Here is a 56103-nt window from a genome sequence, read left to right as displayed (position 1 = left end):
ATTGTCAGAGTTGGATGTCACGAAATCATTGACGCCGCTTTTCAGCTTGCCGAAGGCACTGTCCGTGAAGCCTCCCTCCTTGACGAAATCACCGGCCACATCGAAGACGGTTCCGACCGCGCCTGCAGCCATCTGATAGGGCTCGGGAAGCGGAATCGCTTTAGCCACCGCCGCGAAGATCTTGAAAGACGCCGAGATGATCGCCATCTTTTCGGCCTCACCCGTCAGGTAATCCGCGTCGTCGCGCAATCTTCTTTCTATTTGCTCCAGAGGCTTGAGGAGCTTTTCCTCTATCTCGACATTAAGTTGCCGCAATGCCTGGATGGTCGTGATGACATCCGCCCGAGTGGTGATCAACGCTTTCTGTGTGGTGTCTGTGTTCTTTGTCAGAAGCCCCAGAAGATTCTGCACGGCTGCCTGACGATCCTCCTTGGCCTGCCAGGCCTTTTGCAGGTAGTAGGCGGTGTAAATCTCCCCTATGGAGGACCTCAAGAGGCTCTGATAGATTTTCACCGCACTTTCCAGCGACAACATGGGCACCCAGCCTGGAGGATTGCCAAAGTAGTCGACATTTTGAATCGCCTGCTCCACCAGGCTCGACACTTCATCTTCCAATTGCAAAAAGGCATCGTCTTTGTCTGTTATTGGAAGCGCCTGCAGCACTTCCAGGTAAGGGCTGAGGAATTCGCGAGCCAGATCGGTATTGCCGCTGGCGAGCGCATTTTTGGCAAACTGCACGGCGGTTTTCAGGTTGATGGTCGTCAGCCAGGGACTTACCCGCGCCTGCTCGATCGCCGTGCAGCTACCGGCAGTGCCTGCTGGCTCCCGAGGTTCAGGACCAGCAGGGCCATCCGGGCCTGCTGTTGCCTGATGTTTTTCAATGGTCGGCACAAGCTCGACCTTGCCGTTTACTTCTTTGTTCTCAAAAAGAAACCAGTAGGCCGTGTCCGGAGTTCCTCCCCACCCGCCTTTGGTTGAGGTCATCCGGGTACCGGACATGCCTCCAGACAGATCGGTATAGGACGCCACTTGATCGGGCAGCGTGCTGCAAAGATTACCCCCGGCGCCTCCAGTGCCTGGTCTGCCCGGTATCGGTCCTTTACCGCCCATACCTGGGCCGTCCTTGGAGCCTGCACTGTCAATGAGTCGGCCATCGACTTTCAGCTCTGCGTAGACGATGCCCCGGGACTGATCGAGCGCTGTCGCCGGTTGATAGTCCTTGTATTGACTCCATTGCGGCGCCGCCACCGGCGAACCACCTACCTTGCGATTGGTATAGCTGAACAGGCCATCCCACTGCTCCTTGGTGATACAAACCAGATGGCGTTGGGTGAAGGAAAACGCCAGATCGCCTTCATCGGGGTCCTGCCCCTTGCCTCCCACCGCACGCAAGTGCCTTGTCGATTCTTCCTCAGTGGTGGCGAAGCGTTGTACGTACAGAAAGATATCGCCGGCCTTGGCGCCATCCAGCCCGTCCTTGGAGAGTGTGCCTCGATACTCGGTCGCGACGGGCTCGGTATCGAGGCAGGCGTCAGCGCCCTCGAAGTAAAGCTCGCGGCAATAGATGAAAACATCGGTCTGGGGGAAATGAACCCTGGTTTTTATCACCAGCGTATCGGCATGAATACACAGCTCCTGAATGTCCTTCTGGCCAGCATAGGTTTTCAGGAACCCGCTGCGGTCCAACTCGTCCAGTTCGATTTCGACACCGGAAAGGGTGACGCGCCGCACCGGACGCGCCCACCCATTCAACGCCTTCACATCGATCGTTTGCGCACCGTGGCGAATGTATTTGATCTCTTGCGGTTTGGGAGGCTGCGTTTTGGTCTTGACGATTTCGTACGAAGGCGCCTGGTTTTTCAGATCAGTTGCGCGCCTGATTTCCTTCATCTTGCGCTGGCGCTCCTGCACCGAGGCCTGCCGATTGAGCAAGCGAGCGTAGGCTTGCGCACATTCCAGTCCCCCAGGGACGACCGCCGCAAGGCTTGCGGCCAGCGCCTTGCTCTCCTGTGCCAGGTCCTGCCACTCGGCGTTCTGCGGGGGCGAGTCCTTTGCACACCGCTGGATGAAATCGAGCATTGCATTGGCTTTCTCGCGCAGCACCGACGCTTGCTCCGGCGTGTATGAAAGGTTCAATGAGGGTGTGACAAGGACGGTGGCCATCTGAAATGCCGAAACGGCCATGAGCCAGAGCGGCGAGCCGTTTTCAAACCATTTACCCAGCAGGGCCGGGGGGACTACAACCTTGGTCTTTTGCGCCGCATGATCGTATTTGATCCAGACCCCGAGCGCCTTCCCAAGGGCAACAGGCACTTGCTCCGGCTTGCCCATCAGCGCCGCGACCTGGAAGTTTCCGGCCACCCGGGTGGCGAACAACAACAGACTTGCACCGAAGGCGCTGTTGAAATCCAGATGCAGCGTGGCCGGCTCAGGGACCTCGACCGTACGCGCCACGATGATCAGCGCTATGTTCTTCAAGGTCATGCTCAGCGTCTTGGGCACGTAGACCGTGTCGGCGAAGATGGAGATGGTCAATGGCTTGTTGTCGGCTGCCGCCAGTCTCTGTGCAACATCCGTTTGCAGGTCGATACACAGGTCCCTGAAGACCCATTTATCCGAGGATGTATTCACCTCCCGCGTGTAGCGGATGTTCTCTCTGCGAGCAGGGAAAATGCCTTTCCATGCGGGTGTGTTGCGCGCGTCATCAAACGCCGTTTGCCATACGTTCATTGCTGCGATTCCTGTCATGAAAACGCGGGAGAGCACGGGCAATCGTCTTAGCTTTGTGCGTGACCGCCCTTCACCACAGAGGGGATCTGCTCAAGCCGTTTTTTCTTCCTGTGCGGGAGGGTCGATGAAAGCGTGGGCCTGATAGGAATCGGACTTGAGCTTGCACTCCTGCCACATAGCAATGGCATTCTCCACACCAAGGTCCTTCAGATCAGCTTCCTCCAGGATATCTTGCTTGATGATCTTGCCGATCTTGTTCAGATCACTTCCAATGGCGTTCCACACACCCTTGATTTTCTGAATACTGGGCAGTGCCGCCGCTATCTTGTCCTGGATATCAACCAACCCCTTGAGGGCGACGTTGAGCGTCCCCATCAGGGCTATCGCCCGCTGCTCTTCATCTTTGAGTTGCTTGATCCTGTCTTTCTTGACGTCTATTTCGTGCTTCAACTTGGCGGCCTTGTCGCCATAGATCGACGCGACAATCAGTGCCACCCAAAAAACTATCCAGGCATAAGTCGGTGTTGTCTCGGCCACGATGCACGCGTGTTCGTACTCTTTATTCTGCTGCTCAATCTTGGCAGCAAGGCTGTCCATCTCTTTTTTGTTGGCCGCTATAAGCGCACCGTGCTTGCCATACTTGGCCTCGTATTGCTGGAACAGGTTCTTGAGCAGTATCTCGTCGTCGCTGGTTTGCTGCGCAAACTCGCTAATGTCTTTGTAAACCTCAGTTGCGCGGTCTTCGTTATCCTTCGCTTCCTTGGCAAGCTTGGTACAAAGACTGGCAATCCTGTTTTTCGCAGCTTCATTACCAGGATCCAGGAAAAGTGTGTCAATGGGCGGGATCAACGCGCTGTAGTAAGTTCTTGCGCTAGTTGCATAGTTGGAAATATCCTGCGCCAGTTGGACAGTCCTTGGAAATATATTCTCTTTCCAGTTTTTGACGTGAGGGATGATGCGCTGATAACCCGTAAGCAGATCCTTGAATTCGTCGAACGGGCCAATGTAGGGAATTTTTTCAGCTGGCCCCGTGGCCAGGTCCTTGCGCATTTTTTTCTCATCATCGGGAAGCTGCAGCACACTCATCACATAGCGCTGGATGGCATACCACTCCTGCTGACTGAGGAGAAAGGGCGAGTCTTTTACCGCAGCCAGATCTTGCGGTCCGATGTTGGGTTTCCTATCTTCACTCATCACTGTCACCTTCCAGGTTATTGATGTGTAAGGATCAATCTGTGCGGTCAACTTTTCTTAATTTCAGGCAATAAAACCACAGCCCTATCTTCAAATCGCAACCCTCGAATTGATTCTGTAAATTTGCTGTTACAACGACACAGCCCGGAAGATCAGCCATTAAGCCACGCACGAAGAAGGCGTAGCGAATACGCCGGCAAATCGCGTTCGATCAATGCCACACCGAGTACCAGAGCTTTGGAATTCCACTAAAGGACTGAGTGGAAGCAAATTAATCCTAGACGATTTCAAGCAACGCAATGTCCGAATTGAGCGACAGATGCAACTAAATGGCAATTAGCGTTCGATTTGTTATTAGGTATCCATTCGAAAGCCTAAATACTCGGGCTCGCGATTTTGTGGTATCGCCCCTGAGCAGCTGCGATCAAACGCACCGGGAAGAATTGCAGGAGGCTGAAACTCTTTATGCGACATTGCTGACGCTCTGACTTGAAACCGGGGGAACGGCCTCGCCTTGCGGCTTTTTGAGGCCGTGGAGCCAGTCTTATGGGCTCTGCCTGGAGAGATGTGGCGGATACGTGGACTTTGATACCTGAAGAAGAAAAAGCTCCTCCCTTTAAAAGATGCAATCGTGCACGCCTCGCAACCCGATGCTATTGAACACCTCACCCAGGATTAACCTATGTTAATTCCAATCCCACCCCACCAGTGGATGATCAAAATCCTCAGTGGGGGCAAAAATCAGCTCCGCGAGAAAACGATCAGCCATAAAAAAATCCAGTCACCGCTAAGTGACTGGATTTCTTAAAGAATAAATGGTCGGGACGGAGTGATTCGAACACTCGACCCCTAGCACCCCATGCTAGTGCGCTACCGGACTGCGCTACGCCCCGACTAGGCGTGTAACCTGTTCCTCACCTCGAGGAACGCTCAAGAATATATCGCAAGCTTTTGAAAACTGGAAGTATTTAAAAGCAGAAATTTATTTCTTGAGGACAACCAGCACATCTTCGAGCTCTGCAATCATCTGCCGGATCATCTGTTTGTACTGGGTGGTGTCGTCTTTGGCTTCATCGCCGGACAGGCGCAGGCGTGCGCCGCCGATGGTGAAACCCTGATCGTACAGCAGCGCGCGGATCTGCCGGATCATCAGCACGTCCTGGCGCTGATAATACCGGCGGTTTCCGCGGCGTTTGACGGGGTTGAGCTGAGGAAACTCCTGCTCCCAGTAGCGCAGCACGTGTGGTTTTACCGCACACAGCTCGCTGACTTCACCAATGGTGAAGTAGCGTTTGCCTGGGATGACGGGAAGTTCGTCGTTATGACTTGGTTCCAGCATAAGCCTCAACTCGGGCCTTCAACTTCTGCCCTGGACGAAAGGTGACCACACGGCGAGCCGTGATCGGGATTTCTTCCCCCGTTTTCGGGTTGCGGCCAGGCCGCTGGCGTTTGTCCCGAAGGTCGAAATTGCCGAAACCGGACAATTTGACCTGCTCGTTGTCTTCAAGAGCGTGCCTGATTTCCTCGAAAAACAGCTCTACCAATTCCTTGGCTTCCCGCTTGTTCAGGCCCAGCTCTTCATACAGACGTTCCGCCATCTCAGCTTTCGTCAAAGCCCCCATACGTCACTTCCTTAACGTGGCGTCCAACCTTTGTTCGAGCGAGGTGAGGATGTTTTGCGTCGTAGAATTCACCTCATCGTCATTAAGAGTGCGCGATGGATGCTGCCAGGTCAAGCCAACTGCGAGGCTTTTTCTATCAGGATCAATGCCTTTACCCTGATACACGTCAAATAGCCTGAGGTCTGTCAGCCATTCGCCTGCATTTTCACGGATTACGTCGAGTACTGCCGCGGCAGCGACGTCTTTGTGCGCAATCAGTGCAAGGTCACGACGCACTTCAGGAAAGCGCGACAACTCTTGGAATTTAGGCATTTTGCCCGAGGCCACTTCCGCCAGGACCAGCTCGAAAACGAAGACTGGACGATCCAGGCCCAAGGTTTTCGACAACTCTGGGTGGATGGCGCCAACGAAACCGACCAGACGACCTTCGCGCTCGATGCGCGCGGTTTGACCCGGGTGCAACGCAGGGTGTTTACCCGGCACGAAACTGAAGGCATCCAGAGCACCGGCAAAGCCCAACACCGCTTCCACGTCAGCCTTGACGTCGAAGAAGTCGACCGTATCGCGACCCTGCGCCCAGCCTTCCGGCAGACGGCTGCCGCACACGACACCGGCGAGCATCGGCTCTTGCTTGAGCCCTTCGAGCTGGCCGACGAAACGCAGGCCGCTCTCGAACAGACGAACGCGATCCTGCTGGCGGTTCAGGTTGTGCGACAGCGCCTTGACCAGGCCTGGCCACAAGGACGAGCGCATGGCGGCCATGTCGTTCGAGATCGGGTTGGCCAGTAGCAGCGGCTCGACACCTGGATTGAACAGCTCGAACTGTTTCGGATCGATGAAGCTGTAGGTGATCGCTTCCTGGTAACCACGGGCGACCAGCAGACGGCGCAGCTCAGGCAGGTCACTACGGGCTTCGGCCTTGGCTTGCGGTGCCAGGCGCGCCTGCGGGTAACGAACCGGCAGGCGGTTGTAGCCGTACAGGCGAGCCAGTTCTTCGATCAGGTCGACTTCCAGGCTGATATCGAAACGATGGCTTGGCACTTCTACGCGCCACTGCCCTGCCCCATCGGCAGTAACGGTCAGGCCCAAGGCGTTGAGCAGACGCTCGACTTCGGCCGAATCCATTTCCATGCCCAGCATCTGGGTGATGCGCTGGGCACGCAGGGTGACCGGGGCAATCTTCGGCAGGTGCTGTTCGCTGACGGTCTCGATGATCGGGCCGGCTTCGCCACCGGTGATTTCCAGCAGCAGGCCAGTGGCGCGCTCCATGGCTTCACGGGCCAGCTGCCAGTCCACACCGCGTTCGTAGCGGTGCGATGCGTCGGTGTGCAGGCCATAGGAACGGGCCTTGCCAGCGACAGCGATCTGATCGAAGAACGCGCTTTCCAGGAAGATATCGCGAGTGGTCGCGGTGTTCACGCCACTGTGCTCGCCACCCATGACGCCGGCGATTGCCAGGGCACGGGTATGGTCGGCGATCACCAGCGTATCGCTACGCAGGCTGACTTCCTGGCCGTCGAGCAGAACCAGTTTCTCGCCTTCCTCGGCCATGCGCACGCGGATGCCGCCATTGATTTCGGCGAGATCGAAGGCGTGCAGCGGTTGACCCAGCTCCAGCATCACGTAGTTGGTGATATCGACGGCGGCGTCGATGCTGCGCACGTCGGCACGGCGCAGGCGCTCGACCATCCATAGCGGAGTTGCCTTGGACAGGTCGACGTTACGGATCACGCGACCCAGGTAACGCGGGCAGGCGGCAGGGGCCAGCACTTCCACCGAACGCACTTCATCGTGCACAGCCGCGACAGTGGCGACTACCGGACGAGTGACCGGCGCGGCATACAGCGCGCCGACTTCGCGGGCCAGGCCGGCCAGGGACAGGCAGTCACCACGGTTCGGTGTCAGGTCGACTTCGATGCTGGCATCGTCCAGGCCCAGGTATTCACGAATGTCCTGGCCTACCGGCGCATCGGCCGGCAGTTCCATCAGGCCGTCGTTGCCCTCGCCCACTTGCAGCTCGGCTTGCGAGCACAGCATGCCGTTGGATTCGACGCCACGCAGCTTGGCTTTCTTGATCTTGAAGTCGCCCGGCAGTTCGGCACCGAGGGTGGCGAACGGGATCTTCAGGCCCGGGCGCACGTTTGGCGCGCCGCAAACCACCTGGAAGGTCTGCGAGCCATTGCTGACCTGGCAAACGCGCAGCTTGTCGGCGTCCGGGTGCTGCTCGGTGCTCAGCACCTCGCCAACGATCACACCGGTGAATTCGCCGGCGGCCGGCGTCACGCTATCGACCTCAAGACCGGCCATCGACAGACGGGCAACCAGCTCGTCGCGACTTACCTGCGGGCTTACCCAGCCACGCAGCCATTGTTCACTGAATTTCATCCTGCTCTCCTAAGAATTCGTTACGACTAGCGAAATTGCGCGAGGAACCGCAAGTCGTTGTCGAAGAACAGACGCAAGTCGTTCACGCCGTAACGCAGCATGGCCAGACGCTCGACGCCCATGCCGAAGGCGAAGCCCGAAAACTCTTCCGGGTCGATCCCGGACATGCGCAGCACGTTCGGGTGAACCATGCCGCAGCCCATCACTTCCAGCCAGCCGGTCTGCTTGCAGACGCGGCAGCCTTTACCGCTGCACATCACGCATTCCATGTCGACTTCGGCCGACGGCTCGGTGAACGGGAAGTAGGAAGGACGGAAACGCACGGCCAGTTCTTTCTCGAAGAACACCCGCAGGAATTCTTCGATGGTGCCTTTGAGGTCGGCGAAATTGATGTCGCGATCGACCAGCAGGCCTTCGACCTGGTGGAACATCGGCGAGTGGGTGATATCCGAGTCGCTACGGTACACACGGCCTGGGCAGACGATGCGGATCGGTGGCTGTTTCGACTCCATGGTGCGGACCTGTACCGGCGAGGTATGGGTGCGCAGCAACATGTTGGCATTGAAATAGAAGGTGTCATGCATCGACCGGGCCGGGTGATGGCCAGGGATGTTGAGCGCTTCGAAGTTGTGGTAGTCGTCTTCGACCTCAGGGCCCTCGGCAATGCCGTAGCCAATATGGGTGAAGAACTGTTCGATACGTTCCAGAGTGCGAGTAACCGGATGCAGACCACCCGAGGCCTGGCCACGGCCAGGCAGGGTCACGTCAATGGACTCGGCAGACAGTTTGGCGGCCATGTCGGCCTCTTCAAACAGTGCCTTGCGGGCATTGAGGACCTCTGTGACACGCTCCTTGGCAACGTTGATCAGGGCGCCGACTTGCGGACGCTCTTCTGCCGGCAAATTCCCCAGGGTCTTCATCACCTGAGTCAACTCGCCCTTCTTGCCAAGGTAGTGAACCCGGATTTGCTCCAGGGCATTGATATCTTCAGCGCTTTGCACAGCCTCTAGTGCTTGAGAGACGAGCGCATCCAGGTTTTCCATGTACAGACTCCAGATACAAAATAGGGGAAGAGCTTGAAGGCTCTTCCCCTATTTATGACGTTTAACACCTGGCCCCACAGAGGTGAGGCCCGGTGACTGTCGGGGGTACTTAAGCCAAGGTGGCTTTAGCTTTCTCGACAATCGCAGCAAACGCCGCTTTTTCGTTCACTGCCAGATCAGCCAGAACCTTACGGTCGATCTCGATGGACGCTTTTTTCAGGCCGGCGATGAAACGGCTGTAGGACAGACCGTTGATACGAGCACCAGCGTTGATACGAGCGATCCACAGAGCGCGGAACTGACGTTTTTTCTGACGACGGTCACGGTAGGCGTATTGGCCTGCCTTGATTACCGCTTGCTTGGCAACACGGAATACGCGGGAGCGTGCGCCGTAGTAGCCTTTAGCAAGTTTCAGAATTTTTTTGTGACGCTTACGGGCAATGACGCCACGCTTTACACGAGCCATGAGTTACTTCCTCTATTCTTGACTAAAATTAACGAAGGCGCAGCATGCGCTCGACTTTTGCCACGTCAGACGGATGCAGCAAGCTGCTACCGCGCAGTTGACGCTTACGCTTGGTCGACATTTTGGTCAGGATGTGGCTCTTGAAAGCGTGCTTGTGCTTGATACCGTTAGCAGTTTTCAGAAACCGCTTAGCAGCACCACTTTTGGTCTTCATTTTTGGCATGTTCGGATACTCCGCATTCAGTTGATAAACATAATCAGAAGGCCTGCCGTGCCCTGTTGATTACTTCTTCTTTTTCGGGGCGATGACCATGATCAGCTGGCGTCCTTCCATCTTAGGATGCTGTTCGACCGAACCGTACTCCAGCAAGTCACCTTCAACTCGCTTGAGCAGTTCCATCCCCAGCTCCTGGTGGGCCATCTCACGGCCGCGGAATCGCAAGGATACCTTGGCCCTGTCCCCATCACTCAGGAAACGTACCAGGTTGCGCAGTTTTACCTGGTAATCCCCTTCCTCCGTCCCTGGACGAAACTTGATTTCTTTAACCTGAATCTGCTTCTGGTTTTTCTTGGCCGCAGCAATCTGCTTCTTCTTCTCGAAGATCGATTTGCCGTAGTCCATCAGTTTGCAAACAGGTGGTACTGCATCGGCGGAAATCTCCACCAGATCCAGCTTGGCCTCTTCAGCCTTAAGAAGCGCGTCTTCAATTGACACAATCCCGAGCTGTTCACCTTCAGCCCCAATTAACCGAACCTCGCGTGCCGAGATATTCTCGTTGATCGGGGCTTTCGGTGCAGTTCGTTTATCTTGTCTCATTTCACGCTTAATAATAATTACTCCGAATCTTGGCGACCACGCCGGGAAACCGCTTGCGCGAGGAACTCAGCGAACTGGGCGACGGGCATAGAGCCCAGGTCAGCACCTTCACGAGTACGCACAGCGACAGTCTGCATCTCGACTTCCCGATCTCCGATAACCAAGAGATAGGGAACCTTGAGCAAGGTATGCTCGCGGATTTTAAAGCCGATCTTTTCATTTCTCAAGTCAGACTTGGCACGAAACCCGCTTTCGTTGAGAGTTTTTTCCACTTCAGCGGCAAAATCTGCCTGCTTATCAGTGATATTCATGATCACTGCCTGGGTCGGAGCAAGCCACGCAGGGAATGCTCCCTCGTAGTGCTCGATCAGGATTCCAACGAAACGTTCGAAGGAGCCCAGGATCGCCCGATGCAACATCACCGGATGCTTGCGGCTGTTGTCTTCGGAGACGAATTCGGCACCCAGACGCACAGGCAGGTTAAAATCGAGCTGCAGAGTACCACACTGCCAGACACGGCCAAGGCAATCTTTTAGCGAGAATTCGATCTTCGGACCGTAGAACGCTCCCTCACCCGGCTGCAGATCATACGGCAGGCCAGCACTATCAAGGGCTGCAGCCAAGGCCGCTTCGGCGCGATCCCACAGCTCGTCGGAACCCACGCGTTTTTCCGGACGAGTGGACAGCTTCATCTCGACATCTTTAAAGCCGAAATCGGCGTAGACATCCATGGTCAGCTTGATGAACGCAGCGGATTCAGCCTGCATCTGCTCTTCGGTGCAGAAGATGTGGGCGTCGTCCTGGGTGAATGCGCGCACGCGCATGATGCCGTGCAGCGCACCCGATGGCTCGTTACGGTGGCAGGCACCGAATTCGGCCAGGCGCATCGGCAGCTCGCGGTAGCTTTTCAGGCCCTGGTTGAACACTTGCACGTGGCAAGGGCAGTTCATCGGCTTGATGGCGTAGTCGCGGTTTTCCGACTGGGTGGTGAACATGTTGTCGGCGTAGTTGGCCCAGTGCCCGGATTTCTCCCACAGGCTGCGGTCAACGACCTGGGGCGTCTTGATCTCCAGGTAGCCGTTGTCGCGCTGCACCTTGCGCATGTACTGCTCGAGCACCTGGTACAAGGTCCAGCCGTTCGGGTGCCAGAACACCATGCCCGGCGACTCTTCCTGGGTGTGGAACAGGCCCAGGCGCTTGCCGATCTTGCGGTGATCGCGCTTTTCAGCTTCTTCGATGCGCTGGATGTAGGCGGCCAACTGCTTCTTGTCGGCCCACGCGGTGCCGTAGACGCGCTGCAATTGCTCGTTCTTGGCATCGCCACGCCAGTAGGCGCCGGACAACTTGGTCAGTTTGAAGGATTTCAGGAAACGCGTGTTCGGCACGTGCGGACCGCGGCACATGTCGACGTATTCTTCGTGATAGTACAGGCCCATGGCCTGCTCGTTCGGCATGTCCTCGACCAGGCGCAGCTTGTAGTCTTCGCCGCGAGCCTTGAACACTTCGATCACTTCGGCGCGCGGAGTGACTTTCTTGATCACGTCGTAATCTTTTTCGATCAGCTGCTGCATGCGCTGTTCGATGGCGGCCAGGTCGTCCGGGGTGAAAGGACGCTCGAAGGCGATGTCGTAATAGAAGCCTTCGTCGATAACCGGACCAATGACCATCTTGGCCGTCGGGTACAGTTGCTTGACCGCATGACCGACCAGGTGGGCGCAAGAGTGGCGAATGATCTCCAGCCCCTCTTCATCCTTTGGCGTGATGATTTGCAGCGTGGCGTCGCTGCTGATGATGTCGCTGGCGTCGACCAGCTTGCCATCGACCTTGCCCGCTACCGTGGCCTTGGCCAGGCCGGCACCAATGGATGCGGCGACCTCGGCTACGGAAACCGGGTGATCGAATGAACGTTGACTGCCGTCGGGAAGAGTAATAGTTGGCATGGCGCCTCCTCTCCTAGTGGTGACCCCTACCAAAGGTCACGTGGGTTGGGATGAGCCAGTACAAGATCCGATCCAGGCCATTCAATGACGAACGCCTGCCTTACAGCGGCAGGAGCCTTGCGGCCAACCGGAAAATCGAACCAGAGTGACTGGGATTCAAATCAGGGTTATTCGGGCATCTGCCGCGGCCGGGACTGAAGGTCGACCGGCGCCTGCGAACGCCCGAGCGAGGCATGCTAGCACAGATGAACGGTCATGGCGGCGTCGAGGCCTTGCGTCGAGGCGAAACTGCGGTTTTTGTGCCAGAGTGCTGAACTTGAACCGCGTTTTACCCCTCAGATAACAAGACATTCCCCCATAAGGAGCATCCCGGCATGCGTCTGAATCGTTTATTCGCTGTAGTCGCACCCATCGTCCTGCTGCTTCCGCTGGCCGCCCACGCCGACTGGCCGAAGGGTGAGCGCGAGAAGTACATGGCCCAGTGCACCCAGGCCGCCACGCCACAGATCGGCGCCGCAGCGGCAAAATCCCACTGCGCCTGCGGCGCCGACGCTATCAAGTCGTACCCGGCCAAGGACCTGCAGGCACTGATGGACAACCAGGCCAGCGACACACTGAAACAAGAGGCCTTGGGCAAGATAGCCAAGTGCAAGGCCGCCCCTGCGGCGAAAAAATAAGCCTGAAAACGTGCTGTAAAAGCGTTTTCTGCCGGTGAAAACCCTCGGAGAAACGCTTTTTCCTACAAATTGTGCAGGTTTTACAGGTTTTTTTTCTCACCTTTACTTTGGGCTAAAAGCCTTTAAATACGGGGCTTTCAGCCCAATCAGCGAACAAAGAATGTGCGACTATAGGGCAAACAACCGCTGTGGGGGGCTCCCAAAGCGAACATTTCGACTATGATACTCGGGTGTGCCCAGTTGGCCTGAGCAGCACAGTACTACTGAAAATATATGTTTCTTGGAGATACACCATGTCTAATCGCCAAACCGGCACCGTTAAATGGTTCAACGATGAAAAAGGCTTCGGCTTCATCACTCCTCAAGGTGGCGGTGACGACCTGTTCGTACACTTCAAAGCTATCGAAAGCGACGGTTTCAAAAGCCTGAAAGAAGGCCAGACTGTTTCCTTCGTGGCTGAGAAAGGCCAAAAGGGTATGCAAGCTGCTCAAGTTCGCCCAGAGTAATTTCCAGGCGCACTAAAAAAACCCCGTCCATGTGACGGGGTTTTTTGTGGGCGCTATAAAGCGTGTTCGATCAGCCGCAGTTGACGCGGGTGACGACACGATTGGCATCGGTGTTGAGGTTCAGGCGGTCCGAGCGGTACTCCAGCGTCACCATGTCGTTTGGCTGCAGGAATCGCGCATTCTGCGCGCCTGCACGGGTGCGCGCCTGCTCCAGCAACTGGGGCGACGCCTGCTTACCGATGGCGAATTCGGCCGCCTTGGCCTCGCAGCGGCTATGACCAGACTCAGTGGTAGTGGCCGGGTCAGTCGGCTCGGTGGTTCCCGTGCTGCAACCGACCAGCATGGCAGCAGCCAGCACAGTACCCAATGACGCGAGCTTCCAAGGCATGACGCCTCCTTATTCGATGATTTAGCTGAATTCTTGCGACCGCCATTTCGGCGTTTGGTTTCACGGGGAGCCAGGCACCCCGCCCTTCACAACGGACAAACGGCAAGTTTGCCTGAGCAACGCCCTGCCCTTCATCATTCAATCGTGACTGAATATGAACGGCACTCAATAAACGTCAATGTAGTCAAAGGCCGGTTTTGGCCAGTTATCCTTCAACGCATTGTAGATTTGCATGACCCAGACTTCGTCACTGGCCGCCACCCGCCCGACATAGCCAGACCCTTTCGCCCAGGTTTCCAGGCGAAACAGCAAGCCGTCGATATCGCTGCCACCCACGACACCCGAAGAAATATAGGCGATGCCGCCCTTGGTCACGCGCAATTGCGTGTGCTCATCGTCGCTGGCTGCGGCTAACATCTGGCGCACCGCTTCGAGGGTCAAGCCATCGGGAGTGTTCAAATCGATCTGCACAGCACAATCCTGGATTAGCCATCAAAGACCAAGTGTCGCATAGCCCTGCGCCCATGCCTAAGTCGCAGTGCCAAAAGCATCGCAAAGTGATTAACTCGACACTCACCATTCCCCCTGACTCCCGAGCCCTGTCATGACCACCGTGAGCATCGAAGCCGACATCAAGATCAAATGGCCAGACGGCCATATTTCCTACAGCCCGGGTAGCCCGGAAGAGCTGGCCATTATCGGCATCGACCTGCTGGTCAAGGATCTGGGCACCGAAGCGGCACGCTCTTTCATCGACCAGATCTTCGAAAAACACTCGCGCACCGGGCATTCGCAGTGAGAGAAAGCCTTTGGGCGTTTTCGCGGATGCACTCGCTACCCTGTAGGAGCGAGCATGCTCGCGATGGTCGTCAACGATAACGTTGGCTGCCTGGATGAGCGCGTTGTCTGGACGTTCATCGCGAGCATGCTCGCTCCTACAGGCGCGCCAGGCGCTCGGTCAACAGATCGAAGAAGCCTTGGGCGTCACCGCTGTCAACCCAGAAGGCGTTCTTCGGCGCGTTGAGACTGTCATACCAGTCGACGATGGTCTGGCCAAACGTCGGACCTTCGCGGCTGTCGGCCACCACGTTGACCGAACGGCCACTGAACAGCGCCGGCTTAAGCAGGTAGGCGATGACCGTGGCGTCATGCACCGGGCCACCGGGAATGCCATAGCGCGCCATATCACCGCCAATACACGCTTGCAGGATATCGCCCACCAGCTTGCCGGCCTTGTTGTTCAACGCCGCTATCTGCTCGAGGCGCGCTTCACTGGTAAGAATCTTGTGGGTCACGTCCAGCGGCAGGTAGACCAGGTCTGCGCCACTCTTGAGCACCACCTCGGCCGCGTGCGGATCGGCAAACAGGTTGAATTCGGCCACCGGCGAGATGTTACCGCCGTTGAAGTGCGCACCGCCCATGACCACCACCTGCTTGATGCCCTGGACAATCTGCGGCTCGCGCAGCAGCGCCAGGGCAAGGTTGGTCTGCGGCCCCAGCATGGCGATGGTCATGCTATGGGGCCTGGCGGCCAGTAACGTGTCGATCAGGAAGTCGATCGCATTGCCCTCGGCCAGCCCCCTCTTCGGCTCATGGACCGCAACACCCGGCAAACCTTCCTCGCCGTGGACGTGCTCGGCATAGACAGGCTTGCGCACCAGCGGCTTGGATGCCCCGGCATACACCGGCACGTGCTCACACCCGGCCCACTCGAGGGCAAGCCGTGCATTGCGCGAGGTTTTGTCCAGGCGTACGTTGCCGGCGACGGTGGTCAATGCGCGCACGTTCAGCTCTTGCGGCGACGCCAGGGCAAACAGCAAGGCAATCACGTCGTCGGCACCGGGATCGGTATCGATAATCAAGTCGATCGGTTGTGCCGATTGGGAGCCGGTGGTGTTACTCATCAGAACGTTACCCCGGCCACCAGCACGATATTGCAGTAAGGCTGGCATTCTCCGGTGCGCACAATCGCCCGCGCCTGTTGAGTGAGAGCCTTGAATCGCTCATGGCTGAGCAGTTCGCGCCGTCCCAGCGTACCCTCGACCTCCAGTGCGTCCAGGGTCGCCAGTGCCGACGGCCGTTTCTCGAGGATTTCTTGCGCCAGCACATGGCTTTCGACCTGCATTTCGCTGAGCACGACTTTCAGGGTAGTGACGAAATCCGGAATGCCCTGGGTCAAGGCCAGGTCGATCAGTTCGACGCCTGGCGGTACGGGCAGACCCGCATCGCCGATCACCACCTTGTCGCCATGGCCCAGGGAAGCTATAAGCCGCGACAGCGCGACATTGAGTAGAGGGGTCTTTTTCATGGTGTTTTAAACGCCTGCACATCGGCCAGGGTGGGAATCGAGGGTTGCGCGCCAGCCCGGGTGACCGACAATGCGGCGGCGACCTGGCCGAAACGTATCGCTTGCGCTTCGCTCATCCCGGCCACCAACGCCGCGGCGAAGCCACCAACGAAGGTATCGCCGGCCGCCGTGGTGTCGAGCGCCTTCACGCTCGGCGCCGGGAAATGTTCGAAGCCTTTGCCATCGGCAAACAACGACCCCTGGGCGCCGAGGGTGATGATGACCTTGCCGGCGCCCATGTCGATCAGTCGAGTAGCCGCGATCTGCGCCGTTTGCAGAGAGTCCAACGGCAAGCCGCTGAGCGCTGCTGCTTCACTCTCGTTGGGAATCAGGTAGTCGATGGACGCATACCACTCCTGCGGCAGCGGTCGACTGGCCGGCGCAGGGTTGAGGATAACGGTCTTGCCCAGCTCACGACCGCGCTTGAGCGCATGGCCAACCGTTGCGTCCGGTATTTCCAGCTGACAGATGATCACATCCGCCTCCTGCAGCGCCGCATCGAAACAGCCGAGCACCGCTGGCGTCAGCGCGCCGTTGGCCCCGGCGACAATCACGATGGCGTTCTGGCTGTTGTCGTCGACCACGATCAAGGCCACGCCACTGGTACCTTCCACGGCGCTGACCGCCCGACAATCGATGCCCTCGTCCAGCAACGCCTGGCGCAATACCTGGCCGTAGGCATCGGTGCCCACGCAGCCCACCATCGACACCTGCGCACCGAGGCGCGCAGCCGCCACGGCCTGGTTCGCCCCCTTGCCGCCACAGACCGTCGCAAACGACTGGCCGATCAGTGTTTCTCCACCACGGGGCAAGCGCGACGCCCGAGTCACCAGGTCCATGTTCAAGCTGCCGACTACCACTACTTTTGCTGACATACATTACTACTCATCAAGACTGTTCCAGCGCTGCTCGGGATTTAGCGATGCTTTTCATTTAACGATACTGTGCGAACACCCCGGCCAACGGCGCGGTCGATTCGCGCAAGACGATGCTGGGGGTCACGATGCGTTGTTCGGTTGCCAGGTCCGGCTTGGCAATCCGGCGCAGCAGCACCCCGGCCGCCATTTCGCCCAGTTGCAGGATCGACTGGCCCACGGTGGTCAGTGCCGGATAGACATAGCGGCTCATCTGGATGTCGTCGAAGCCGATGACGGAAAGGTCCGTCGGCACGCGGATATTGCGCTCGGCGGCGGCACGCAGCACACCGATACCGATCATGTCGTTGGCGGCAAAGATCGCGCTGGGCGGATTGTTTTCCAGAAGCACAGCGGCGGCGCTGTAGCCACCGGTGCTGGTGAAATCGCTTTCGAGCATGCGCCCGCGCGCAACACGGATACCCGCCTCTTCAAGGGCCCGGCAAAAGCCGGCCAAGCGCATCTGCGCCACGCTGGTGGTTGCAGGGCCGCTGATGGTGGCGATATCCCGATGCCCCAACTCCAGCAGATGCCGCGTGGCCAGGTAGGCGCCGTACTCGTGATCGATGCGCACAAGGTCCGCGTCGACGCCTTCGAGCCCTCGGTCGACGATCACCATCGGCGTGCGCACGGCCGCCAGGCCCTGGGCCAACCCGCCGTCACCACCGGCCGAGGCGACGATCAGGCCGTCGATGCGTTTCTCCAGCAATACTCGCAGGTAACTACGCTGCTTGTCCGGATTGTCGTCCGAATTGCACAGGATCACACAGTAGCCATTACGCTCACAGTAGTCCTCGATACCCCGCGCCAGCTCGGCGAAATACGGGTTGAGGCTGTTGGGCACCAGCAGGCCGATGGTTGCCGTGGTCTTGGCCTTGAGGGACCGGGCGACGGCGCTGGGCACATAATCGAGGGTCTTGATTGCGGCCTCGACCTTGACCCGTACTTCTTCACTCACCGGCCGGGTCTTGTTCACCACATGGGAAACCGTGGTGTAGGAAATCCCCGCCAGTGCTGCTACATCCTTGATCGTTGCCATGACTCAGGTCCGCCGGCTTGCGCGCTGACTGCGATAAGTATCCAGCACTACCGCCACCACGATCACGGCGCCAGTGATGATGCGTTTGGTCGGCTCGGTGGCGCCGATCTGCGCCAGGCCGGCCGCCAATACCGAAATGATCAGCACGCCGAAGAAGGTGCTGATGACCGAGCCGCGCCCACCCATCAGACTGGTGCCGCCAATCACCACGGCAGCGATCACTTGCAACTCCAACCCGGAGCCGGCATTGGGGTCCGCCGCTTCCAGGCGAGAAATCTGGAACAGCGCGGCAATACCGGCCAGCAACCCCATCAGGCTGAACACCAGGATCTTGTAGGGCTTGGGGTTGATCCCCGCCAGGCGCACCGCCTCTTCGTTGGTGCCGATGCCGATCAGGTAGCGCCCGAATACGGTACGGGTCAACACGGCCTGGGCGATGAAAATGATCAGCAAGGCGATGATGAACGAGGGCGAAATTCCGAAGGCGATCGGATTGGACAGCCAGGCAAAGGCGTCGCCGATGTAGGCCGTGCGCGAACCGGTCATCTGGTACGCCACGCCGCGGGCCATTTCCAGCACACCCAGGGACACGATGAACGAAGGAATGCGCCAGGCCACGGTGATCGAACCGGTGACGGTCCCCGCCAGCGCGGCAGCCGCCATGCCGAGCAAAGCCGCTGGCAGCACGCTCCAGCCCCAACCGAGAATCGCCACGCTGACCGTCGACGCGGCCAGCGCCAGCACCGAACCCACCGACAGGTCGATACCGCCGATGATCAGCACGAAGGTCATACCGACCGCCAGGACCATCAAGTCCGGAATCTGGTTGGCCAGGGTGCTGAAAGTGTTGTAGGAGAGGAAATGGCTGCTCAGGACCGAGAACAGCACGACCATGGCCAGCAAGGCGCCGGCCAGCCCCAGGTAAGTGCCCAGCCCATAGAAATTGCCGCTGCGTGGGCCGGCCGAAGATACGGTTTTCATTGAAGATCCCTAGGCGCCGCTTCGTTGAGCAGCGCATCACGTTTTTGGTAGCCGGCGAACGCGGCGGCAAGCAAATCATCCTGGGTCCAGCTGTCGCGCTCGAAGGTGTCGATCAGACGCCCCGCCGAGAGCACGCCGATGCGGTCGCAGATCAACATCAATTCGCGCAGGTCGCTGGACACCACCACCAACGCCTTGCCTTGACGGGTCAACTCACCGAGCAGCGCATAAATGTCGAACTTGGCGCCGACATCGATGCCCCGGGTCGGCTCGTCAAACAGCAGCACCGAGCAATCACGCTCCAGCCAGCGACCGATGACTACCTTCTGCTGGTTGCCACCGGACAACTCGGACACCAACTGCGCCGGTCCGGAACTGCGAATGCGCATGGCGTCGATCTGCCGTTGGGCCAGCCCCGCTTCAGCGCCAGGATTGACCAGGCCACCGCTGGAAATAACCGGCATGTTACCCAGCGCAATGTTCGCGCCGATCGATTGCGTCAGCAGCAGGCCCTCGCCCTTGCGGTCTTCGGTGATCAGGGCAATGCCATGCCCGACCGCGTCCACCGGCGAGCGGATACTCACGACTCGGGCGGGTGAGCCTAGCGCCACCGTGCCGCTGTCCGCGGTATCAGCCCCGAAAATCAAGCGCAGCAACTCGGTGCGCCCTGCCCCGATCAATCCGGAAATGCCGAAGATCTCGCCAGCCCGCACCTCGAAGGACACGTCACGCACCTTGTCGGCACGACTCAGGCCCTTGACCGTCAAAGCCGCAGCGCCGATGTCACGCGGCCCCATGTCGATGTGTTCGCCCAGTTCGCGCCCGACCATCAGCGTGACCAGTTGCTCACTGTTGTAGTTGGCCATCGGCTCGACACACACCAGGTGGCCGTCACGCAGGACCGCAATGCGCTGGGCCACCCGCGCAAGCTCTTCGAGGCGATGGGAGATATAGATGATCGACACGCCACGGGCCTGCAGGCGCGTGATCTGCTCGAAGAGCATTTCGACTTCACGGGCGGTGAGCATCGCGGTCGGCTCATCGAGGATCAGCACGTGGCAATCACCGATCAGGTTGCGCGCGATCTCGACCATCTGCTGATGACCAATGCCCAGCTCGCCCACCGGGGTGTCCGGGTCGATCGCGTCGAGCCCGACCTGAGCCATGGCCTCGATCGCAGCCAGGCGCAGTTGCTTGCGATTGATCCAGCCAGCAGTGCTGGGCAGCTTGTGCAGAAACAGGTTTTCCGCCACCGACAGGGTCGGCAACAGATTGAGCTCCTGCATGACCATGCGGATCCCCAGCTCTTCGGCCTGGGTGCGGCTGCCCGGGCGGTAATCGCGCCCCTGAAACTGCATCTGGCCAGTAGTCGGCGTGACCAGCCCGCCGATAATCTTCGACAGCGTACTTTTGCCGGCGCCATTCTCGCCGGTCAGTGCCAGCACCTCGCCGCGCATGAGCGTGAGGTTGATGCCGGCCAGGACCGGCTGCGCGTAAGTCTTGCCAATGTCGCTGACCGAGAGGACAGCGTGCGGGGCGCTAACAGACATAAGACTCTCCATGCGCTCGCAGGGATGGCGAGCGCCATTGCGTCGCCGGAAATTTACTGTGTAACCAGCTCTACCGGAGTTTCGATCACGCCGTTGGCGCCGCTGTCGACTTTCTCGCCCTTGATGATCTTCAACGCGGTCTCGATGCCGAACACCGCCTGCTTGGCGGCAAACTGATCGGCGGTGGCCAGGACGCGGCCATCCTTGAGCATCGGCTTGATGGCATTGATGTTGTCGTAACCGACCACCTGGACCTGGCCAGCCTTGCCCGCGGCACGCACGGCAGACACCACGCCCACCGCCATGCTGTCGTTGCCGGCGAGCAGGGCCTTGATGTTCGGGTATTCGCTGAGCATCGAGGACGCCACCTGGTTGCCCTTGTTGATTTCCCAGTCGCCCGATTGCACGGACACGACCTTGATCTGCGCCGCCTCCATCGCATCCTTGAAGCCTGCGGTGCGGGCCTGGGCATTGGTGGTGGTGGACACCCCCTCGATGATGCCTACTTCGTCACCGGCCTTGAGCTTCTTGGCCAGGTACTCACCCACCAGGCGCGCGCCCTTTCGGTTATCCGGGCCTACGAACGGCACACTGATGTTCTTGCTCTTGACCACGGCCGGGTCGAGCTGGTTGTCGATGTTGATCACGGTAATGCCGGCGTCGACGGCTTTTTTGATCACCGGCACCATGGCCTTGGAATCAGCGGGCGCGATCACCAGCGCATTGACCCTCGACACGATCATTTGCTCGACGATGCGGATCTGGTTGGCCGTATCCGTTTCGTCCTTGATGCCGTTGGAGATGAGCTCGAACTCGTCGGAGTGATCTTTCTGATACGCCTTGGCGCCGTCTTCCATGGTCAGGAAGAATTCGTTGGCCAGGGACTTCATCACCAGCGCGACTTTTGGCTTTTCAGGCGTTTGGGCGAACGCCGAAGAAACAGGCAGCGTGGCGGTTGCGCCAGCCAGTATTGCGACAGCAAGAAGACGTCCAGCGAATGGCAGCTTCATGGGTTCACTCCGATCTTATGATTATTGTGAGCAACGTCGGGGCGGCATATAGAGATGTCGCAAACGTTTGCGAACCCTGACTATGCGAATCTTGCCGGAATTTGTCAACGGCCGTCATACCCCGTCCGCAGGTTGCGCGTATAGCCACCAGCACACAAGGTCACGCCGTAGTGCTGACCATACTGCCGGAACCAGTCAACTCTTTTGCCAGGCTGGCGGCCACCTGCATCAATGCCGACAACGTATCAGCAATCTGTGACTGGAGCGCCATCACGGCCACGGCCTTGGCCTCTTCAGACTGAAAAGACGCGGCCTGGGCAGCCGCCAGTTGTTGCTGTTGCTCACGCAGTTGCTCTTGCAGTTCCTGCATGCGCTTGAGCAGCAATTGCGCCGCAACGCTTTGCTGGCTGCCAGCGCCTTCGGCGTCTTCACTCGCCTGCGCGCCCTGCTCCATTCGGACAGGCTTTTCATCCTGCACGGGCTCACCGGACTGCTGCACCGATGCCGTGTCACTCAAGGTGTCGACGGCAGCCGCTGATTTCCCGCCGATATTAACAACCGCTGAATGTGGCAAACCGACCGTCAACGACATGTGAACTCCCTGTAGATGATTCTTCACTGAAGCATCGACCTGCCGACCGGTTTCTTTAACGCCGATATTTAAAGGGGAATCGAAATCCTTTTCGGAAAGCCGAATGAAAAATCCACGCACAGTCGGAAAGCCGGACAACACAGGAAGGTCGCCGCTCAACAACTCGTTTAAATTGATAAACAAATCAATAGGTTAGGAATTTTTTTTGATTCCAGTTGTAACTGGTACGGGACGTGCTCTTTCTTCAGCACCCCACGGGTTCAGATCCGTTTGGGGCGCATCTAGATGAACCTGCATCAGCACCGTCACTACAAGAGAGAAAAATAATGACATCTGCTTTGAAAAACCTTATTCCGGGCACATTGGCCCTCTTGCTGCTCGTGCCCGCCGCCCTTCAGGCAAAAGAAGTCGAAACCCAACAGAAACTGGCGAATGTCGTGGTCCTGGCGACCGGCGGCACCATCGCCGGTGCAGGCGCCAGCGCCGCCAACAGCGCCACCTATCAAGCAGCGAAAGTCGGCATCGAGCAATTGATTGCCGCGGTACCGCAGCTCAGCGAACTGGCCAATGTCCGCGGCGAACAGGTCATGCAGATCGCCTCCGAAAGCATCACCAACGACAACCTGTTGCAACTGGGCCGTCGTGTTGCCGAATTGGCGGACAGCAAGGACGTCGATGGCATCGTGATCACCCACGGCACCGACACCCTGGAAGAAACCGCCTATTTCCTCAACCTGGTGGAAAAAACCGACAAGCCCATCATTGTCGTGGGCTCCATGCGCCCGGGTACCGCAATGTCCGCCGACGGCATGCTGAACCTGTACAACGCCGTCGCCGTGGCCAGCAGCAAGGACGCGCGTGGCAAGGGCGTGCTGGTGACCATGAACGACGAAATCCAGTCGGGTCGCGATGTCAGCAAAATGATCAACATCAAGACCGAAGCGTTTAAAAGCGCCTGGGGCCCCCTCGGGATGGTGGTCGAAGGCAAATCCTACTGGTTCCGCCTCCCGTCCAAGCGCCACACCATGGACTCGGAATTCGACATCAAGAACATCCAGAGCTTGCCTGACGTCGAAATTGCCTACTCCTACGGTAACGTCGGCGACACCGCCTACAAGGCATTGGCCCAGTCGGGTGCCAAGGCCATCATCCATGCCGGCACCGGCAATGGCTCGGTCTCTTCCCGGGTCGTGCCTGCCTTGCAGGCCCTGCGCAAGGACGGCGTGCAGATCATCCGCTCTTCCCACGTCAATGCCGGTGGGTTTGTCCTGCGTAACGCCGAACAGCCTGACGACAAATATGATTGGGTGGTGGCGCATGACCTGAACCCGCAGAAAGCCCGAATCCTGGCGATGGTCGCGCTGACCAAGACCAATGACAGCAAAGAGCTGCAACGGATGTTCTGGGAATATTGATTCGCCCCTCGCCCGACCGACTCCGGTCGGGCATCTCTCATCACTCCCGCCTGACAAAAAAACTCTTTTGCTCCTACACCAATCGGCAAAAAATACTGTCAGAGGATTCTCTTGAATTTTAAGCAGTTGCGAAAATGCCTACAGTTAAATACTGTATGCACGTACAGCTTAATAAGGATAATCCTGTGGACACCACCTCCGCCTCACCAGACACCTATGTACGCATGGGCCTGCGCGTTCAGAAAATCATCAACGGCCCAACCGCTCAAAAAGCCAGGGCAGCCCTGATCTTCCGCCTTCCAGACGAGCCCGTGGATGAATGGGAACGCCTGCTCGAAGAAATCGACGAGAACGACAACGTCACCCTCGCCCACCGCGACGATGGTGGTGTGCAGATTTTCTGGGTAGTGCCGAAGGAAGACTGAGTCGATGAGTGTCCGTTGTTTTGCCCTGCTGCTCCTGTTGTTCGCGATGGGGGCCCAGGCTGATGCGCCACGCACGTTCAGCGAGGCCAAGAAAGTCGCCTGGAAGCTGTATGCACCGCAATCCACCGAGTTTTATTGCGGCTGCAAATACACCGGTAACAAAGTGAACCTCGCGGCCTGCGGTTATGTTCCACGCAAAAACGCCAAGCGTGCCGCCCGCATCGAGTGGGAACACATTGTTCCGGCATGGCAAATCGGACATCAGCGTCAGTGCTGGCAGGAGGGCGGGCGTAAAAACTGTACGCGATACGACCCGACCTATCAGAAAGCCGAAGCCGACCTGCACAACCTGGTGCCCAGCATTGGCGAGGTTAATGGTGACCGTAGCAATTTCAGTTTCGGCTGGCTACCGGAGCAATCGGGCCAATACGGTTCGTGCCTGACCCAGGTCGACTTCAAGGCGAAGAAAGTCATGCCCCGCCCGTCCATTCGCGGCATGATCGCCCGAACCTATTTCTACATGAGCAAGCAATATGGTTTGCGCCTGTCGAAACAGGACCAGCAGTTGTACCAGGCGTGGGACAAGACCTACCCGGTGCAAGCCTGGGAACGCCAGCGCAACCAGAGCGTGGCGTGTGTCATGGGGCGCGGCAACGAGTTCGTCGGCCCGGTCGACATGAAAGCCTGCGGCTGAACGCTAGCGGTTAAAAAAAGGCCTGGGGGCTGAACACCCCAGGCCTTTTTTTCAGCCACCCGGTTGGGTCCTTACTGAGCCGTCGTGCGCTCCAGCACCAGCACTTCGATGTTCTGTTTCTTCGCCTTGATGAGCGCGGCATTTACCTGTGCCTGCTTGGCATCGGCTTCTTCCCTGGAGCTATAAGGCCCCATCAGGATGCGAGTCTTGCCATTTTCCCTGACCACGTTGGACATGAAGCTGTGCTCGATCAGCCAGCCGCTGAGATCGCTGACGGCCTGGGGCGTTTCGCCCCGTACTTCGAGATCCCACTGTGGCCCCGCCACCTGCGCCGACGTTGCCGCCGCCGCAGGCTGCGGCTTTGGTGCCTCCTCGCGCTTGCCATCACCGCATCCCGCCAGAGCCAATACCGCGATTGCCAAGACCATTTTGCGCACAGCGTTTCCCTCTGAATGCTTAAAGCGGGGGATTTTAGCATTCATGAATACTTCGCGAGTGCCGTAAAAATGGGCGCAAAACAACGAGAATGATAGTGGCGGCCTCTGTATAGTTACACCTTGGGAATTAATGCTGTATCTGCGCGTCAGAAAGAGGCACCCAAACCGTGAGACTTCGCACTAATCTATACATAACACCGACCTCTGCACTGTCCGAATCAGGTGCCCCACGAAGCAATCAAGGAGAAGACCATGCTGATACTCACCCGCAAAGTCGGTGAAAGCATAAACATTGGTGATGACATTACGATCACCATCCTGGGCGTAAGCGGCCAGCAAGTCCGGATTGGCATCAATGCCCCCAAAGACGTCGCAGTGCATCGCGAAGAAATTTACCAGCGCATTCAGGCCGGCCTGACCGCCCCGGAAAAGCCACAAACCTGAATCCTGTCGTAGTCAGTAGCCAGCCCGTTCGCCCCGCAACGACGGCTGGCTAAAGATTCCAGCGCAACACGCCTGCGCTTTCCCTTCACTTTCTGTCAGCCGAATGTGAAACCCCGCGCCATCCCGCTCGCCACCACCATCATCAGCAACACCAGCACCGCCTCGATATGACTGACTCGTGCAAATAGCGTTGCACGCCAGGTATCGATAGCCGCGCCACGCGACCGTGCAACCCGCCATTTGATCAACGTCACCATGGGCGCAATTTCCAGTAGCAGGATAACCACCAACAACGTCATCTTGAGATGGAACAACGGCTGGCTCAGGTAGTAATCCGTGCCTTTCTCGAAACCGCCAAAGGCCCGCATGCCGCCGGTAACCAGCAAGACAAGGGCAGAAATGCCCCACATGTTGTCTGCCATCAATACATCGCGAGCCTCGCCTGCGCCGACAGCCAGGCGCCGAAAAGCCGTGCCACGCGCCAGGACAGCCCAGAATCCAAGCGCAAACGCCAAAAGATGAATCGCTGCAAGCAACCAGTGAGCCAGCATCGGGAAACTCCTGTAGAGACGTAGTCGAATCAGCCTGTCAGTAGTAGTTCATGAAACGACTGTTTGCACCCGACAGACCATTTGCTTTTCGCCGCCAACGACTCGGCTGCCCCCGCTGGAGGCCGCGTAAAATATAACGTTACAGACCTACTAGACTCCAAGACTCCAGTGCCGAAGCTCTTCAGGCACAATCCCCGACAGCAGTCACTCCTCCTAATTGACCTGAGTACACAACATCATGTGCGAATCATGTGATTCAACCTCTGCAGCAAAGATCAATGAGCGTCGTCGCTTCCTTCGCCTTGCTGGATTGGGAGTGGGAGCCTTGCTAATGGCCGGCGCAATGCCGAGTCGAATAATCCAGGCAGCCGAGAAAACCACCGCGCCGCCAAAACCCAAAAACGTCATCAGCCCGGATGAAGCCCTGAAAAGGTTGATGGCGGGCAACGAACGCTATGTCAGCGGTAATTCCGAAACGCACGACTTCAAGGATGAACGAGAAGCATTGGTTTCCGGTCAGAACCCTTTCGTGGCGGTGCTGAGTTGCTCTGACTCGCGCATCGCCCCGGAATACGCATTCGATACCGCTCGGGGCGATCTTTTCGCTGTACGCCTGGCCGGCAACTTCGTCACCGACGAAGGCCTTGCAAGCCTCGAATACGGCGTGGCCGTGCTCGGCGCACCGCTGATCCTGGTATTGGGCCATGAGCGCTGCGGCGCCATCGAGGCTGGCGTTAAAGCCGTCAAGGAGCACACGGTGTTCCCCGGGAAGATCCCTGCACTGACGGATGCACTCAAATCCTCTGTCGAGCAGGTCAAAGGTCGTCCAGGTGACCTGGTGGAAAACGCGACCGTGCAAAACATCAAGAACTCGATCGAACGCCTCAAGCAAGCCACGCCCCTGCTGACTGATGCGCTCAGCAAGGGCCAGCTGAAAATAGTGGGGGGCATTTATCGCCTGGCGACAGGTAAAGTCGAACTGGTTGCCTGAATCGTCCAGCCATCATTGCCATGTAGCCGATGTGAAGAGCCCAGCGCGAAGGCTGGGCTCAGGTTATTTCCTGCATTCAATCATCTTGTCCGCGAGCGCCTTGGCCCTTTCAATCAACAGATTCTGCCGGTCTTCATGCGTGACCGCGCCGACAACGGGCGCCGTTAGATGGCTTTCGGCAATCAACGCGGCGCAGAAATATTGATCCCACACAGCCTTGTGATCGGACGCCTGCCTGTTCATTTGGTCGGAGATCATATGCGACTCCTTCAGATGAGATAACACTGCCTATATTACGCCTGAATTGCAGTAGCAAGGGACGGCCGTCACTTGCAGATGGGCCACTACAAAATCCACCGCAGCAGCACGTGGCTGGCTATCCAGGAGGACGCTTCGACCATCGTCCATTGCAGCAAGAGGCAAATGGACAGGTAAGCCGCAAAGAACTTGATCATTGCCCGCCTCCCCATCATTACCCTCCCGCCTCAGTGAACCCACGAATAGTCCGGTTGCCTGTCCTGCTTTGATGCAATTGGTTGCAGGCAGTTCAATGCGAGACGAATTGGTTTTCATTTGGGCTTGGCGGGGCTGAAGCAGTTCAGTAATGCCTGGGGCTTTGGCGCTTTGGCGCTTTGGGTGCGAGTTTTGAAACCACAGCTCAAATCCCGGACAACAAAAAAGGGCCCACCTTTCGGTGAGCCCTTCTAGACCGCCCAGCAGAGCGGATTTTGTTTGGTAGGCGCGATTGGACTCGAACCAACGACCCCCACCATGTCAAGGTGGTGCTCTAACCAACTGAGCTACGTGCCTGCTGTGAGGCGGCATTCTACGGAATTCCGGGAGGGTGTCAACACCTTTTTTCGAGCTAACCCTATGAATATGCAAAATATTTAATTTTGCTGCGGCGAAGAAGATTTTCCGGTGGCTGGCGGCGGTTTTTCAACTCGGGTAGGATCGACGCAATCGTTAAATTTATTAAACAGAGGCTGCAGGATGGCGAACACCCCTTACCCAGAGTCCTATTACGCCGCATCGGCCAATGCGGTGCCGCCGCGCCCGTCTTTGCAAGGCGAGGTCGAGACTGATGTCTGCGTGATCGGCGCCGGTTATACCGGACTGTCCTCGGCGTTGTTCCTGCTGGAGCACGGCTTTCGGGTGACGGTGCTGGAAGCGGCCAGGGTGGGTTTCGGTGCGTCGGGGCGCAACGGTGGGCAAATCGTTAACAGCTACAGCCGCGATATCGATGTGATCGAGCGCAGTGTCGGCCCCCGGCAGGCCCAGATGCTGGGGCAGATGGCGTTCGAAGGTGGGCGGATCATTCGTGATCGGGTGGCCAGGTACAACATCCAATGCGATTTGAAGGACGGCGGCGTGTTTGCCGCCATCACCCCCAAACAGATGGGCCACCTGGAATCCCAGAAGCGCTTGTGGGAGCGATTCGGGCACACGCAGCTGGAGTTGCTCGACCAGCGCCGCATTCGCGAGGTCGTGGCGTGCGATCAATACATCGGTGGCATGCTCGACATGAGTGGCGGGCATATCCATCCGCTCAACCTGGCGCTGGGCGAAGCGGCGGCCGTGGAATCATTGGGCGGCACCATTCATGAACAGTCGCCGGCAGTGCGCATCGAACGCGGCGCCAGCCCGGTTGTCCACACGCCACAGGGCAAAGTCAGGGCCAAGTTCATTATCGTGGCGGGCAACGCCTACCTCGGCAACCTGGTTCCGGAGTTGGCGGCCAAATCGATGCCTTGCGGCACGCAGGTGATTACCACCGAACCCTTGGGCGATGAGTTGGCGAAAAGCCTGCTGCCCCAGGACTATTGCGTGGAAGACTGCAACTACCTGCTCGACTATTACCGCCTGAGCGGCGACAAGCGCCTGATTTTCGGCGGCGGCGTGGTGTATGGCGCACGAGACCCGGCGAACATCGAAGCGATCATACGTCCGAAGATGCTCAAGGCTTTCCCGCAGCTCAAGGATGTGAAAATCGACTACGCCTGGACCGGTAATTTCCTGCTGACCCTGTCACGTCTTCCTCAGGTCGGAAGACTGGGCGACAACATTTATTACTCCCAGGGCTGCAGCGGCCATGGCGTTACCTACACGCACCTGGCGGGCAAGGTCTTGGCTGAGGCATTGCGCGGTCAGGCAGAACGTTTCGACGCCTTTGCCGACCTGCCCCACTACCCGTTCCCGGGTGGGCAACTGTTGCGCACCCCGTTTGCTGCGCTGGGTGCGTGGTACTACGGATTGCGCGACAAACTCGGGTTCTAATGCGCTAAAAAAAATGCCCGTATCTGCTGATACGGGCATTTTTTATTTGCTCACAAAGCCTTTACCCAGCGATGGCGCGGTCCGCCGACAGTTTGCCAGCCCCTTCGATCAGCACCGCGATACTGCCACCGAGCAACGCCAGGGCGAATTCATAGCCGTTGTTGGCCATGAACAGGCCGTTGCTGATATGAACCGTAAAGATCGCCACCAGTGAAAGGAAGGTCAGGCCCAATGCTGCCGGACGTACCAGCAAGCCGATGATCAATGCCAGGCCGCCGAAGAACTCGGTACCGCCCGCCAGCGTCGCCATCAGGTAGCCCGGTGTCAGGCCGATGCTTTCCATGTACTGCGCGGTGCCCGCCAAGCCATAGCCACCCAATGCCCCGAAGAGTTTTTGCGAACCGTGGGCGGCGAAGATGATGCCGACGACAATCCGCAAAACGGTCAGGCCGTAGCCAGCGCGGGTAAACAGTACCTTGTTGATCAGTGTGCTCATGCTGTGTCATCCCTAAAAGAGTGTGTGTTGGTTGGCCGCTATATTAATCAGTAAATCTCATGTTAAAAGCGTAAAAAATCCGCCATAACAATCAGTTTATTCGATCATTTACGAAGGGCAACTTTTTGCCCCTGGGGCTCCAACGACTCCCGCTCCCGATCGAACGCCAGGTAATACTTGTTCACGCTATTAACATAGCTGACAGGTCCCATTCCCACCTGCTCCATGGCGATGCGCTCCACCTGGAAAAACCACTGGTTGGGGTTCAACCCGCGACGCCTGGCTTCCGCGCGCATCCCTTGCACCCGCTCCGGGCCGATGTTGTAGGCCGCCAGCACAAAGGCCATGCGCTCGCGCTCATTGAGCTTGGGGCTGGCAAAGAACTTGCGGCGGATCATCGCCAGGTACTTGGCCCCGGCCTGCACATTGGCATCGAGCTCATGAATGTTGCTGACGCCCACCCGCTGCGCCGCTGACGGTGTGATCTGCATCAGGCCGGTTGGCGCACCGCCACTGCGTGCCGAGGGCTGCAGGCCGGACTCCTTGAACGCCAGCGCCGCCAGGTTCAGCCAGTCCATGTCCTGGGCACTTGCATGTTTCTGCAGCACCGGCCGCAGCTTTTCCAGGCGCTGGCGGTCAGCCTTGGCCAGGGGATAGTGGACCTGGTACTGGCGTCGATAGATCCGCAGGAACGCAGCATCCTGGTCCGACGGCTTTTTATAGCCTGCCAGGAAACGATCGATGCTGGCGCGCAGCATTGACGCATCGCGGCGCACGAACCAGAACTCTTCGCCTGGCTCGCTGATGAGCACCTGGCGATCGACTCGTAATTTCGGCAGGATCTTGCCCCAGCGCTCGGCGATCGGTTGCTCGACGATGGTCAGGTGAAATATCCCGCCCTGGACCATCTCCAGCACATCCTCGACCGCCAGGCTCGGGTCGACCCACTCGATCTTGACCGGCGGCAATTTGTGCAGCGCCAGCTTCTGATTGATCTGGCTGATGGCGTCACCGGCGGCGCTGCCGTTGGGCAACGCCAGGGTTTTACCCGACAGTTGTTCAAGACGGGTATAGCGACGTTCGCCCTTGATCCCCACCAGCACCAACGGGATGTTACTGGCAACGGGCTCACTGCTGCTGACGGCGAAGCCTGGCTGCAAATCCAGCAACTCGCCGGGAGCCACAAGGTCGCCCTCCCCACGCTGCAATGCGCCGAGCAGTTGATCCTTGGCTCTGGGAATGATCTTGAGGGTAATTTCCTGGCCGTCGCGGGCATGGCCGTTGAGGTATTGCTCGAAAGCACGCAAGCGATGGTATTCGACGCCGATGGCCTGGCCCTGGACTTCGCCGGAGCTGTTACGGCTCTGATTGACCAGCACGCGCAGCACGCGGCTGCTGCGGATGTCCGTCAGGTCACGCACCTTGGTCGCCGGTACGGCTTGCAGCGGCCCGGGCAGACGCGCAACCGCCGACATCGGCAGCAGCAGCGAGCAACACAGCAGTAGCAAAATCGAGGGACGAATCATCCACTCTCCGCAAAGAATTCAGGTCGACTGCATGAATGGCTTCACGCAATCAAGCGACAGAAACAGAGCGCCCTGAAGCGCTGGCAATGCGCGAAAGACTGGCACAATGATGGCAGCGTCACCACCCAGACTTCTTCGCGGCATTAAGAGACAGCGATAACCTGTTGTAGTTCTTGGCTTTTCTTATAAATCCTGGGCTCTGGTATGCTTTGCGGCCCTGGGCCCGAGGTAGCACCATGCAACTCATCGATATCGGCGTCAACCTGACCAACCCCAGTTTTGCCGACAAGCACCAGGCTGTACTGGACCGCGCCTATGCCGCCGGGGTCTGCCAATTGGTGCTCACTGGCACCAGTGTCGAGGGCAGTGAGCAGGCACTGGAGTTGTGCCAGCAACTGGACGAAACAGCGCAACGGCTGTTCGCCACCGCCGGCGTTCATCCCCACGCGGCCAGCGACTGGAATGCCGACAGCGCGCGTCGCCTGCGCAGCCTGCTGAAGGAAGCGAACATCGTCGCGATTGGTGAATGCGGCCTGGATTTCAACCGCGATTTTTCACCGCGCGCACAACAGGAGAAAGTCCTCGAAGAACACCTGGCGCTGGCGGTAGAACTGCAAATGCCAGTGTTCCTGCACGAACGCGATGCGAGCCAGCGCCTGCTGGAAATCCTGCGCGACTACCGCGATCAATTGCCGGCCGCCGTGGTGCATTGCTTCACCGGCGAAAAGAAAGCCCTGTTCAGTTACCTGGACATGGATTTGCACATCGGCATCACCGGCTGGATTTGCGATGAGCGCCGAGGCACGCATTTGCACCCGCTGGTCAAGGAGATCAAGCGTGGGCGGTTGATGCTGGAGAGCGATGCGCCATACCTGTTACCGCGCAGCCTTCGGCCCAAACCGAAAAACGGTCGCAACGAGCCGGCGTATCTGACGGAAGTCTTACGTGAGGTGGCCTTGCACCGCGGGGAAAGCCAGGAAGACCTGGCCGCCCACAGTACGGCGTGCGCGCGGGCGTTCTACGGGCTGCCCAGCGTGGATTGAACGCGGGCCCGGATCGGGCCCACGCTACGACTGCGGTCTTAGTGACTGCTGCGCAACATTTCCTTGGGCACGTATTTGCCGATCTCGAACTTGCCGATCGCCGCGCGGTGCACTTCATCCGGGCCGTCAGCCAGACGCAGGGTGCGTTGCATGGCATACATATAGGCCAGCGGGAAATCGTTGGACACCCCTGCCCCGCCATGGATCTGGATCGCCCGGTCGATTACGCGCAAGGCCACGTTTGGCGCCACCACTTTGATCTGCGCAATTTCACTCTTCGCCACTTTGTTTCCGACGGTGTCCATCATGTACGCCGCCTTGAGCGTCAGCAGGCGAGCCATGTCGATCTCCATCCGCGAATCGGCGATCTTGTCGATGTTGCCGCCCAGACGCGCCAGGGGTTTGCCGAACGCGGTACGGTTCACCGAGCGTTTACACATCAGTTCCAGCGCACGTTCCGCCATGCCGATCGAACGCATGCAGTGGTGAATCCGGCCCGGGCCAAGACGACCCTGGGCAATTTCGAAGCCGCGCCCTTCACCCAACAGGACGTTTTCGTACGGCACCCGGACATTTTCAAACAGCACTTCAGCATGGCCGTGAGGTGCATCGTCATAGCCGAACACGGGCAACGGACGCACGATCTTCACGCCGGGGGTGTCCACCGGAACCAGAATCATCGAGTGCTGCGCATGGCGCGGTGCGTCGGGATTGCTCAGGCCCATGAAGATCAGGATCTTGCAACGCGGATCGCACGCGCCGGAGGTCCACCATTTCTTGCCGTTGATCACCCACTCGTCACCCTGGCGCTCGGCACGGGCGGCCATGTTGGTGGCGTCGGAGGACGCAACGTCTGGTTCGGTCATGGCGAACGCTGAGCGAATCTCGCCGCGCAACAAGGGTTCGAGCCAGCGTTGTTTCTGTTCTTCGTTGGCGTAGCGCACCAGTACTTCCATGTTGCCAGTGTCTGGCGCCGAACAGTTGAACGGCTCAGGCCCCAGCAGCGAACGCCCCATGATCTCCGCCAGCGGAGCGTATTCAAGGTTGGTCAGGCCAGCGCCGAGCTCGGACTCAGGCAGAAACAAATTCCACAGGCCTTGAGCCTTGGCCTTGAGTTTGAGTTCTTCCATGATCGCGGTCGGCTGCCAGCGGTCGCCCTCGGCGACCTGGCGCTCGAATACCGCTTCGGCGGGATAGACATAGGTGTCCATGAACGCGGTCACGCGCTCACGCAGTTCTTGCACCTTGGGCGAATAAGCGAAATCCATGGGCAGCTACCTTCTTGCGGGAGGTTGTTTAGGTCATGCAATCGATGCTAGAACAGCCATGAAAATTTACCTAGCCTATTCTCGGCGTGTATAAACATTCATCACCGATATATGATCGACTGATAGCCAAGGCTACCGTCCACACAATAAGAGAGCCGCGTAAATGAATCTGAGCAAGGTCGACCTCAACCTTTTCATCGTCTTCGACGCGATCTACACCGAAGCCAACCTGACCCGTGCTGGCCAGATCGTCGGGATTACCCAACCTGCGGTGTCCAACGCGCTGGCCCGCCTGCGCGAGACCTTCAACGATCCATTGTTCGTGCGCACCGCCCAAGGCATGGTGCCAACACCCATGGCGCAAAACATTATCGGCCCGGTGCGCAACGCGCTGTCACTGCTGCGCGTTTCGGTACAGGAAAGCCGCATCTTCAATCCATTGCAGGCAGTCAAGACCTACCGCATCAGCATGACCGACCTCACTGAAGCCGTGATCCTGCCACCGCTGTTCCAGCGCCTGCGCCGCCTTGCGCCGACGGTCATCATCGAAAGCTTTTTGTCCAAGCGCCGCGAGACCACCAAGGAACTGGCCGCGGGCCGACTCGACTTCGCCGTGGATGCACCACTCAACACCGACCCGCAGGTGCGTCACGTCAAGTTGATGGAGGATCGCTACGTGTGCGCCATGCGCAAAGGGCACCCGCTGGCGGGCAAGGAAAAATTCACCCTCGATGATTACCTGGGACTGACCCACATCCACATTTCCAGCCGTCGCAGCGGCCTGGGTTATGTCGACCTGGCCCTCGGCAAAATGGGCATCCAGCGCAAGATCGCCCTGCGCTCCCAGCATTACCTGATGGCCTCGCAGGTGCTGCAGCAGACCGATATGGTCATGACCGTGCCGGAACGCTTCGCGCGCCGCAACGATTTGCACGCCTTTTATCTGCCAGTCAACGATGTGCCCCCGGTGGAAACCCACCTTTACTGGCACGAAAGCACTGACCAGGACCCGGCGAACCGCTGGATGCGCGAGCAGATGATCGAGTTGTGCCAGCAGGTGACGGCGCAGGAGAAGAAGCTGGAGAAGGTGTAGGACGCTGGACCGCAGCGCCTTCTTCGCGAGCAGGCTCGCTCCCACATGGGTCTCCAGTGAACACAATATTTGTGTCAGACAGAGATCCCCTGTGGGAGCGAGCCTGCTCGCGATGGGGCCAGCGAGGTTACTGAAAAACCCTGCCCCTTGACGTAAACGTCAACCTGCCATTAGCTTAGCGCCATGACCTTTTGCGAGCGCGCCCATGAGCAGCCAGACCTACAGCATTTCCGACCTCGCCCGTGAGCTCGACATCACCACCCGGGCCATTCGCTTCTATGAAGAACAAGGTTTGCTCAGCCCCGAGCGACGTGGCCAGGAACGCATCTACTCACCCCGCGACAAGGTCAGCCTGAAGTTGATCCTGCGGGGCAAGCGTATCGGTTTTTCCCTGGCCGAGTGCCGCGAGCTGATCGAGCTCTACGATCCTTCCAGCGGTAACACCAAGCAACTGCACAGCATGCTGGCGAAAATCAGCGAGCGTCGGGAACAACTGGAACAGCAGATGCTGGATATCGAGCAGATGAAACTGGAGCTTGATACGGCTGAAGAGCGCTGTGTGCAAGCGCTGGAACAAACCCTCAAGAACCAGGAATCGGTTCAATAGATCCACACAAATCGAATGTGGGAGCGGGCTTGCTCGCGAATGCGATTTGTCATTCAACATTGATGTGGGCTGAACTGGCGTATTCGCGAGCAAGCCCGCTCCCACATTAGATCACCGCTCACCCAATACTTCAGGTGATTCTTATGTCCCTACCAACCCACGTACGCATTGTCGAAGTCGGCCCTCGCGACGGTTTGCAAAACGAAGCCCAACCCATCAGCGTTGCCGACAAGGTGCAGTTGGTCGACGCACTGACGGCGGCGGGCCTTGGCTATATAGAAGTCGGCAGTTTCGTCTCGCCCAAGTGGGTACCGCAGATGGCGGGTTCCGCCGAGGTGTTTGCGCAGATCCAGCGTAAACCCGGCGTGACCTATGGCGCTCTCGCCCCCAACCTGCGCGGCTTTGAAGATGCCCTTGCCTGCGGGGTCAAGGAAGTCGCGGTGTTCGCCGCGGCGTCCGAAGCGTTTTCCCAGCGCAACATCAACTGCTCGATCAGTGAAAGCCTGGAGCGATTCGCCCCCATCATGGAGGCCGCCAAGCAGCATGGCGTCAGCGTGCGCGGTTACGTGTCCTGCGTGCTGGGCTGCCCCTATGAGGGTGACGTCGCACCCGAGCAAGTTGCACGGGTCGCACGGGAACTCTATGCCATGGGCTGCTACGAGGTGTCGCTGGGCGACACCATCGGCACCGGCACCGCGGGCGCCACACGCAAGATGTTCGACGTGGTGTCGGCCGATGTGCCCCGGGAAAAACTCGCCGGGCACTTCCACGACACCTACGGCCAGGCCATGGCCAATATCTACGCCAGCCTGCTGGAAGGTATCTCGGTGTTCGACAGCTCCATCGCCGGCCTTGGTGGCTGCCCCTATGCCAAGGGCGCCAGCGGCAACGTCGCCACCGAGGACGTGGTTTACCTGCTCAACGGCCTCGGGATCGAAACCGGAATCAACCTGGATGCACTGATCCTGGCCGGCCAGCAAATTTGTACCGTGCTGGGGCGCCCCACCGGTTCCCGTGTAGCGAAGGCGCGCAGCGCACACTGAGTGTGCGGTTGTGTCGGGGTGTTACCGCAGACACAAAAGCGTGGCCAAAAACGAGTAACACGGAAACAAAACGTAGGGTGTTCCCTGATGCCGAAAACCCTACAAAAAACCAAGTGCTTGTTTTTAAAGGCTTTTTAAAAGTTGGCACGGCTTCTGCTATATCTATCGCATAACAAGAATAAAAAAATTGCGGCAAACCCAATAAAAACAAGACGTAACGACTCTGACATAACAAAAACAACACGGCAGAGACGCAGCTAACAGATTTTTTTGGAGAAGATGTGCTTTTCGGGGTGCTTTTCGGAGTTACCCGCAACCGGGCAGAGAACAATAAAACTACCTTCAGGTAGCTCCCGAACTGGTTGGATCGCTAAGCGAAAAAGTAGATCAGCGCTCAAAAAAATACGTTTGCTCTTGATCCCGGATGGGGATCGACAAAAACAGCGGTAAAGGGCCACGGTTACCAAAAACAAAAACAAACCGCCCCTCAATAATAAAAAAAGAGCACGCGCAACGAAAATTAAAGGGGAGCTTCGGCTCCCCTTTGTGCTGTCTGCGATTTGGATTATTCAGTGCCACCCCTGTGGGAGCGAGCCTGCTCGCGAAAGCGGTGGTTCAGCCGACATCCATTTTGGATGTGTTATCGCCTTCGCGAGCAGGCTCGCTCCCACAAGGGGATGAGTCAGGCTTTATTGATGCGCAACTCCTCGATACTGATCTCGCGCATCCTGAATTTCTGGATCTTGCCCGTCACGGTCATTGGAAACTCTTCCACGAACTTGAAGTAGCGCGGCGTCTTGAAGTGCGCGATGCGCTCCTTGCACCAGGCCTGCAGCTCCTGCTCGGAGGCACTATGGCCGGGGTGGAACTTGATCCAGGCAACGATCTCTTCACCATAACGCGAGCACGGAATGCCGATCACCTGCACATCGGCCACCGCCGGGTGGGTGAAGAAGAACTCTTCCAGCTCGCGCGGGTAAATGTTCTCGCCACCACGAATGATCATGTCCTTGTTGCGCCCGGCAATGCACACGTAGCCCTCTTCATTCATGCTGGCCAGGTCGCCGGTGTGCATCCAGCCGGCCTGGTCGATGGCTTCCGCCGTACCTTGCGGGTTGTTCCAGTAGCCGAGCATCACACTGTAGCCGCGAGTACAGAGCTCACCGATGGTGCCACGGGGCACCAGATTGCCCGCTTCGTCGATGATTTTGCTTTCCAGCTGTGGCTGGGTACGGCCGACAGTGGTCACGCGCAACTCGAGGTCGTCCGAGGGACCTGTCTGCAACGACACCGGGCTGGTTTCCGTCATGCCATAGGCAATCTGCACTTCGTTCATGTGCATTTCATTGATGACCCGGCGCATGACCTCGATCGGGCAAGTCGCCCCGGCCATGATCCCGGTGCGCAGGCTCGACAGGTCGAACTCGGCGCGTTGTGGCTGATCGAGCATGGCGATGAACATGGTCGGCACACCGTAGAGCGCGGTGGCTTTTTCTTCGGCGACAGTGCGCAGGGTCAGCAGCGGATCGAACGCGTCGCTGGGGTAGATCATGGTGCTGCCGTGGGTGATGCAACCGAGGTTACCCATGACCATGCCGAAGCAGTGGTACAACGGCACCGGGATCACCAGACGGTCGACGGCGCTCAGGCCCAGGCTCTCGCCGACCATGTAGCCATTATTGAGAATGTTGTAGTGGCTGAGGGTCGCGCCCTTGGGGAAGCCGGTCGTGCCGGAGGTGTACTGGATGTTCACCGCCTGATCGAAGTGCAGGCTGTCCTGGCGTTCATGCAATTGCTCGACCGATACGCTGCCCGCCAGCCCGGTCAATTGCGACCAGGGCAGGAAACCCTGCGGCGGCTGCGCGTCGAGGCTGATCACGCCGCGCAGTTCCGGCAGGCGCTCGCTGTGCAATTTGCCGATGGCTTGCCCTGCCAGCTCCGGCACCAGGCCCTGCAGCATGGCGTGATAATCGGAGGTCTTGAAAGACCCGGCGCTGACCAGCCATTGGCAGCCGGACTGCTTCAACACGTATTCGAGTTCGGAACTGCGATAGGCCGGGTTGATGTTGACCAGGATCACGCCAATCTTCGCGGTGGCGACCTGTGTAATGCACCACTGGGCACAGTTAGGCGCCCAGATGCCAAGGCGGTCGCCGGCCTGCAGGCCCAGCGCCAATAACGCCCGGGCATGCAGGTCTACCGCATCGGCCAATTGTCGCCAGGTGTAGCGCAGCTGTTGATGGCGCACGACCAGCGCTTCCCCGTTCGGGTACTTTGCCACGGTATTGTCGAACGCCTGGCCGATGGTCATCGCCAGCAAGGCTTTGTCCTGGGAACCACGGGTGTAACTGCGTTGCGGGCTTGCACTGGGTTGATCCATGACGACCCCTATTGTCTTTATTGATGGGCTACCGACGGATACCTGTAGGAGCAGCCGGTCGACGCTCGAATGCTCGCGAAAGTCGTCAACAATAACGCGTGTTTTCTGAATAAACGCTTCAGCCTTGCGTTCATCGCGAGCATTCGAGCGTCGACCGGCTGCTCCTACAGGAACCTGCCTCTACTCTCGCTCAAGTTGACGTTAACGTAAAGGGCGATTGACAGCCATTCGTCACAGGTTTACGTTAACGTAAAGGTGAGAGCCAAAACACTGCCCTCCCCGCCCAACAAAAAAGCCAAAAGGTGACCCATGAGCTACCCATCCCTGAACTTTGCCCTCGGTGAAACCATCGACATGCTGCGCGATCAGGTCCAGTCCTTCGTCGCCAAGGAGATCGCCCCGCGCGCCGCTCAGATCGACATCGACAACCTGTTCCCCGCTGACCTGTGGCGTAAATTCGGCGACATGGGCCTGCTGGGCATCACCGTGCCGGAAGAGTACGGCGGCGCCGGCCTGGGCTACCTGGCGCACGTGGTTGCGATGGAAGAAATCAGCCGTGGCTCGGCTTCTGTAGCCCTGTCCTACGGCGCGCACTCCAATCTCTGCGTCAACCAGATCAACCGCAATGGCAACCACGAACAGAAATCCAAGTACCTGCCCAAGCTGATCAGCGGCGAGCACATCGGCGCCCTGGCCATGAGTGAGCCTAATGCCGGTTCCGACGTGGTTTCGATGAAGTTGCGCGCCGACAAACGCGGCGACCACTACGTGCTCAATGGCAGCAAGACCTGGATCACCAACGGCCCGGACGCCAACACCTACGTGATCTACGCCAAGACCGACCTGGAAAAAGGCCCCCACGGCATCACCGCCTTTATCGTCGAGCGCGACTGGAAAGGCTTCAGCCGCAGCAACAAGTTCGACAAGCTCGGCATGCGCGGCTCGAACACTTGCGAGCTGTTCTTCGATGACGTCGAAGTGCCGGAAGAAAACATCCTCGGCGCGCTTAACGGCGGCGTGAAGGTGCTGATGAGCGGACTCGACTACGAACGCGTCGTGCTTTCCGGCGGCCCGACCGGGATCATGCAGGCCTGCATGGACCTGATCGTGCCCTACATCCACGACCGCAAGCAGTTCGGCCAGAGCATCGGCGAGTTCCAGCTGATCCAGGGCAAGGTTGCCGACATGTACACCCAGCTCAACGCCAGCCGCGCCTACCTGTACGCCGTGGCCCAGGCCTGCGAGCGCGGCGAAACCACGCGCAAGGACGCTGCCGGCGTGATCCTCTACAGCGCCGAACGCGCCACGCAAATGGCCCTCGACGCGATCCAGATTCTCGGTGGCAACGGCTACATCAACGAATTCCCGGCCGGGCGCCTGCTGCGTGACGCCAAGCTGTACGAAATCGGCGCGGGTACCAGTGAGATCCGTCGCATGCTGATCGGTCGCGAACTGTTCAACGAAACCCGCTAAACGGAGCTGTCCATGGCTATCCTGCATACCCAGCTCAACCCCCGTTCGGCGGAGTTCGCGACCAACAGCGCGGCGATGCTCAAACAGGTCGATGCCCTGCACACCCTGCTTGCCCAGGTGGCACAAGGTGGCGGCCCGAAAGCGCAAGAACGCCACACCTCCCGGGGCAAGCTGCTGCCGCGCGAGCGCATCAACCGCCTGCTCGACCCGGGTTCGCCATTTCTGGAGATCAGCCAGTTGGCCGCCTACGAGGTGTACGGCGAAGACGTTCCCGCCGCTGGCGTGATTGCCGGGATCGGCCGCGTGGAAGGCGTCGAATGCATGATCGTCGCCAACGATGCCACGGTAAAAGGTGGCTCGTACTACCCGCTGACAGTGAAAAAGCACCTGCGCGCCCAGACGATCGCCCAGCAGAATCGCCTGCCGTGCATCTACCTGGTGGATTCCGGCGGCGCCAACCTGCCGCGCCAGGATGAAGTGTTTCCGGACCGTGAGCACTTCGGGCGGATCTTCTTCAACCAGGCCAACATGAGCGCCCAGGGCATCCCGCAGATTGCCGTGGTCATGGGCTCCTGCACCGCGGGCGGTGCCTATGTACCGGCCATGGCCGACGAGGCAATCATGGTGCGCGAGCAAGCGACCATCTTCCTCGCCGGCCCACCGCTGGTGAAAGCCGCGACGGGCGAAGTGGTCAGCGCCGAAGACCTGGGCGGGGCCGATGTGCACTGCAAGATCTCCGGTGTGGCCGATCATTACGCCGAAAGCGACGAACATGCCCTGGCCATCGCCCGCCGCAGCGTTGCCAACCTCAACTGGCGCAAGCTGGGTGAAGTGCAGCAACGCGCACCGATCGCCCCGCTCTACGCCAGCGACGAGCTGTACGGCATCGTGCCGGCCGATGCCAAGCAACCGTTCGACGTGCGTGAAGTAATTGCACGGCTGGTGGACGGCTCGGTGTTCGACGAATTCAAAGCGCTGTTCGGAACCACGCTGGTGTGCGGTTTTGCCTACCTGCACGGTTACCCGATCGCGATCCTGGCCAACAACGGCATTCTCTTTGCCGAAGCTGCACAGAAAGGTGCGCACTTCATCGAGCTGGCTTGCCAGCGCGGCATCCCGCTGCTGTTCCTGCAGAACATCACCGGGTTCATGGTCGGGCAAAAATACGAAGCCGGCGGCATCGCCAAGCACGGGGCGAAACTGGTGACCGCCGTGGCCTGCGCCAAGGTGCCGAAGTTCACCGTGATCATCGGCGGCAGCTTCGGCGCCGGTAACTACGGCATGTGTGGTCGGGCCTACGATCCACGTTTCCTGTGGATGTGGCCGAACGCGCGCATCGGCGTGATGGGTGCCGAACAGGCAGCCGGCGTGTTGGTGCAGGTCAAGCGCGAGCAGGCCGAGCGTGGTGGTCATGGTTTCAGTGCCGAGCAGGAAGCCGAGATCAAGCAACCGATCCTCGACCAGTACGAAGAACAGGGCCATCCCTACTATTCCAGCGCTCGCCTGTGGGATGACGGCGTCATCGACCCGGCCCAGACCCGCGATGTCCTGGCACTGGCCTTGTCCGCGTCGTTGAACGCACCCATCGAACCGAGCCGCTTCGGCGTGTTCCGGATGTGATTTTTTTGTAGGAACGGGCTTTTGTGGCGAGGGGATTTATCCCCGTTCGATTGCGCAGCAATCGCCACCAATCGTGAGCGAGCCAGTACCCACAAAGACCGTGGAGAAGGATGAATATGAGCGACTTCAACACCCTCGAACTGCTGACCGACCCGCGTGGCTTTGCCACGCTGTGGCTCAGCCGTGAAGAAAAGAACAACGCCTTCAACGCCCAGATGATCCGCGAACTGATCCTCGCCCTGGACAAGGTGGCCAGCGATGCCAACCTGCGTTTCCTGCTGGTGCGTGGTCGCGGCAAACACTTCAGCGCCGGCGCCGACCTGGCCTGGATGCAGCAATCGGCTGAACTCGATTACGCCACCAACCTCGACGACGCCCGAGAACTGGCAGAGTTGATGTACAACCTCGCCAAGCTGAAAATCCCGACCCTGGCCGTGGTGCAAGGCGCGGCGTTCGGCGGCGCCCTGGGCCTGATCAGTTGCTGTGACATGGCCATCGGCGCCGATGACGCGCAGTTCTGTCTGTCGGAAGTGCGTATCGGCCTGGCACCGGCCGTGATCAGCCCGTTCGTGGTACAAGCCATGGGCGAGCGCGCCACCCGACGCTATGCCTTGACCGCTGAGCGCTTCGGCGGGCAACGGGCACGGGAGCTCGGCCTGTTGTCGGAGAGTTACCCGACGGCCGAGCTGGAACAGAAAATCGAACAGTGGATCGACAACCTGCTGCTCAACAGCCCGGCGGCCATGCGCGCCAGCAAGGACCTGCTGCGTGAAGTCGGCGACGGCACGCTGACCCCGTCCCTGCGTCGCTACACCGAGAACGCCATTGCCCGCATCCGCGTCAGCCCGGAAGGCCAGGAAGGCCTGCGCGCCTTCCTGCAAAAACGTCCGCCGAGCTGGCAAGCCGCAACCACCACCAAGGAGCCGCGTTGATGAGCGCACCTGTCCTCACTACCCTGTTGGTGGCCAACCGCGGCGAAATCGCCTGTCGGGTAATGCGCACCGCCAAAGCCCTGGGCCTGACCACCGTGGCTGTACACAGCGCCACCGACCGCGATGCCCGACACAGCCGTGAAGCCGATATCCGTGTCGACCTCGGCGGCAGCAAGGCCGCCGACAGTTACCTGCAAATCGACAAGTTGATTGCCGCCGCCAAGGCCAGCGGTGCCCAGGCGATCCATCCCGGCTACGGTTTCCTCTCCGAGAATGCCGGGTTCGCCCGCGCCATCGAAGCCGCTGGCCTGATCTTCCTCGGCCCGCCCGCCTCGGCCATCGACGCCATGGGCAGTAAATCCGCGGCCAAGGCCTTGATGGAAACCGCTGGCGTGCCGTTGGTACCGGGCTATCACGGTGAAGCCCAGGACCTCGAGACCTTCCGCGACGCCTGCGAACGCATCGGCTACCCGGTGCTGCTCAAGGCCACGGCCGGTGGCGGCGGCAAGGGCATGAAAGTGGTCGAGGACGTCAGCCAATTGGCCGAAGCCCTGGCCTCGGCGCAACGTGAAGCTCAATCGTCGTTCGGCGATTCGCGGATGCTGGTGGAGAAGTACCTGCTCAAACCCCGCCACGTGGAGATCCAGGTGTTCGCCGATCAACACGGCAACTGCCTGTACCTCAACGAACGCGACTGCTCGATTCAGCGTCGGCACCAGAAAGTCGTCGAAGAAGCGCCGGCGCCCGGCCTGAGCCCTGAACTGCGCCGCGCCATGGGCGAAGCGGCCGTGCGTTCGGCACAGGCCATCGGTTACGTCGGTGCTGGCACCGTAGAATTCCTGCTGGATGCCCGCGGCGAATTTTTCTTCATGGAGATGAACACCCGCCTGCAGGTCGAACACCCGGTAACCGAAGCCATTACCGGCCTCGACCTGGTGGCCTGGCAGATTCGTGTGGCCCGCGGCGAAGCCTTGCCGATGACCCAGGACCAGGTGCCGCTGAACGGTCACGCGATTGAAGTGCGCTTATACGCCGAAGATCCGGGCAATGACTTCCTGCCCGCTACCGGTCGCCTGGAACTGTATCGCGAATCCGCGCCGGGTGCGGGTCGCCGGGTGGACAGCGGCGTTGAAGAAGGCGATGAGATTTCGCCGTTCTACGACCCGATGCTCGGCAAGCTGATTGCCTGGGGTGAGGACCGTGAGCAGGCGCGCTTGCGACTGCTGGCCATGCTCGACGAATTCGCGATTGGCGGGCTCAAGACCAACATCAACTTCCTGCGGCGAATCATCGGTCATCCGGCGTTTGCCCAGGCCGAACTCGATACCGGGTTCATTCCCCGTTACCAGGAACAGCTTTTGCCACAACCTGCGGCACTCAGCGACGCGTTCTGGCAAGCCGCCGCCCAGGCATTCGTCCAGAGCCTGCACAGCCCATCGCGCAGCGATGACCCAAGCTCGCCGTGGGCTATCGGCAACGGTATGCGCGCCGGTTTGCCCGCGCAAATCACCCTGCACCTGAGTTGCGAGGGCCAGGACCGCGCGTTGACGCTGGGCAACCCCCAATCCCAAAGCGCCCGACTCAAGGGCGAGCAGTTGCTGACCGAGCACGAAGGCGTGCGTCGCCAGCACCGGGCGATCCGCCGTGGCGACTGTGTCTACCTGCAATGGGAAGGCGAACTGCGCCGCATCGAGACCTACGACCCGATCACCGCCGTAGAAGCCAGTCACGCCCATCACGGCGGGCTCACCGCCCCCATGAATGGCAGCATCGTGCGCGTGCTGGTGGAGGCCGGGCAAACGGTCGAGGCCGGGGCGCAACTGGTGGTGCTGGAGGCCATGAAGATGGAGCACAGCATCCGCGCACCCCACGCCGGTGTGATCAAGGCGCTGTATTGCCAGGAAGGCGAGATGGTCAGCGAAGGCAGTGCCCTGGTCGAACTGGAAGAAGCCTGACAGGCAGGCCGGCCCCGCGCATGACGCGGGCCGGCCTGGCTAGAATTTCACGGTTGCCTGGACCACCACGCCGATAATTCGGCACTCGTCGGTGAACAGGCTTTTCGGGTAGGTCGGATTGAGCGGGACCAGGTAACGCTGCCCGCCCTCCTCACTCAACTTGCGAAAAATCGCCTCGCTGCTGTCCGGCCATTGCGCGATCACCAGCTTGCCCGGCACCGCGTCCACATCCGGGTCCACCAGGATCAACATGCCCTCGGCAACGCTGGGACCGCTGGGAGCGGTCATGGCATCGCCAACCACCGTCAGCCAGAACGCCGCGCCTCGAGCGTGGTAGTCAGACAGTTCGAAACGGTACGGCGCCCGCTCGCCATCGCGCACCTGCACGGTGTCCCGCCAGTCACTGACCGGGTAGCGAAAGTACGGGTTGTACTTTTGCGTCAGGCAGACCTCATCGTCCTGTTCCTGCCCATGTTCGCGAATCACCAGCGCCACTTCGAGAAAATCCAGGCCCAGGGCCTGCAGCACGCGATTCATGTCGTCGATGCCAGGCTGACGGCGTTTTGTCAGCCAATGCCCGATGCCACCCTGGGACATCCCGAGGCGGTCGGCGAGTATTTCCTGAGTGATCTTGAGTTCACTCATCTTGGCCTTGACCAATGCTATCCATTTATCCATGTGCGGCACGATACGTGGGGGACCTCGGTCGACAAAACACAAAATGTAGTATTAATAGAATTGTCATAAATACGTAACGTATTAGGATGGGTAAACGGATCTGAATTTATCACGGAGTTCGCCTTGACCATGAATCCACCCAGCAACGACTTGCCCGACATGCACATCGACACGTCCCTCAACTCACCCCAGGGCTCCGCCGCCGCACAGCGAGCATTGGATTATTACTTGAAACCAGCTATTGCAGAGGAAGCAGCGCCGGAGCGCCTCTTTGACGTAAACCGAAATATCAGCATCGAAGAAGCCCTGGTGCATGCTTCAGGGCTGCTACGTTGTGCGGCCGCCACTGCCTACGAGTCAGCCAGTCATTTGCACGGGGCACATCGGGACCTGGCGCTCTCGACCGTGCATATGATCGACATGGCAAAGGCAATGGTGAACCGCTCCCTGGAGGGCGGCCAGAAAGGCTAGTTGGAGGAGTACCGGGACAGAAGGACAGGAAAGAATTTTCCCGACGCGCAGCCAAAATCGGTTGACTTGCAAACGAGAATGATTATTATTACATCAGCTGATCGCGAGATCAGTCGATGGACCAGGGACCTTAGGTCGGTCGCCTGGACTATCTCCTCATCAGGCTAATCACGGTTTTTGACCCGGCTTTTTGCCGGGTCTTTTTTTTGCCAGTTTTCTGGCTTATGGCTTCAGGCTAATGAAGTCTTGATGTGTCGCAAATTCGATGGCGCGGATCATATCAAAACAACATTAGTTGGCAAGAGAAGCCTTCTGTCGAGGGGGCAAACTAATGGCAAATAGCACTTGAGAATCAATCGCATACTCTCTAAGCTGCGACGGCGTCAAGGAAGACGCCCCCTCAGCCTATCAATACACGGCTATATGCGAGTCCGCTCGCGGCTCGGTCCCGCCACACAGTACACCGGTGTCAGGATCGCGCAGGATGATCTGGCCCCGCCCGTAACTCGTGCGATCGCACACCACCTCGACTTCGTGCCCGCGCCGTGCCAGTGCCGCCGCCATGTCTCGCGAGGCGTCCTGCTCGATGCCAACCTTCAGTTCGCCCAACCATTGCCAGCGCGGTGCGTCCAGGGCCGCTTGTGGATTGAGCCCGAAATCCACCAGGTTCATGACCATCTGCACATGCCCCTGGGGCTGCATGTAGCCGCCCATCACGCCGAAAGGTCCCAGCGCTTCACCGTCCTTGCTGAGAAACCCGGGAATGATGGTATGGAAGGTCTTTTTCCCAGGTGCCAGGCAATTCGCATGGCTGGGATCAAGGCTGAATTCTTCGCCACGGTTTTGCAGGGCGATACCGCTGTCGGGCAGCACCACGCCGGAACCGAATCCGTGATAATTGCTCTGGATGAATGACACCATGTTGCCGTCGGCATCGGCGGTGGCCAGGTAGACGGTGCCACTGGCATGGGGATCGCCCGGCTTCGGTGCCGCCGCGCGTTCGCCGATCTGTGCCCGCCGGTGGGTGGCATAGGCGTCGCTGAGCAAATCGTCCACGGCAACCCGCATGTGCTGCGGGTCTGTGATGTAGTGCAGCCCATCGCTGTAGGCGAGCTTCATGGCTTCAAGTTGACGGTGCCAGGTCTGTTGGCTGTCACGGTGGTCGAATGCGAATCCTTCGAGAATCTTCAGCGTCATCAAGGCCACCAGTCCCTGGCCGCTCGGCGGAATCTCCCAGACGTCGACACCGCGGTAGTTAACCTTGATCGGCTCGACCCACTGGGCGCGGTAGTCTTGCAGATCACTGGCACGCAGGTAGCCGCCGGTGGCGCGCGAATGAGCGTCCAGGCGTTGCGCCAATGCGCCGCGATAGAAGCTTTCGCAACCGCTGGCCGCCAGCTCGCTCAAAGTGCGTGCCTGGGCCGGGTTGCGAAACAGTTCGCCTGCGCGCGGTGCGCGGCCGTCAATCAGAAAGGTTTCGAACCAGCTGTCGAGCACGTCGCTACGATCAGGGGTGAAATCTTCCAGTGCGGTTTGCCACTGCAAGGCAACCACCGGCGACACCGGAAATCCATCCCGCGCCAGGCTGATCGCTGGCTCCAACAGATCGGCAAAGGGCAGGCGACCAAACCGCGTGGACAGCTCAGCCCAGGCGGACGGACAGCCCGGCACCGTCACAGGCGTCCAGCCATGCAGCGGCATTTTTTCATGACCGGCCGCCCTCACCGCCTCTATGCTCAAGGCTTGCGGGGCTGCACCGTTGGCATTCAGACCGTGCAATTTGTCCTGGGTCCAGACCAATGCAAAGGCGTCGCCGCCAATCCCGCAACCGGTAGGTTCGACCACCGTCAGGGCCGCAGCCGTGGCAATCGCCGCATCGATGGCATTGCCTCCGCGCCGCATCATTTCAATTCCGGCTTCGGCGGCCAGTGGCTGGGAGGCGGCGACCATGCCGCGCTTGGCGAAGACACTTTGACGTTGTGACGCGTAGGGATACTCATGGGCAGAAAACTTGAACATGGCAGGACTCACACAAATGGGTTGGACAAACTCAAAGCACGCGACTGAGAAACGCTCGGGTACGGGCATGCTTCGGCTGGCTGAAGATCTGTTCGGGCGGCCCCTGCTCGATCAGTTCACCTTGATCGAGCACCACCACGCGGTCGGCCACCTCGCGGGCAAAACCCATCTCGTGGGTGACCACGACCATGGTCATGCCCTCCTCGGCCAGCTCCTTCATCACTTGCAGTACTTCGCCAACCGTCTCCGGATCCAGGGCGCTGGTAGGCTCGTCGAATAGCATTGCCTGGGGTTTCATCGCCAGCGCCCGGGCAATTGCCACTCGCTGCTGCTGACCACCTGACAACATCGAAGGATAGTGATCGGCTTTCTCCGCCAACCCCACGCGCTTGAGCAGCGCCCTCGCTTGTTCAACCGCCGCAGCACGAGGCACGCCCAGCACCTGGATGGGCGCTTCGATGATATTTTCCAGGGCGGTCATGTGCGGGAACAAATTGAAGCGCTGGAACACCATGCCGATGTCCCGGCGCTGACGCGCAATGTTGCGTTCCGAGTCGCGGGCCAGGCTGCCATCGGCGCGGGTGCGGTAGCCCATTGGCCGACCACCGACACGGATCTGCCCGGACTGAATGTCTTCGAGCAGGTTGATGCAGCGGATAAAGGTGGTTTTGCCGGAACCGGAAGCGCCGATCAGCACCACCACTTCACCGCGTTTCACTTGCAGTGAAATGCCCTTGAGAATTTGCAGGTCACCGAAAGACTTGTGGACATCCAGCGCTTCGATCACCAGTTCTTCACTCATGTGCGCCATCTCAACGCCCCCTCAGCAGTTTCATGGTGTTGCGGCCAAACATCCGGCTGGCAGCCGGTGCCGGGCGATCGGATTGACCGAAGCGTTTTTCCAGCCAGCGCTGAAAGAAGCCCCACAGCGTGGTCAAGGCCAGGAAGTAGATGGCCACGACCAGATACAGCTCGAACACACGGAAAGTCGCCGAGGTCACCATTTGCGTGCTAAGCAGCAACTCCTGCACCCCGATGACGCTGACCAGCGTGGTGTTTTTCAACATCACGTTGAACTCGTTACCCAGCGGCGGCACGATCACCCGGAACGCCTGGGGCAGGACGATGCGCCGCATCAATTTGGCAAAGGTCATGCCCAGGGAGCGCCCGGCCTCGTATTGGCCCTTGTCCACCGCACCGATACCGGCGCGGATGATTTCCGCCATATAAGCGCCTTCATTCAGGCCCAGGGCAATGATCGCCGCCTGGATGTTGCCCGGCACGATGAACCAGCCGAGATCCAGGTCCTCAAAGCGGAAAATGCCCCCCGCCGCCAGTGCCGTGTACAGGAACACGATCTGCACCAGCAGCGGCGTGCCGCGCATCAGCCAGACATAAAAACGCACCGGGTACTGCAACAGCGGGTTGCTCGACAGCTTCATCAACGCCGCGATCAACCCCAGGACGCAACCTAGCAACATCGCCGACACGCTGATCAGGCAGGTCAGCCACAGCCCCGTCAGGTAGACATCGCTGGGCTGCAACAGGTACTGCCAGAACACATCCCAATTGAAATTCATCCGCTTTGCCCTCAGTCCAGTTTGTCGCTGTCGACATGCCATTTACTGAGGAGCGCGGCGTAACTGCCGTCGGCGCGCATGCCTTGCAGCACCTCGGTCAAGGCCACAGTCAGCTGCGGATCGCTTTTGCGCACGCCGAAGCCGGTAAGGATGCGGTTGAACGCCGGCACCGCCGACTGGAACAGGTCAGGCGCGAGTTGCTGATAATGGCCGGCGGATTCGACCGTGGTGCCGAACGCGTCCACCTGATTGATGCGCAAGGCCTGGAAGGCGTCGGCGTCGACGTTGTACACCACCAGTTTCATCGGCGCCTTGCCGGCCGCTTCGAGCTTTTCGTTTTCCTTGCCCAACAGCACCCGGATGGTCGAACCGTTGCTGACCGCGACCTTGAGCCCGGACAGGTCCTCCAGGGTGTTCACCGCTTTCGGGTTGCCCTTGGGCACCACGATGGATTGGCTGGAATACATGAAATTGACGATGTCGATCACCTCGCGGCGTTCGGGCTTGTCGAACAACTGATCGACGATCATGTCGCACTGCTGCGCCAGCAGCGCCGGGATCAGCCCGGCGAAAGGCGAGATGCGCCACTCGACTTTCTTGTCACCGAGGCGCTGGGCAATCGCCTCCCCCATGTCGACCTGCAGCCCAACCGGTTTCTGTTTCACGTCAAAGGACACCAACGGCGGTGAATCCATGCCGGAGCAATAGACGATTTTCTCGCTCTTGCTCAATCGCTCGGGTAACTCGGGGGCGGCGAGCGCCCATTGCGAACATAGACTCAAGGTGAACACGGCAACTAACGCGCAAGGCTTGTGCATGGCAAAACTCCAAGTGGCTGCAACGTAAGTCCCCTGTAGGAGCTGCCGCAGGCTGCGATCTTTTGATGTTGTTTCTAAAGATCAAAAGATCGCAGCCTGCGGCAGCTCCTACAGTGGAATGTGGGGTTCTTCTATTGATGGGCTTCGAGGAACTGAATCAGCCTCGGAATGGTGCCTTCGATGTGTTCGCACACTACCGCGGCCGCCTTGTCCGGGTCGCCGGAACGCAGTGCGGCAATAATCGAGGCGTGCTCGTCGCGGGCGCTGCGGGGTTTGTCGGCGTGTTGCAGCCACAGGCGCATGTGCGGCTCGATCACCGAATACAGCGCCGAAATCTGCCGCATCAGGCGCGGACGGTCACTCAGGCTGCACAGGTATTCATGGAAGGCGCGATGGCGGCTGACCCACTCGGCGCCGTCCTCACGGTAGTCGTCCATCTCATCGAGCAGGCGCTCCAGATGGCTGAAATGGCGCTCGGTGAGTTTCGTCACGGCAACACGAATGGCGAGACCTTCCAGGGCGCTGCGCATCTCGAACACCTCACGCATTTCCTCGATGTTCAGGCCGCGCACGATCGCGCCGCGATTGGGCCGCAACGTCACCAGGCCATCGGCATCCAGGCGCCGAAAGGCTTCGCGCACCGGCATGCGGCTCATGCCGATTTCACCGGCGATGTCCTCGGCAATCAGGCGCTCGCCAGTGCGGTAGCGACCTTTGCAAATGGCCTCCAGGAGAAAGTTGTAAGCCTCTTCCTCAGCGGTGACAGGTTGGCGCTCTGTATAGGCAGGGGCGAATTTCATCAAATGCACCTTTTGTATTTTTGTATCCAATTATCCATAAAGCCAAAAAAGCACGTTGCGTGCCAGCTTCGCCATACGCTGCTCAGGTGCATGATTCGATTGATATAACTGAAATCGGCAAGGCTGTTAGCGCCCATCGACGTTGGGGGATAACGAGTTGAAATGAATCAGGGTGTAACCAAAAAGCCCCAACAGGGGGCGGGTGGTAACACCGCCAGTGAAACGTTTTATCTGCCCTGCCAGCCCGCTACGCTTGCGTGTAAAGTACCGCCATAAAAATCTCAATCAGGAACCCTGACCGTGGCTAAAACTCTCGACATCAGTGCCAACTTCGACAGCGGCAACATCCAGGTCATCGATGTCAGCGACCCACTCAAACCCCTGCTGGCCATCCGTCCCGATAGCAAAAGCAACCATTTCCAATGGTTCCACTTCAAGGCCAGCGGCCTGCATGTCGGCCAGGACCATTGGTTTCGCCTGAACAATGCCAGCCAGTCCTCCTACAACAAGGCCTGGACCGGCTATCAAGCGGTGGCGTCCTACGACCACGTCAACTGGTTCCGTGTGCCGACCATTTTCGAGGGCGACTGCCTGCGTTTCAGCCTCGAAGCTGAACAGACCCACGCCTGGTTCGCCTACTTCGAACCCTACAGCCGTGGCCGCCACGACTGGTTGATCGAGCAAGCACTGACCAAGGCCGGCACCGAATTGCTGGCCACCGGCAAGAGTGTCGAAGGTCGCGACATCCAGTTGCTGCGCAAAGGCACTGGCGCCGAAGGCCAGCGCAAGGTGTGGATCATTGCCCAGCAACATCCCGGCGAACACATGGCCGAGTGGTTCATGGAAGGTGTGATCGAGCGCCTGGAGAAACACGACGACCCGGTGCTGAACAAGCTGCTGGCCAGTGCCGACCTGTACCTGGTGCCGAACATGAACCCGGACGGAGCCTTCCACGGCCACCTGCGCACCAACGCCATGGGCCAGGACCTGAATCGCGCCTGGCAAAGCGCCAGCGAGGAACTCAGCCCGGAAGTCTTTTTCGTCCAGCAGCAGATGGAAAAATACGGCGTCGACCTGTTCCTCGACATCCATGGCGACGAGGAAATTCCCCACGTGTTCACCGCTGGCTGCGAGGGCAATCCAGGCTACACGCCGCGGATCGAAAAACTCGAGGAACACTTCCGCAACCACCTCAAGCACACTACCAAGGACTTCCAGACCAAGCACGGCTACACCCGTGACGAACCGGGCAAAGCCAACATGACCCTGGCGTGCAACAGTGTCGGGCAGAAATACGATTGCCTGTCGCTGACCCTGGAAATGCCGTTCAAGGACCACGACGACCATCCGAACCCGTTGACCGGCTGGTCGGGGAAACGGTCGAAGCAGTTGGGCAAGGATGTGTTGACGACGGTGGCGGATATGGTTGGCGTTTTGCGCTGATCTATCGCGCGATACCTGTAGGAGCGAGCCTGCTCGCGATGGAGGTCAACGATGACGCGGGAAGCCTGAAGCCCCACGGCGTCCTCCGGTTTTTCGCGAGCAGGCTCGCTCCTACAGGTTTTAAGTGTCAATGCTGCCGGCGATCACCCGCGGTCTTTGCCTCGCAACATGCTGTCCAGCACCTCATCGCGGCGCACCCAACCGTGAAACAACGCCGCGGCCAGATGCAGCAGCACCGTCAGGAACAGCAGGTACGCCAGATAGCCGTGTGCCTTGCGCAGGAACGCGAACACTTGCGCATTCGCCGGCACGATCGATGGCAACTGCAATGAGTTGCTGAGCATCACCGGTTCACCCGACGCAGAAATCATTGCCCAGCCTAATAACGGCAAAACCAGCATCAGGGCGTACAGCAGCACATGGGACGCCTTGGCCGCCAGCGCTTGCCAAGCCGGCAGGTCGGCGGGCAGCGGTGGCTGCTGGGTGGAGAAGCGTACGACCAGTCGCACGATCACCAGCAACAGAATCGCCACGCCCAGGGGCTTGTGCAGGTTAATCAGCCATTCATGACGCTCGGACACCGAGGCAACCATGCCCGCACCAATGAACAGCATGGCGATGATCATCAGCGCCATCAGCCAGTGCAGCAGGCGCGCCAGGGGAGCGAAGTGGTTGGGTTGGTTGCTCATTGCTGGGCCTCCTGTTTGGCGGCGGGCAACTGGCTGACTTCGCTGGTGCGACGCAGGTAGGAATTGGCATAACCGGCTGAACGAGCGGCGAGCAGCGGGTCGTCGGAACCTTCGATGCCGGCAGGGAGCACCAGCGGGTCATAGTTGATGTCGCGGCACTCACCGCTGAGTTGCGGCTGGGTGCTTTCAAGAACCAGGGTGCCTGCGTTCAACACCTTGCGCCCCTCGGGCCAGGCCTTGCTCGCATCGTTAACCGGGTCACCGGGGTTGGCCAAAGTGATGTTCAACTGAAAGCGCAGTGGACCGGCGGCGATGCGCTGAACCAGGTCTTTCTCGAGGAAATCGCTGCCTTGCGGGGCGGTGGCACCCGGCGCGTCCTGAACCGCTGGCACCATGCTCCAGCGCACGGCTTGACGTTGCCCGGCGGCATTGACCAGATAGAACGCGTTAACGCTGTTGTAGGTTTCCGTCACGTAACTGGCCGAGGGTTTCGCGGTCTTGATCCAGGCCAGGAACGGTGCGGCTTCCGGGTGCGAGCCGAAGAACGCCGGCACCGCCGCCGGGTCCGGTTTGCCCGTCGCGGGAACCGGCGACTGGGCCTGTTGCAATTGATAGAACGCCTCGGGCGTGCCCACCGGGAACACCGGCATGCTGTTCATTCCGGTGCGCCATTGCTGGCCGTTGGCCTGGGTGAAACGTAACGCCAGGCTGCGTATCGGCACGGCGCTATCTGGCGCGTAGGGATTACCCGCCGGCAAGGCGAAACGACCGACCACCGGGGTCCGCGCCTGATTGAACACCTGCGCGGTGGAATAGCTGCGCGCCTCGCCACTGCTCTCGAAATGGCCGATCACGCACACGCCTTTGGCGTGGTTACGACGAAATCCCGGGTGCACGCCGTTGTTGGTTTCCAGCACATTGACCAGCTTTTTCGGGGTCAGGCGCTGTGGGTCAAAGGTGCCATTGACGTAGGCAAATGCCCCAGCCACTGCAGCCACGACCACGGCAATGCCGGCCAGACGCAACATCAGGCTCGCGGCACTCAAGGGTGGCGGTGATGATCGATCTACCATGAAAGACTCCAGGGCCATCGGCCACAAGTGAAAAGAATCAGGCAGACGAACCTCGCGGCGGTTTATTCCATCGACCGGTATTTATTTTGCCGGGTGTGGAATAACCTCCCATGCCAAGCGTCTTCCTGGTTCAAAGCGTAGTGAGAAACCAGAAATTCATGAACGATATCGACGAACAACTGCGAGAAATCATTCCCAGGTTGCGCCGCTTCGCCGTATCGCTGACGCGCAATTCCAGCAGCGCCGATGATCTGGTGCAGTCGTGTCTTGAGCGTGCGCTATCAAGCTGGGGCGCCAAGCGCGTCGAGGGCGACTTGCGCGCCTGGTTGTTCTCGATTCTTTATCGACAGTTTCTCGATGCTCACCGTCGCTCCCGACGCTACGCGCGAATGCTTGAATTCTTTACCGGACGCGATGATGCGCAGCCTTCGGTGGAGCGGACCGTGATCGCTCAATCGACCCTCAACGCCTTCGATCAACTGCCAACCGAACAGCGCGCGCTGCTGCTGTGGGTGTCGGTTGAGGGGCTGAGTTACAAAGAGGTCGCCGAGATTCTCGACGTACCCACCGGGACCGTGATGTCCCGCCTGTCTCGGGCTCGCCAAGCCCTGCGCCAACTCAGCGATGGCGAAATCAACCGCCCTGCCCTGCGGAGACTCAAATGATCAGCATGCCCCCCAGCGAGCGCGACCTGCACGCTTACGTCGACCATCAGTTGGACGAGGAAGACCGGCGTCTGGTGGAGACCTTCCTGGCCAGTAACCCACAGGCGGCCGCGCAGGTTCGCGGCTGGCAGCAGGACGCCCAGCACCTGCGCGCAGCCCTCGGCGGCGCCTTGCAGCAGCCCCCCAACCCCGATCTGGAACCGGCAGTCATTCGCCAACGCCTCCAGCGCCAGTCCCGTCGTCACCTGGCCAGCGCCGCGATGTTGCTGATTGCTGTCAGCATCGGCGGCTTCAGCGGCTGGCAAGCCCGGGAAATGACCCTGGCCGGCGCGTCAGCCCCGATGACCGATGCCCTGCAGGCCTATCGCCTGATTGCCCAGCAAGGCATCCTGCCAGCCGACTACAAGGCTGGCGACGACGCAGACATGCAGGGCTGGCTCGACCGTTATTTCACCCAGGCCAATCGCCTGCCTGATTTATCCGGTGCAGGCTTCAAACCGGCCAGCGGGCGTTTGCTCAGCACTGAGCAAGGCCCGGCGGCGATGGTGGTCTACGAGGATCAGAACGGGCAGAAAATCAGTTTTTATGTGCGCCCGCCGGGACCGAAGAACTTTCTGCTGCCCCGGGGTAGCCGCAGTGATGGCGGCTTGCAGGCCGAGTACTGGTCGGGTGGTGGCTACAACTATGCGATGGTCAGCCCGGCGGATACGCCGGCGGCGCGTATGCTCAGGCAGACCACGCAGTTCTGACAACACTATCCCTTGTAGGAGCGAGCCTGCTCGCGAAAGTGTGGGGTCAGTCGACATCAATGCTGAATGTGCTGCCGCCTTCGCGAGCATGCTCGCTCCTACAGGGGATCAGGTGCACCTGCAAAAGTCAGGTCGGCTTTAAGGCCGCCTCGCTTTGCTGTTGATCGCGAGCGCCCCGTTAACCACGCTGGCCGAACGCAGGCATTGCGCAGTGGGGAAACCGGCAGGACGCCGGTTTAGCCGCGCT

At 59.3% G+C, this 56103-nt stretch carries 56 protein-coding genes and 2 tRNA genes (1 of these 58 only partly in view); 21 read left to right on the top strand and 37 right to left on the bottom strand.

Features of this window, described 5'->3' with window-relative positions; translation table 11 throughout:
• From AC3WWR_RS06855 to thrS, 11 genes are all read right to left on the bottom strand, one after another.
• Positions 1-2730: the 5' portion of a hypothetical protein gene (locus AC3WWR_RS06855; RefSeq protein WP_033041377.1), read on the bottom strand. The gene continues 2019 nt to the left of window position 1, outside the view; only the first 2730 of its 4749 coding nucleotides appear in the window; its start codon is at positions 2728-2730; the stop codon falls past the left edge of the window.
• Positions 2731-2820: 90 nt separating this feature from the next.
• Positions 2821-3924, bottom strand: coding sequence for an alpha-xenorhabdolysin family binary toxin subunit A (locus AC3WWR_RS06850; protein WP_020799009.1), 1104 nt, complete (start codon positions 3922-3924; stop codon positions 2821-2823).
• An 816-nt stretch (positions 3925-4740) separates the two neighbouring features.
• Positions 4741-4817 (bottom strand) — tRNA-Pro (locus tag AC3WWR_RS06845).
• Positions 4818-4906: 89 nt separating this feature from the next.
• A complete protein-coding gene (locus AC3WWR_RS06840) occupies positions 4907-5263 on the bottom strand; it encodes a MerR family transcriptional regulator (protein ID WP_003179985.1) in 357 nt (118 codons plus the stop codon).
• Positions 5244-5546: an integration host factor subunit alpha gene (gene ihfA, locus AC3WWR_RS06835; RefSeq protein WP_002553164.1), complete on the bottom strand. Its 303-nt coding sequence runs from the start codon at positions 5544-5546 to the stop codon at positions 5244-5246. The genes AC3WWR_RS06840 and ihfA overlap by 20 nt, the downstream gene beginning before the upstream one ends.
• Before the next feature lie 3 nt (positions 5547-5549).
• Positions 5550-7931 (bottom strand): phenylalanine--tRNA ligase subunit beta, encoded by a 2382-nt coding sequence (gene pheT / locus AC3WWR_RS06830; protein WP_033042613.1) that lies wholly within the window; start codon positions 7929-7931, stop codon positions 5550-5552.
• A gap of 26 nt (positions 7932-7957) precedes the next feature.
• Positions 7958-8974 carry a phenylalanine--tRNA ligase subunit alpha gene (gene pheS / locus AC3WWR_RS06825; protein WP_020799067.1) on the bottom strand — a complete coding sequence of 339 codons (1017 nt, stop codon included), beginning with the start codon at positions 8972-8974 and terminating at the stop codon, positions 7958-7960.
• A 109-nt stretch (positions 8975-9083) separates the two neighbouring features.
• Positions 9084-9440 (bottom strand): 50S ribosomal protein L20, encoded by a 357-nt coding sequence (rplT, locus tag AC3WWR_RS06820; RefSeq protein WP_007905879.1) that lies wholly within the window; start codon positions 9438-9440, stop codon positions 9084-9086.
• A gap of 28 nt (positions 9441-9468) precedes the next feature.
• A complete protein-coding gene (gene rpmI / locus AC3WWR_RS06815; protein WP_002553160.1) occupies positions 9469-9663 on the bottom strand; it encodes a 50S ribosomal protein L35 in 195 nt (64 codons plus the stop codon).
• A gap of 60 nt (positions 9664-9723) precedes the next feature.
• Positions 9724-10275: a translation initiation factor IF-3 gene (gene infC, locus AC3WWR_RS06810; protein WP_172435703.1), complete on the bottom strand. Its 552-nt coding sequence runs from the start codon at positions 10273-10275 to the stop codon at positions 9724-9726.
• A complete protein-coding gene (gene thrS / locus AC3WWR_RS06805) occupies positions 10275-12197 on the bottom strand; it encodes a threonine--tRNA ligase (protein WP_008066670.1) in 1923 nt (640 codons plus the stop codon). Before thrS ends, infC begins: the two co-directional genes overlap by 1 nt.
• A gap of 374 nt (positions 12198-12571) precedes the next feature.
• On the opposite strand from thrS, the gene AC3WWR_RS06800 reads away from it, so the two are divergent.
• Both AC3WWR_RS06800 and AC3WWR_RS06795 read left to right on the top strand, forming a co-directional pair.
• Complete coding sequence (locus AC3WWR_RS06800; RefSeq protein WP_020799069.1) at positions 12572-12874, top strand: hypothetical protein; 303 nt, start codon at positions 12572-12574, stop codon at positions 12872-12874.
• Between the two features lie 293 nt (positions 12875-13167).
• Positions 13168-13380 carry a cold-shock protein gene (locus tag AC3WWR_RS06795; RefSeq protein ID WP_003179963.1) on the top strand — a complete coding sequence of 71 codons (213 nt, stop codon included), beginning with the start codon at positions 13168-13170 and terminating at the stop codon, positions 13378-13380.
• Positions 13381-13450: 70 nt separating this feature from the next.
• Here AC3WWR_RS06795 and AC3WWR_RS06790 read toward each other — a convergent pair whose 3' ends face one another.
• A complete protein-coding gene (locus AC3WWR_RS06790; RefSeq protein ID WP_020799070.1) occupies positions 13451-13768 on the bottom strand; it encodes an I78 family peptidase inhibitor in 318 nt (105 codons plus the stop codon).
• Between the two features lie 165 nt (positions 13769-13933).
• Positions 13934-14239, bottom strand: a complete 306-nt coding sequence (locus AC3WWR_RS06785) for a hypothetical protein (RefSeq protein WP_020799071.1) — start codon at positions 14237-14239, stop codon at positions 13934-13936.
• Positions 14240-14372: 133 nt separating this feature from the next.
• Between AC3WWR_RS06785 and AC3WWR_RS06780 the strand changes: the two genes are divergently transcribed.
• Positions 14373-14567 carry a hypothetical protein gene (locus tag AC3WWR_RS06780; protein ID WP_020799072.1) on the top strand — a complete coding sequence of 65 codons (195 nt, stop codon included), beginning with the start codon at positions 14373-14375 and terminating at the stop codon, positions 14565-14567.
• Between the two features lie 136 nt (positions 14568-14703).
• On the opposite strand, the gene AC3WWR_RS06775 is transcribed toward AC3WWR_RS06780, so the two are convergent.
• The 8 genes from AC3WWR_RS06775 to AC3WWR_RS06740 form a co-directional block, all read right to left on the bottom strand.
• Complete coding sequence (locus AC3WWR_RS06775) at positions 14704-15672, bottom strand: nucleoside hydrolase (RefSeq protein ID WP_225441898.1); 969 nt, start codon at positions 15670-15672, stop codon at positions 14704-14706.
• A complete protein-coding gene (gene rbsD / locus AC3WWR_RS06770; protein WP_033040075.1) occupies positions 15672-16076 on the bottom strand; it encodes a D-ribose pyranase in 405 nt (134 codons plus the stop codon). Before rbsD ends, AC3WWR_RS06775 begins: the two co-directional genes overlap by 1 nt.
• Positions 16073-16990: a ribokinase gene (gene rbsK, locus AC3WWR_RS06765; RefSeq protein WP_033040068.1), complete on the bottom strand. Its 918-nt coding sequence runs from the start codon at positions 16988-16990 to the stop codon at positions 16073-16075. The genes rbsD and rbsK overlap by 4 nt, the downstream gene beginning before the upstream one ends.
• Positions 16991-17048: 58 nt before the next feature.
• Complete coding sequence (locus AC3WWR_RS06760) at positions 17049-18068, bottom strand: LacI family DNA-binding transcriptional regulator (RefSeq protein WP_033040065.1); 1020 nt, start codon at positions 18066-18068, stop codon at positions 17049-17051.
• 3 nt (positions 18069-18071) lie between these two features.
• Complete coding sequence (locus AC3WWR_RS06755) at positions 18072-19049, bottom strand: ABC transporter permease (protein WP_020799077.1); 978 nt, start codon at positions 19047-19049, stop codon at positions 18072-18074.
• A complete protein-coding gene (locus AC3WWR_RS06750) occupies positions 19046-20599 on the bottom strand; it encodes a sugar ABC transporter ATP-binding protein (RefSeq protein ID WP_020799078.1) in 1554 nt (517 codons plus the stop codon). The genes AC3WWR_RS06755 and AC3WWR_RS06750 overlap by 4 nt, the downstream gene beginning before the upstream one ends.
• Before the next feature lie 53 nt (positions 20600-20652).
• Positions 20653-21609, bottom strand: a complete 957-nt coding sequence (locus AC3WWR_RS06745) for a sugar ABC transporter substrate-binding protein (RefSeq protein WP_020799079.1) — start codon at positions 21607-21609, stop codon at positions 20653-20655.
• A gap of 160 nt (positions 21610-21769) precedes the next feature.
• Positions 21770-22201, bottom strand: coding sequence for a hypothetical protein (locus AC3WWR_RS06740; RefSeq protein WP_033040062.1), 432 nt, complete (start codon positions 22199-22201; stop codon positions 21770-21772).
• 326 nt (positions 22202-22527) lie between these two features.
• Here AC3WWR_RS06740 and AC3WWR_RS06735 point away from each other — a divergent pair, with 326 nt between their 5' ends.
• The 3 genes from AC3WWR_RS06735 to AC3WWR_RS06725 all read left to right on the top strand — a co-directional run bounded on the left by AC3WWR_RS06735 (position 22528) and on the right by AC3WWR_RS06725 (position 24735).
• Positions 22528-23616 (top strand): asparaginase, encoded by a 1089-nt coding sequence (locus AC3WWR_RS06735; RefSeq protein ID WP_020799081.1) that lies wholly within the window; start codon positions 22528-22530, stop codon positions 23614-23616.
• A 134-nt stretch (positions 23617-23750) separates the two neighbouring features.
• Positions 23751-24041: a DUF1654 domain-containing protein gene (locus AC3WWR_RS06730; protein WP_033041211.1), complete on the top strand. Its 291-nt coding sequence runs from the start codon at positions 23751-23753 to the stop codon at positions 24039-24041.
• Positions 24042-24045: 4 nt separating this feature from the next.
• Positions 24046-24735, top strand: a complete 690-nt coding sequence (locus tag AC3WWR_RS06725; RefSeq protein WP_033041209.1) for an endonuclease — start codon at positions 24046-24048, stop codon at positions 24733-24735.
• Positions 24736-24806: 71 nt separating this feature from the next.
• Here the strand turns inward: AC3WWR_RS06725 and AC3WWR_RS06720 are convergent, their stop codons facing one another.
• Positions 24807-25172 (bottom strand): SPOR domain-containing protein, encoded by a 366-nt coding sequence (locus AC3WWR_RS06720; RefSeq protein WP_033041207.1) that lies wholly within the window; start codon positions 25170-25172, stop codon positions 24807-24809.
• Between the two features lie 252 nt (positions 25173-25424).
• Here AC3WWR_RS06720 and csrA point away from each other — a divergent pair, with 252 nt between their 5' ends.
• The gene (csrA, locus tag AC3WWR_RS06715) at positions 25425-25616 is read left to right on the top strand and encodes a carbon storage regulator CsrA (protein ID WP_008057174.1); all 192 of its coding nucleotides are present in this window, start codon (positions 25425-25427) and stop codon (positions 25614-25616) included.
• Positions 25617-25711: 95 nt separating this feature from the next.
• Here the strand turns inward: csrA and AC3WWR_RS06710 are convergent, their stop codons facing one another.
• Entirely contained in the window at positions 25712-26167 is a 456-nt protein-coding gene (locus AC3WWR_RS06710) for a DUF2214 family protein (RefSeq protein WP_020799085.1), read from the bottom strand.
• A 238-nt stretch (positions 26168-26405) separates the two neighbouring features.
• Here AC3WWR_RS06710 and AC3WWR_RS06705 point away from each other — a divergent pair, with 238 nt between their 5' ends.
• On the top strand, positions 26406-27158 hold the full coding sequence (locus AC3WWR_RS06705) for a carbonic anhydrase (RefSeq protein ID WP_033041205.1): 753 nt from the start codon (positions 26406-26408) through the stop codon (positions 27156-27158).
• 63 nt (positions 27159-27221) lie between these two features.
• On the opposite strand, the gene AC3WWR_RS06700 is transcribed toward AC3WWR_RS06705, so the two are convergent.
• Both AC3WWR_RS06700 and AC3WWR_RS06695 read right to left on the bottom strand, forming a co-directional pair.
• Positions 27222-27416, bottom strand: a complete 195-nt coding sequence (locus AC3WWR_RS06700; RefSeq protein ID WP_020799087.1) for a hypothetical protein — start codon at positions 27414-27416, stop codon at positions 27222-27224.
• A gap of 475 nt (positions 27417-27891) precedes the next feature.
• Positions 27892-27968 (bottom strand) — tRNA-Val (locus AC3WWR_RS06695).
• A 183-nt stretch (positions 27969-28151) separates the two neighbouring features.
• Between AC3WWR_RS06695 and AC3WWR_RS06690 the strand changes: the two genes are divergently transcribed.
• Positions 28152-29435, top strand: coding sequence for an NAD(P)/FAD-dependent oxidoreductase (locus tag AC3WWR_RS06690; RefSeq protein ID WP_020800380.1), 1284 nt, complete (start codon positions 28152-28154; stop codon positions 29433-29435).
• A gap of 61 nt (positions 29436-29496) precedes the next feature.
• Here AC3WWR_RS06690 and AC3WWR_RS06685 read toward each other — a convergent pair whose 3' ends face one another.
• Entirely contained in the window at positions 29497-29931 is a 435-nt protein-coding gene (locus tag AC3WWR_RS06685; protein WP_020800379.1) for a DoxX family protein, read from the bottom strand.
• Positions 29932-30035: 104 nt separating this feature from the next.
• Positions 30036-31457: an MltF family protein gene (locus AC3WWR_RS06680; protein WP_020800378.1), complete on the bottom strand. Its 1422-nt coding sequence runs from the start codon at positions 31455-31457 to the stop codon at positions 30036-30038.
• Positions 31458-31693: 236 nt separating this feature from the next.
• On the opposite strand from AC3WWR_RS06680, the gene AC3WWR_RS06675 reads away from it, so the two are divergent.
• The gene (locus AC3WWR_RS06675; protein ID WP_020800377.1) at positions 31694-32500 is read left to right on the top strand and encodes a TatD family hydrolase; all 807 of its coding nucleotides are present in this window, start codon (positions 31694-31696) and stop codon (positions 32498-32500) included.
• Between the two features lie 38 nt (positions 32501-32538).
• On the opposite strand, the gene AC3WWR_RS06670 is transcribed toward AC3WWR_RS06675, so the two are convergent.
• Positions 32539-33768, bottom strand: coding sequence for an acyl-CoA dehydrogenase (locus AC3WWR_RS06670; RefSeq protein ID WP_033041303.1), 1230 nt, complete (start codon positions 33766-33768; stop codon positions 32539-32541).
• 163 nt (positions 33769-33931) lie between these two features.
• Between AC3WWR_RS06670 and AC3WWR_RS06665 the strand changes: the two genes are divergently transcribed.
• From AC3WWR_RS06665 to AC3WWR_RS06655, 3 genes are all read left to right on the top strand, one after another.
• Positions 33932-34861, top strand: coding sequence for a LysR family transcriptional regulator (locus AC3WWR_RS06665; RefSeq protein ID WP_020800375.1), 930 nt, complete (start codon positions 33932-33934; stop codon positions 34859-34861).
• 205 nt (positions 34862-35066) lie between these two features.
• Positions 35067-35468, top strand: coding sequence for a MerR family transcriptional regulator (locus AC3WWR_RS06660; RefSeq protein ID WP_020800374.1), 402 nt, complete (start codon positions 35067-35069; stop codon positions 35466-35468).
• A 143-nt stretch (positions 35469-35611) separates the two neighbouring features.
• Positions 35612-36511, top strand: coding sequence for a hydroxymethylglutaryl-CoA lyase (locus AC3WWR_RS06655; protein WP_033041305.1), 900 nt, complete (start codon positions 35612-35614; stop codon positions 36509-36511).
• A 682-nt stretch (positions 36512-37193) separates the two neighbouring features.
• Here the strand turns inward: AC3WWR_RS06655 and AC3WWR_RS06650 are convergent.
• Positions 37194-38891, bottom strand: a complete 1698-nt coding sequence (locus AC3WWR_RS06650) for an AMP-binding protein (RefSeq protein WP_033042481.1) — start codon at positions 38889-38891, stop codon at positions 37194-37196.
• Between the two features lie 309 nt (positions 38892-39200).
• Between AC3WWR_RS06650 and AC3WWR_RS06645 the strand changes: the two genes are divergently transcribed.
• From AC3WWR_RS06645 to AC3WWR_RS06630, 4 genes are all read left to right on the top strand, one after another.
• Positions 39201-40364 (top strand): isovaleryl-CoA dehydrogenase, encoded by a 1164-nt coding sequence (locus tag AC3WWR_RS06645; RefSeq protein ID WP_020800371.1) that lies wholly within the window; start codon positions 39201-39203, stop codon positions 40362-40364.
• A gap of 12 nt (positions 40365-40376) precedes the next feature.
• Entirely contained in the window at positions 40377-41984 is a 1608-nt protein-coding gene (locus AC3WWR_RS06640; protein WP_020800370.1) for a carboxyl transferase domain-containing protein, read from the top strand.
• Between the two features lie 116 nt (positions 41985-42100).
• A complete protein-coding gene (locus tag AC3WWR_RS06635; RefSeq protein ID WP_008057202.1) occupies positions 42101-42916 on the top strand; it encodes a gamma-carboxygeranoyl-CoA hydratase in 816 nt (271 codons plus the stop codon).
• The gene (locus AC3WWR_RS06630) at positions 42916-44871 is read left to right on the top strand and encodes an acetyl/propionyl/methylcrotonyl-CoA carboxylase subunit alpha (protein ID WP_033039781.1); all 1956 of its coding nucleotides are present in this window, start codon (positions 42916-42918) and stop codon (positions 44869-44871) included. Before AC3WWR_RS06635 ends, AC3WWR_RS06630 begins: the two co-directional genes overlap by 1 nt.
• A gap of 39 nt (positions 44872-44910) precedes the next feature.
• On the opposite strand, the gene AC3WWR_RS06625 is transcribed toward AC3WWR_RS06630, so the two are convergent.
• Entirely contained in the window at positions 44911-45549 is a 639-nt protein-coding gene (locus AC3WWR_RS06625; protein WP_033039783.1) for a LexA family protein, read from the bottom strand.
• A gap of 129 nt (positions 45550-45678) precedes the next feature.
• Here AC3WWR_RS06625 and AC3WWR_RS06620 point away from each other — a divergent pair, with 129 nt between their 5' ends.
• Entirely contained in the window at positions 45679-46020 is a 342-nt protein-coding gene (locus AC3WWR_RS06620) for a DUF6124 family protein (RefSeq protein ID WP_033039785.1), read from the top strand.
• Between the two features lie 408 nt (positions 46021-46428).
• Here the strand turns inward: AC3WWR_RS06620 and AC3WWR_RS06615 are convergent, their stop codons facing one another.
• The 5 genes from AC3WWR_RS06615 to AC3WWR_RS06595 form a co-directional block, all read right to left on the bottom strand.
• Complete coding sequence (locus AC3WWR_RS06615) at positions 46429-48039, bottom strand: gamma-glutamyltransferase family protein (RefSeq protein ID WP_033044586.1); 1611 nt, start codon at positions 48037-48039, stop codon at positions 46429-46431.
• Between the two features lie 31 nt (positions 48040-48070).
• On the bottom strand, positions 48071-48850 hold the full coding sequence (locus tag AC3WWR_RS06610; protein ID WP_033044587.1) for an amino acid ABC transporter ATP-binding protein: 780 nt from the start codon (positions 48848-48850) through the stop codon (positions 48071-48073).
• Position 48851: 1 nt separating this feature from the next.
• Positions 48852-49619, bottom strand: coding sequence for an amino acid ABC transporter permease (locus AC3WWR_RS06605; RefSeq protein WP_020800364.1), 768 nt, complete (start codon positions 49617-49619; stop codon positions 48852-48854).
• An 11-nt stretch (positions 49620-49630) separates the two neighbouring features.
• Entirely contained in the window at positions 49631-50437 is an 807-nt protein-coding gene (locus tag AC3WWR_RS06600) for an ABC transporter substrate-binding protein (RefSeq protein WP_008057220.1), read from the bottom strand.
• 131 nt (positions 50438-50568) lie between these two features.
• Complete coding sequence (locus AC3WWR_RS06595; protein ID WP_033044645.1) at positions 50569-51237, bottom strand: GntR family transcriptional regulator; 669 nt, start codon at positions 51235-51237, stop codon at positions 50569-50571.
• Between the two features lie 294 nt (positions 51238-51531).
• Between AC3WWR_RS06595 and AC3WWR_RS06590 the strand changes: the two genes are divergently transcribed.
• The gene (locus AC3WWR_RS06590) at positions 51532-52680 is read left to right on the top strand and encodes a M14 family metallopeptidase (protein ID WP_033044646.1); all 1149 of its coding nucleotides are present in this window, start codon (positions 51532-51534) and stop codon (positions 52678-52680) included.
• A gap of 143 nt (positions 52681-52823) precedes the next feature.
• Here AC3WWR_RS06590 and AC3WWR_RS06585 read toward each other — a convergent pair whose 3' ends face one another.
• Positions 52824-53369: a cytochrome b gene (locus AC3WWR_RS06585; RefSeq protein ID WP_033045738.1), complete on the bottom strand. Its 546-nt coding sequence runs from the start codon at positions 53367-53369 to the stop codon at positions 52824-52826.
• Positions 53366-54442: a catalase family peroxidase gene (locus tag AC3WWR_RS06580; protein WP_033045740.1), complete on the bottom strand. Its 1077-nt coding sequence runs from the start codon at positions 54440-54442 to the stop codon at positions 53366-53368. Before AC3WWR_RS06580 ends, AC3WWR_RS06585 begins: the two co-directional genes overlap by 4 nt.
• Before the next feature lie 158 nt (positions 54443-54600).
• On the opposite strand from AC3WWR_RS06580, the gene AC3WWR_RS06575 reads away from it, so the two are divergent.
• Together AC3WWR_RS06575 and AC3WWR_RS06570 are read left to right on the top strand one after the other, a co-directional pair.
• Entirely contained in the window at positions 54601-55107 is a 507-nt protein-coding gene (locus AC3WWR_RS06575) for a sigma-70 family RNA polymerase sigma factor (protein ID WP_033045742.1), read from the top strand.
• Entirely contained in the window at positions 55104-55856 is a 753-nt protein-coding gene (locus AC3WWR_RS06570) for an anti-sigma factor family protein (RefSeq protein ID WP_033045741.1), read from the top strand. Before AC3WWR_RS06575 ends, AC3WWR_RS06570 begins: the two co-directional genes overlap by 4 nt.
• The last annotated feature ends 247 nt before the right edge of the window (positions 55857-56103 follow it).

The sequence above is a fragment of the Pseudomonas sp. EB271-G4-1 genome (genome assembly GCF_058791355.1).
This window is presented reverse-complemented; position numbering and strand designations above follow the sequence as displayed.

Bases quoted from the DNA above. Each gene is read 5' to 3' on its own strand.
- AC3WWR_RS06850 (WP_020799009.1), bottom strand. From the start codon at position 3,924: ATGAGTGAAGATAGGAAACCCAACATCGGACCGCAAGATCTGGCTGCG.
- AC3WWR_RS06840 (WP_003179985.1), bottom strand. From the start codon at position 5,263: ATGCTGGAACCAAGTCATAACGACGAACTTCCCGTCATCCCAGGCAAA.
- ihfA (WP_002553164.1), bottom strand. From the start codon at position 5,546: ATGGGGGCTTTGACGAAAGCTGAGATGGCGGAACGTCTGTATGAAGAG.
- pheT (WP_033042613.1), bottom strand. From the start codon at position 7,931: ATGAAATTCAGTGAACAATGGCTGCGTGGCTGGGTAAGCCCGCAGGTA.
- pheS (WP_020799067.1), bottom strand. From the start codon at position 8,974: ATGGAAAACCTGGATGCGCTCGTCTCTCAAGCACTAGAGGCTGTGCAA.
- rplT (WP_007905879.1), bottom strand. From the start codon at position 9,440: ATGGCTCGTGTAAAGCGTGGCGTCATTGCCCGTAAGCGTCACAAAAAA.
- rpmI (WP_002553160.1), bottom strand. From the start codon at position 9,663: ATGCCAAAAATGAAGACCAAAAGTGGTGCTGCTAAGCGGTTTCTGAAA.
- thrS (WP_008066670.1), bottom strand. From the start codon at position 12,197: ATGCCAACTATTACTCTTCCCGACGGCAGTCAACGTTCATTCGATCAC.
- AC3WWR_RS06800 (WP_020799069.1), top strand. From the start codon at position 12,572: ATGCGTCTGAATCGTTTATTCGCTGTAGTCGCACCCATCGTCCTGCTG.
- AC3WWR_RS06795 (WP_003179963.1), top strand. From the start codon at position 13,168: ATGTCTAATCGCCAAACCGGCACCGTTAAATGGTTCAACGATGAAAAA.
- AC3WWR_RS06790 (WP_020799070.1), bottom strand. From the start codon at position 13,768: ATGCCTTGGAAGCTCGCGTCATTGGGTACTGTGCTGGCTGCTGCCATG.
- AC3WWR_RS06780 (WP_020799072.1), top strand. From the start codon at position 14,373: ATGACCACCGTGAGCATCGAAGCCGACATCAAGATCAAATGGCCAGAC.
- AC3WWR_RS06775 (WP_225441898.1), bottom strand. From the start codon at position 15,672: ATGAGTAACACCACCGGCTCCCAATCGGCACAACCGATCGACTTGATT.
- rbsD (WP_033040075.1), bottom strand. From the start codon at position 16,076: ATGAAAAAGACCCCTCTACTCAATGTCGCGCTGTCGCGGCTTATAGCT.
- rbsK (WP_033040068.1), bottom strand. From the start codon at position 16,990: ATGTCAGCAAAAGTAGTGGTAGTCGGCAGCTTGAACATGGACCTGGTG.
- AC3WWR_RS06760 (WP_033040065.1), bottom strand. From the start codon at position 18,068: ATGGCAACGATCAAGGATGTAGCAGCACTGGCGGGGATTTCCTACACC.
- AC3WWR_RS06755 (WP_020799077.1), bottom strand. From the start codon at position 19,049: ATGAAAACCGTATCTTCGGCCGGCCCACGCAGCGGCAATTTCTATGGG.
- AC3WWR_RS06750 (WP_020799078.1), bottom strand. From the start codon at position 20,599: ATGTCTGTTAGCGCCCCGCACGCTGTCCTCTCGGTCAGCGACATTGGC.
- AC3WWR_RS06745 (WP_020799079.1), bottom strand. From the start codon at position 21,609: ATGAAGCTGCCATTCGCTGGACGTCTTCTTGCTGTCGCAATACTGGCT.
- AC3WWR_RS06740 (WP_033040062.1), bottom strand. From the start codon at position 22,201: ATGTCGTTGACGGTCGGTTTGCCACATTCAGCGGTTGTTAATATCGGC.
- AC3WWR_RS06735 (WP_020799081.1), top strand. From the start codon at position 22,528: ATGACATCTGCTTTGAAAAACCTTATTCCGGGCACATTGGCCCTCTTG.
- AC3WWR_RS06730 (WP_033041211.1), top strand. From the start codon at position 23,751: ATGCCTACAGTTAAATACTGTATGCACGTACAGCTTAATAAGGATAAT.
- AC3WWR_RS06725 (WP_033041209.1), top strand. From the start codon at position 24,046: ATGAGTGTCCGTTGTTTTGCCCTGCTGCTCCTGTTGTTCGCGATGGGG.
- csrA (WP_008057174.1), top strand. From the start codon at position 25,425: ATGCTGATACTCACCCGCAAAGTCGGTGAAAGCATAAACATTGGTGAT.
- AC3WWR_RS06710 (WP_020799085.1), bottom strand. From the start codon at position 26,167: ATGCTGGCTCACTGGTTGCTTGCAGCGATTCATCTTTTGGCGTTTGCG.
- AC3WWR_RS06705 (WP_033041205.1), top strand. From the start codon at position 26,406: ATGTGCGAATCATGTGATTCAACCTCTGCAGCAAAGATCAATGAGCGT.
- AC3WWR_RS06700 (WP_020799087.1), bottom strand. From the start codon at position 27,416: ATGATCTCCGACCAAATGAACAGGCAGGCGTCCGATCACAAGGCTGTG.
- AC3WWR_RS06690 (WP_020800380.1), top strand. From the start codon at position 28,152: ATGGCGAACACCCCTTACCCAGAGTCCTATTACGCCGCATCGGCCAAT.
- AC3WWR_RS06685 (WP_020800379.1), bottom strand. From the start codon at position 29,931: ATGAGCACACTGATCAACAAGGTACTGTTTACCCGCGCTGGCTACGGC.
- AC3WWR_RS06680 (WP_020800378.1), bottom strand. From the start codon at position 31,457: ATGATTCGTCCCTCGATTTTGCTACTGCTGTGTTGCTCGCTGCTGCTG.
- AC3WWR_RS06675 (WP_020800377.1), top strand. From the start codon at position 31,694: ATGCAACTCATCGATATCGGCGTCAACCTGACCAACCCCAGTTTTGCC.
- AC3WWR_RS06670 (WP_033041303.1), bottom strand. From the start codon at position 33,768: ATGGATTTCGCTTATTCGCCCAAGGTGCAAGAACTGCGTGAGCGCGTG.
- AC3WWR_RS06665 (WP_020800375.1), top strand. From the start codon at position 33,932: ATGAATCTGAGCAAGGTCGACCTCAACCTTTTCATCGTCTTCGACGCG.
- AC3WWR_RS06660 (WP_020800374.1), top strand. From the start codon at position 35,067: ATGAGCAGCCAGACCTACAGCATTTCCGACCTCGCCCGTGAGCTCGAC.
- AC3WWR_RS06655 (WP_033041305.1), top strand. From the start codon at position 35,612: ATGTCCCTACCAACCCACGTACGCATTGTCGAAGTCGGCCCTCGCGAC.
- AC3WWR_RS06650 (WP_033042481.1), bottom strand. From the start codon at position 38,891: ATGGATCAACCCAGTGCAAGCCCGCAACGCAGTTACACCCGTGGTTCC.
- AC3WWR_RS06645 (WP_020800371.1), top strand. From the start codon at position 39,201: ATGAGCTACCCATCCCTGAACTTTGCCCTCGGTGAAACCATCGACATG.
- AC3WWR_RS06640 (WP_020800370.1), top strand. From the start codon at position 40,377: ATGGCTATCCTGCATACCCAGCTCAACCCCCGTTCGGCGGAGTTCGCG.
- AC3WWR_RS06635 (WP_008057202.1), top strand. From the start codon at position 42,101: ATGAGCGACTTCAACACCCTCGAACTGCTGACCGACCCGCGTGGCTTT.
- AC3WWR_RS06630 (WP_033039781.1), top strand. From the start codon at position 42,916: ATGAGCGCACCTGTCCTCACTACCCTGTTGGTGGCCAACCGCGGCGAA.
- AC3WWR_RS06625 (WP_033039783.1), bottom strand. From the start codon at position 45,549: ATGGATAAATGGATAGCATTGGTCAAGGCCAAGATGAGTGAACTCAAG.
- AC3WWR_RS06620 (WP_033039785.1), top strand. From the start codon at position 45,679: ATGAATCCACCCAGCAACGACTTGCCCGACATGCACATCGACACGTCC.
- AC3WWR_RS06615 (WP_033044586.1), bottom strand. From the start codon at position 48,039: ATGTTCAAGTTTTCTGCCCATGAGTATCCCTACGCGTCACAACGTCAA.
- AC3WWR_RS06610 (WP_033044587.1), bottom strand. From the start codon at position 48,850: ATGGCGCACATGAGTGAAGAACTGGTGATCGAAGCGCTGGATGTCCAC.
- AC3WWR_RS06605 (WP_020800364.1), bottom strand. From the start codon at position 49,619: ATGAATTTCAATTGGGATGTGTTCTGGCAGTACCTGTTGCAGCCCAGC.
- AC3WWR_RS06600 (WP_008057220.1), bottom strand. From the start codon at position 50,437: ATGCACAAGCCTTGCGCGTTAGTTGCCGTGTTCACCTTGAGTCTATGT.
- AC3WWR_RS06595 (WP_033044645.1), bottom strand. From the start codon at position 51,237: ATGAAATTCGCCCCTGCCTATACAGAGCGCCAACCTGTCACCGCTGAG.
- AC3WWR_RS06585 (WP_033045738.1), bottom strand. From the start codon at position 53,369: ATGAGCAACCAACCCAACCACTTCGCTCCCCTGGCGCGCCTGCTGCAC.
- AC3WWR_RS06580 (WP_033045740.1), bottom strand. From the start codon at position 54,442: ATGGTAGATCGATCATCACCGCCACCCTTGAGTGCCGCGAGCCTGATG.
- AC3WWR_RS06575 (WP_033045742.1), top strand. From the start codon at position 54,601: ATGAACGATATCGACGAACAACTGCGAGAAATCATTCCCAGGTTGCGC.
- AC3WWR_RS06570 (WP_033045741.1), top strand. From the start codon at position 55,104: ATGATCAGCATGCCCCCCAGCGAGCGCGACCTGCACGCTTACGTCGAC.